Origin of the sequence: Geminocystis sp. GBBB08, from assembly GCF_016743215.1 — a bacterium.
GTDB lineage: Bacteria > Cyanobacteriota > Cyanobacteriia > Cyanobacteriales > Cyanobacteriaceae > Geminocystis.
Map to the genome: position 1 here is coordinate 1 of NZ_VRZC01000001.1, position 54921 is coordinate 54921.

47 protein-coding genes are annotated in these 54921 nt (G+C 33.6%); 16 read left to right on the forward strand and 31 right to left on the reverse strand.

Going from position 1 to position 54921, the window contains the following annotated elements:
* Positions 1-164 precede the first annotated feature (164 nt).
* Positions 165-755, reverse strand: coding sequence for a hypothetical protein (locus tag FWJ34_RS00005; protein ID WP_308253176.1), 591 nt, complete (start codon positions 753-755; stop codon positions 165-167).
* A gap of 369 nt (positions 756-1124) precedes the next feature.
* Between FWJ34_RS00005 and FWJ34_RS00010 the strand changes: the two genes are divergently transcribed.
* Positions 1125-3746 (forward strand): SUMF1/EgtB/PvdO family nonheme iron enzyme, encoded by a 2622-nt coding sequence (locus FWJ34_RS00010; protein ID WP_308253177.1) that lies wholly within the window; start codon positions 1125-1127, stop codon positions 3744-3746.
* Positions 3747-3920: 174 nt separating this feature from the next.
* The gene (avd, locus tag FWJ34_RS00015) at positions 3921-4235 is read left to right on the forward strand and encodes a diversity-generating retroelement protein Avd (protein ID WP_308253178.1); all 315 of its coding nucleotides are present in this window, start codon (positions 3921-3923) and stop codon (positions 4233-4235) included.
* 10 nt (positions 4236-4245) lie between these two features.
* Here avd and FWJ34_RS00020 read toward each other — a convergent pair whose 3' ends face one another.
* The 9 genes from FWJ34_RS00020 to FWJ34_RS00060 form a co-directional block, all read right to left on the reverse strand.
* Entirely contained in the window at positions 4246-5136 is an 891-nt protein-coding gene (locus tag FWJ34_RS00020) for an ABC transporter permease (RefSeq protein WP_308253179.1), read from the reverse strand.
* 77 nt (positions 5137-5213) lie between these two features.
* Positions 5214-6233 (reverse strand): ATP-binding cassette domain-containing protein, encoded by a 1020-nt coding sequence (locus tag FWJ34_RS00025; RefSeq protein WP_308253180.1) that lies wholly within the window; start codon positions 6231-6233, stop codon positions 5214-5216.
* Positions 6234-6440: 207 nt separating this feature from the next.
* The gene (locus tag FWJ34_RS00030) at positions 6441-8330 is read right to left on the reverse strand and encodes a ribonuclease J (protein ID WP_308253181.1); all 1890 of its coding nucleotides are present in this window, start codon (positions 8328-8330) and stop codon (positions 6441-6443) included.
* A gap of 447 nt (positions 8331-8777) precedes the next feature.
* On the reverse strand, positions 8778-9671 hold the full coding sequence (gene dapA / locus FWJ34_RS00035; protein ID WP_308253182.1) for a 4-hydroxy-tetrahydrodipicolinate synthase: 894 nt from the start codon (positions 9669-9671) through the stop codon (positions 8778-8780).
* A 187-nt stretch (positions 9672-9858) separates the two neighbouring features.
* Positions 9859-10407 carry a Uma2 family endonuclease gene (locus FWJ34_RS00040; protein ID WP_308253183.1) on the reverse strand — a complete coding sequence of 183 codons (549 nt, stop codon included), beginning with the start codon at positions 10405-10407 and terminating at the stop codon, positions 9859-9861.
* Between the two features lie 306 nt (positions 10408-10713).
* Positions 10714-11727: an aspartate-semialdehyde dehydrogenase gene (locus FWJ34_RS00045; protein ID WP_308253185.1), complete on the reverse strand. Its 1014-nt coding sequence runs from the start codon at positions 11725-11727 to the stop codon at positions 10714-10716.
* A 107-nt stretch (positions 11728-11834) separates the two neighbouring features.
* Positions 11835-12551 (reverse strand): methyltransferase domain-containing protein, encoded by a 717-nt coding sequence (locus tag FWJ34_RS00050; protein ID WP_308253186.1) that lies wholly within the window; start codon positions 12549-12551, stop codon positions 11835-11837.
* 188 nt (positions 12552-12739) lie between these two features.
* The gene (gene psb27 / locus FWJ34_RS00055) at positions 12740-13150 is read right to left on the reverse strand and encodes a photosystem II protein Psb27 (protein ID WP_308253187.1); all 411 of its coding nucleotides are present in this window, start codon (positions 13148-13150) and stop codon (positions 12740-12742) included.
* 162 nt (positions 13151-13312) lie between these two features.
* Positions 13313-14044 carry a DUF1698 domain-containing protein gene (locus FWJ34_RS00060; protein ID WP_308253188.1) on the reverse strand — a complete coding sequence of 244 codons (732 nt, stop codon included), beginning with the start codon at positions 14042-14044 and terminating at the stop codon, positions 13313-13315.
* 164 nt (positions 14045-14208) lie between these two features.
* Between FWJ34_RS00060 and purF the strand changes: the two genes are divergently transcribed.
* Positions 14209-15684, forward strand: coding sequence for an amidophosphoribosyltransferase (gene purF, locus FWJ34_RS00065; RefSeq protein ID WP_308253189.1), 1476 nt, complete (start codon positions 14209-14211; stop codon positions 15682-15684).
* Between the two features lie 78 nt (positions 15685-15762).
* Here purF and FWJ34_RS00070 read toward each other — a convergent pair whose 3' ends face one another.
* The 3 genes from FWJ34_RS00070 to FWJ34_RS00080 form a co-directional block, all read right to left on the reverse strand.
* Positions 15763-16950: a TRC40/GET3/ArsA family transport-energizing ATPase gene (locus FWJ34_RS00070; protein ID WP_308253190.1), complete on the reverse strand. Its 1188-nt coding sequence runs from the start codon at positions 16948-16950 to the stop codon at positions 15763-15765.
* Between the two features lie 142 nt (positions 16951-17092).
* On the reverse strand, positions 17093-17437 hold the full coding sequence (locus FWJ34_RS00075) for a hypothetical protein (protein WP_308253191.1): 345 nt from the start codon (positions 17435-17437) through the stop codon (positions 17093-17095).
* Positions 17438-17549: 112 nt separating this feature from the next.
* Positions 17550-18419, reverse strand: coding sequence for a phycobilisome linker polypeptide (locus FWJ34_RS00080; protein ID WP_308253192.1), 870 nt, complete (start codon positions 18417-18419; stop codon positions 17550-17552).
* A gap of 446 nt (positions 18420-18865) precedes the next feature.
* Here FWJ34_RS00080 and FWJ34_RS00085 point away from each other — a divergent pair, with 446 nt between their 5' ends.
* Positions 18866-19654: a PspA/IM30 family protein gene (locus FWJ34_RS00085; RefSeq protein ID WP_308253193.1), complete on the forward strand. Its 789-nt coding sequence runs from the start codon at positions 18866-18868 to the stop codon at positions 19652-19654.
* Between the two features lie 133 nt (positions 19655-19787).
* Here FWJ34_RS00085 and FWJ34_RS00090 read toward each other — a convergent pair whose 3' ends face one another.
* Positions 19788-20363, reverse strand: coding sequence for a thylakoid membrane photosystem I accumulation factor (locus tag FWJ34_RS00090; RefSeq protein ID WP_308253195.1), 576 nt, complete (start codon positions 20361-20363; stop codon positions 19788-19790).
* An 85-nt stretch (positions 20364-20448) separates the two neighbouring features.
* Between FWJ34_RS00090 and FWJ34_RS00095 the strand changes: the two genes are divergently transcribed.
* The 4 genes from FWJ34_RS00095 (at position 20449) to FWJ34_RS00110 (ending at position 21935) form a co-directional block, all read left to right on the forward strand.
* Positions 20449-20925, forward strand: coding sequence for a J domain-containing protein (locus tag FWJ34_RS00095; RefSeq protein WP_308253196.1), 477 nt, complete (start codon positions 20449-20451; stop codon positions 20923-20925).
* A 161-nt stretch (positions 20926-21086) separates the two neighbouring features.
* Positions 21087-21359, forward strand: a complete 273-nt coding sequence (locus tag FWJ34_RS00100; protein ID WP_308253197.1) for a DUF3143 domain-containing protein — start codon at positions 21087-21089, stop codon at positions 21357-21359.
* A gap of 109 nt (positions 21360-21468) precedes the next feature.
* Positions 21469-21657: a hypothetical protein gene (locus FWJ34_RS00105; RefSeq protein WP_308253198.1), complete on the forward strand. Its 189-nt coding sequence runs from the start codon at positions 21469-21471 to the stop codon at positions 21655-21657.
* Positions 21642-21935, forward strand: a complete 294-nt coding sequence (locus FWJ34_RS00110) for a type II toxin-antitoxin system RelE/ParE family toxin (RefSeq protein ID WP_308253199.1) — start codon at positions 21642-21644, stop codon at positions 21933-21935. The genes FWJ34_RS00105 and FWJ34_RS00110 overlap by 16 nt, the downstream gene beginning before the upstream one ends.
* Before the next feature lie 28 nt (positions 21936-21963).
* Here the strand turns inward: FWJ34_RS00110 and FWJ34_RS00115 are convergent, their stop codons facing one another.
* Complete coding sequence (locus tag FWJ34_RS00115) at positions 21964-22539, reverse strand: Uma2 family endonuclease (protein WP_308253200.1); 576 nt, start codon at positions 22537-22539, stop codon at positions 21964-21966.
* 86 nt (positions 22540-22625) lie between these two features.
* Here FWJ34_RS00115 and FWJ34_RS00120 point away from each other — a divergent pair, with 86 nt between their 5' ends.
* From FWJ34_RS00120 to FWJ34_RS00140, 5 genes are all read left to right on the forward strand, one after another.
* Positions 22626-23255 (forward strand): PEP-CTERM sorting domain-containing protein, encoded by a 630-nt coding sequence (locus FWJ34_RS00120; RefSeq protein WP_308253201.1) that lies wholly within the window; start codon positions 22626-22628, stop codon positions 23253-23255.
* A 406-nt stretch (positions 23256-23661) separates the two neighbouring features.
* Entirely contained in the window at positions 23662-25191 is a 1530-nt protein-coding gene (gene zwf, locus FWJ34_RS00125; protein ID WP_308253202.1) for a glucose-6-phosphate dehydrogenase, read from the forward strand.
* A gap of 386 nt (positions 25192-25577) precedes the next feature.
* On the forward strand, positions 25578-26942 hold the full coding sequence (gene opcA, locus FWJ34_RS00130; RefSeq protein WP_308253204.1) for a glucose-6-phosphate dehydrogenase assembly protein OpcA: 1365 nt from the start codon (positions 25578-25580) through the stop codon (positions 26940-26942).
* Between the two features lie 252 nt (positions 26943-27194).
* Entirely contained in the window at positions 27195-28292 is a 1098-nt protein-coding gene (gene tgt / locus FWJ34_RS00135) for a tRNA guanosine(34) transglycosylase Tgt (protein ID WP_308253252.1), read from the forward strand.
* A gap of 332 nt (positions 28293-28624) precedes the next feature.
* A complete protein-coding gene (locus tag FWJ34_RS00140) occupies positions 28625-28795 on the forward strand; it encodes a hypothetical protein (RefSeq protein ID WP_308253205.1) in 171 nt (56 codons plus the stop codon).
* A 34-nt stretch (positions 28796-28829) separates the two neighbouring features.
* Here FWJ34_RS00140 and FWJ34_RS00145 read toward each other — a convergent pair whose 3' ends face one another.
* Together FWJ34_RS00145 and ltrA are read right to left on the reverse strand one after the other, a co-directional pair.
* Complete coding sequence (locus FWJ34_RS00145; RefSeq protein ID WP_308253206.1) at positions 28830-29831, reverse strand: aldo/keto reductase; 1002 nt, start codon at positions 29829-29831, stop codon at positions 28830-28832.
* A 65-nt stretch (positions 29832-29896) separates the two neighbouring features.
* On the reverse strand, positions 29897-31648 hold the full coding sequence (ltrA, locus tag FWJ34_RS00150) for a group II intron reverse transcriptase/maturase (RefSeq protein WP_308253208.1): 1752 nt from the start codon (positions 31646-31648) through the stop codon (positions 29897-29899).
* 920 nt (positions 31649-32568) lie between these two features.
* Here ltrA and FWJ34_RS00155 point away from each other — a divergent pair.
* Positions 32569-32916 (forward strand): DUF4007 family protein, encoded by a 348-nt coding sequence (locus FWJ34_RS00155; protein WP_308253209.1) that lies wholly within the window; start codon positions 32569-32571, stop codon positions 32914-32916.
* A 58-nt stretch (positions 32917-32974) separates the two neighbouring features.
* Here FWJ34_RS00155 and FWJ34_RS00160 read toward each other — a convergent pair whose 3' ends face one another.
* The 10 genes from FWJ34_RS00160 to FWJ34_RS00205 all read right to left on the reverse strand — a co-directional run bounded on the left by FWJ34_RS00160 (position 32975) and on the right by FWJ34_RS00205 (position 42799).
* Positions 32975-33370: a PIN domain-containing protein gene (locus tag FWJ34_RS00160; protein WP_308253210.1), complete on the reverse strand. Its 396-nt coding sequence runs from the start codon at positions 33368-33370 to the stop codon at positions 32975-32977.
* 1 nt (position 33371) lies between these two features.
* On the reverse strand, positions 33372-33569 hold the full coding sequence (locus FWJ34_RS00165) for a type II toxin-antitoxin system VapB family antitoxin (protein ID WP_308253211.1): 198 nt from the start codon (positions 33567-33569) through the stop codon (positions 33372-33374).
* 99 nt (positions 33570-33668) lie between these two features.
* The gene (locus FWJ34_RS00170; protein ID WP_308253212.1) at positions 33669-34586 is read right to left on the reverse strand and encodes a hypothetical protein; all 918 of its coding nucleotides are present in this window, start codon (positions 34584-34586) and stop codon (positions 33669-33671) included.
* Between the two features lie 369 nt (positions 34587-34955).
* The gene (gene rsgA, locus FWJ34_RS00175; protein ID WP_308253214.1) at positions 34956-36044 is read right to left on the reverse strand and encodes a small ribosomal subunit biogenesis GTPase RsgA; all 1089 of its coding nucleotides are present in this window, start codon (positions 36042-36044) and stop codon (positions 34956-34958) included.
* Positions 36045-36052: 8 nt separating this feature from the next.
* Positions 36053-36271: a sulfurtransferase TusA family protein gene (locus FWJ34_RS00180; protein ID WP_308253215.1), complete on the reverse strand. Its 219-nt coding sequence runs from the start codon at positions 36269-36271 to the stop codon at positions 36053-36055.
* Positions 36272-36378: 107 nt separating this feature from the next.
* Positions 36379-37506 (reverse strand): molecular chaperone DnaJ, encoded by a 1128-nt coding sequence (gene dnaJ, locus FWJ34_RS00185; RefSeq protein WP_308253216.1) that lies wholly within the window; start codon positions 37504-37506, stop codon positions 36379-36381.
* Between the two features lie 106 nt (positions 37507-37612).
* A complete protein-coding gene (locus FWJ34_RS00190; RefSeq protein WP_308253217.1) occupies positions 37613-37828 on the reverse strand; it encodes a chlorophyll a/b-binding protein in 216 nt (71 codons plus the stop codon).
* Positions 37829-38156: 328 nt separating this feature from the next.
* The gene (locus FWJ34_RS00195) at positions 38157-38900 is read right to left on the reverse strand and encodes a pantothenate kinase (RefSeq protein WP_308253218.1); all 744 of its coding nucleotides are present in this window, start codon (positions 38898-38900) and stop codon (positions 38157-38159) included.
* 101 nt (positions 38901-39001) lie between these two features.
* Positions 39002-39880 (reverse strand): 4-hydroxybenzoate solanesyltransferase, encoded by an 879-nt coding sequence (locus FWJ34_RS00200; RefSeq protein WP_308253219.1) that lies wholly within the window; start codon positions 39878-39880, stop codon positions 39002-39004.
* A gap of 81 nt (positions 39881-39961) precedes the next feature.
* Positions 39962-42799 carry a response regulator gene (locus FWJ34_RS00205; RefSeq protein WP_308253220.1) on the reverse strand — a complete coding sequence of 946 codons (2838 nt, stop codon included), beginning with the start codon at positions 42797-42799 and terminating at the stop codon, positions 39962-39964.
* A 430-nt stretch (positions 42800-43229) separates the two neighbouring features.
* On the opposite strand from FWJ34_RS00205, the gene FWJ34_RS00210 reads away from it, so the two are divergent.
* The gene (locus tag FWJ34_RS00210) at positions 43230-45947 is read left to right on the forward strand and encodes a 3'-5' exonuclease (protein WP_308253221.1); all 2718 of its coding nucleotides are present in this window, start codon (positions 43230-43232) and stop codon (positions 45945-45947) included.
* A 189-nt stretch (positions 45948-46136) separates the two neighbouring features.
* Here FWJ34_RS00210 and fabD read toward each other — a convergent pair whose 3' ends face one another.
* On the reverse strand, positions 46137-47000 hold the full coding sequence (gene fabD, locus FWJ34_RS00215) for an ACP S-malonyltransferase (RefSeq protein WP_308253222.1): 864 nt from the start codon (positions 46998-47000) through the stop codon (positions 46137-46139).
* 165 nt (positions 47001-47165) lie between these two features.
* On the opposite strand from fabD, the gene FWJ34_RS00220 reads away from it, so the two are divergent.
* Positions 47166-47909, forward strand: a complete 744-nt coding sequence (locus FWJ34_RS00220) for a DUF1995 family protein (RefSeq protein WP_308253223.1) — start codon at positions 47166-47168, stop codon at positions 47907-47909.
* 196 nt (positions 47910-48105) lie between these two features.
* Here the strand turns inward: FWJ34_RS00220 and FWJ34_RS00225 are convergent, their stop codons facing one another.
* The 3 genes from FWJ34_RS00225 to FWJ34_RS00235 form a co-directional block, all read right to left on the reverse strand.
* A complete protein-coding gene (locus tag FWJ34_RS00225) occupies positions 48106-49539 on the reverse strand; it encodes a ShlB/FhaC/HecB family hemolysin secretion/activation protein (protein ID WP_308253253.1) in 1434 nt (477 codons plus the stop codon).
* A complete protein-coding gene (locus FWJ34_RS00230) occupies positions 49540-49764 on the reverse strand; it encodes a hypothetical protein (protein WP_308253224.1) in 225 nt (74 codons plus the stop codon).
* A 257-nt stretch (positions 49765-50021) separates the two neighbouring features.
* Positions 50022-54921, reverse strand: a 4900-nt coding sequence (locus FWJ34_RS00235) for a CHAT domain-containing protein (RefSeq protein ID WP_308253226.1), incomplete at its 5' end; no start/stop codon positions are given.

A 54921-nucleotide genomic window follows, 5' to 3' on the forward strand; every position in this document is an offset into this window, starting at 1 on the left:
TTAGGGAAAAGGTGATGGCTAAATTTTTAAAATTCCAGTGTTTGAGATAACTTACTATTAACAAGGGAAAAACGAACTAAACTTAAAAATATCTTCTGATAATGACTAAAATCAAGGTGAGTCGATAACTTGAAGGCTTTTTCTAGGGTTGGAGCAAGAATTTGTCAAGAAAGAAGGCGATCGCAGCTATAATCATAGAGTTCTTTGGGGAAGAGTTGAGTAACGGATTGTAACAAATCTTGATAATTTTCTTTGATCAAAGAATCATTGAAAGGGAGATTAGAGGGCGATTCTACTGTTTTTAGCTTAGATTTTGCCTCTTCCCATGATTTTAATAGCCAAGTTAAATTATCTTCAACATAATCAAGTAAAGGTGTATACTTTAAAGGTAACAAAAAATGTCGGTTTGTTGTGTTATTAACATTCCCCAATTGATTAATGACAAGATTTAACGTATAAAGACATCTAAGGGCATTTTTTACTTCTTCATTTTTTTCTGAAGAATTAAAGGTGGAAAATTTTTCGGCGATCGCCCTTTGTGTAGGAATCAGCTTATCTGACTTAAAATATAATTCCGTTAAAGATACCAATGTTTTTATGTCTGCTTTGACCAATAAAATACAAGTATCTTTTGTTATCTTTGGTTCAATAGTACATTTCTCCTGAAAATCTAATTCATCACTAACACAAAACAATAAAGCACTCACTAATAACTGGGTATAATCTTTTCCCTTACCATAATTAGGTTTTGCCATAATCGTTAATTTTATTAATCATAATCCCTAGCATACACCATCTAAAAGTAGCTGTAACCCAAATTATCAAAAACTTTTAGCCATCTAAAAAAAGAGTTGCTGGGGGAAATATTAATTTTCTAAAATCAGATAATAAGTAAAATTAATTAAAGTTCTGATTCATCAGAACCTCATTCTTGGCATCAGACAACTACTAGCTTACATTCTGATGATTCTAGCACCAGTGATCTTTATTTTTAATTTTGCCCCGACTTTGAAAAAACCCTGCTTTAAAAGGGGGGAATAGAATAAATAGATAAAGTCTCCCCTTCAAGGGGAGATTTAGAGAGGTTGCCATAAAGTTCAATCAATATTTTTAGGAGTTTATTTATGAATATCGGAGCTATAGTTACAACAGTCGCCAGAATAAGAGATGCTATTACCGCCGTTACATCCCTAATAAATCAAAGTCGCAATATTGCCAATCAAGAAAGATCTCATGCTTTAATGTTAAAAGGAGATAGCGATAACCTACAGCTAGGCATGAAACGTACGGAATTTGATGCCAAAATGGAGATGATGCGTCAAGCTGTAAGAGCTAAAGAACGTCAAGAAGAGAAGGAATTTAGTCTGCAACTTAAGGCTATAGAGACAGAAAATTTATTCAAACTAGAAGGACAACGCCAAGCATTTCAATCCCTTGAAGCAGAGAAACAACGGGAATTTACCCAGAGTATCGAAAAATTCAAAGCTGAGGTACAAATCGTCCTCCAAGCTGATAATATCGCCTTTCAACGTTGGAAAACCGAAACCGATCGCCAATTTACCCTCGAATTAAGAGCATTAGATGCGCAAATAATGCGACTGCGGGATAAACAAAACCGAGAAGATGCCAGACGTGATCGCAATAGCCCTGTTTTTTCTGTAGCCGATGATATACTCAAAACTGTCACTAATAACTCCGAAATGCCTCTTACTGTCTTCTTTTCTTCGCCTGTATTACGTTACGATCCGATTCCTAATGCTACCACTAACAGTCAATTTCCCATGATGGAATCTACTGTTTCGGGTGCTTTAAGAGAAATGTTTAAGCAATATACCTTAAAACAGCGCCCCATTAAATTTATGGCAGGAGAATGGGGTACAAAAAACCGTCGTGCTGAATCAGCAGTAAACCAAATTTACAGAGATTTATACTCTATTCCGGTCATTGTCTTAGAAACCGAAGTAGAAGAATCATACTTTAACATTAATATCGGGTTTTGGAATAACGACTTTAACGATGTACGCTTTGAAACCGTAGTGCGTAAGTACCGTTGGCAAGATGCGATCGCCCAAATTTGTCAAGAATTAGCTCAAAAATGGCAACAGCAAGGGCGACAACTTCAAACAAACTATGACAAAGCCCAATTTAGTCGTCGTAGTCGAGAAACCTTTACTCAATATATGGAGGTATTGCACTGTATTCATACGGGCATGGTAGCCGATGAATATTTCTTGATTTATGCACCCCAGCGTCAGTTACCCCTTTTACCTAGTTTACTGCAAGATTTATTTGAGGAAGCCAATCTCTCTCAACAGGAAAGCGAAGCCTTAGAAAAAGCCGTAATTGACTACTGCAATGCCTTATTTTCCGCTTTAGAAGCCACTGAACCTGCTCTCATGGTAGAATTGCGTATCGGTTGGGCAAAAATCTTACAGCAACTTCCCTCACAATATGGTTTTGCGGAGCAAGTACAAGCTCTAATGAAAACATGGTTAAAACAACGGGGTATTACTAACAGTATTGAGCCTCTAACTGAGATTAGTAAAATGTTGCTCCCAGAAGATACAGATTTTGTCCAATCTCTCAATGGTTTCTTGCAAGTGTTAGGAGAAACCCGTTATCTCAATATTGCTCAATCTTGTTTTCAGCGCGGAGTTGAACATATACAAGCACAACGTTATGATTATGCTCGTACTGACTTTGATCGCACTATCTCCCTTAATCCCCATGTAGAGGCTTACCACCAACGGGCTATAGCTCATTACGGATTGGAAAATTACCAAAATGCCATCGCCGATTTAGACAAAGCCATCGCACTGCAACCCCATCGTGCGGAATTATACGATTTACGGGGGGATGTTTACCACAAATTAGGTAACTATGAATTAGCCTTAGCTAACTATAACCAAGCCGTCAGTTTAGGACATTCTAGTAATAAACGGGATAACTTACAACAGCAATGGAATGACACCCTTCGTCATGAACAAGAAGAGCGTAAACGCAAGGAAGCAGAAGCCGCTCGTAAACGAAAAGAGGAAGAAGATCGTCGTCGTGCCTTAATTTTACCCTTACCGAATAACCAAACCCTAAAACTTGTCTGGATACCCAAGGGTACCCTCAAAATGGAAGGAGGACACACCATTAACCTATCCGAGTTTCGTATGGGTAAATATCCCGTCACCCAAGCCCAATATCAAGCCGTCATGGGTAACAATCCCTCCCATTTCCGAACCTCCCCCAATCACCCCGTTGAGAATGTAAATTGGTTTCAAGCAAACGAATTTTGCAAAAAACTGACTGAATACCTGAAAAAACAAGGTTTTAACGTCAAAATCGACCTCCCTAGCGAAACCCAATGGGAATATGCCTGTCGTGCTGGAACAACGACCAAATATTGGTTTGGTAACAACGAAAACGAGCTCAAAAAACACGCTTGGTATAAAAATAATTCAGGAGATACAACCCATAGCGTCAAAGAAGCCGAGGATACTCATACCAACCCTTGGGGCTTAGTAGATATGCACGGTAACGTGTGGGAGTGGTGTAAAGATGAATGGACTTCTAATGTTAACCAACTTCCGACAGATAGTAGTACTTATAAACCTAATAGTAACAATAATCAAATATGTAGTTTGCGTGGTGGTTCTTGGCTCTACGATAGTAACAGTTGTGCTTCTGGCGACCGCTATTACTACAATGCGCGTGTCGTCCACTACTACTTCGGTTTTCGTATTGTCTGTGTATAGTTTTAGGACTCCTTTACCCTTTACCCTTTGCTCTTATTCCCCCTATCTCTTATCCCCCCTAAAAATAAGAGAGAAGAGTCTTTGAGAGGGAGGAATGAAAAAGAATAAAAGGAGGAAGGGAGATAGAAATTAAGTGTTTGAGAACTATATTTAAAGCAGGGAAAATCTATATTTATGACAGAACCGCCAATTATTCAAAAAACCTATAATCTAATTAAATGGTATATTCCCATTCTTAATAATTTGCCAAGAAATCATAAATTTATGTTAGGCGATCGCCTGATTAATGGATTATATGATCTTTTAGAAAATTTAATTGCCGCTCGTTTTGCATCAGAAAAAGTGACAATTTTAACGCAAATTAATTTAAAATTAGATATTATTCGTTATCAAACCAGATTGCTTTATGACTTTGAACTAATTAAAGTCGATCGTTATAATTATGGGAGTCAATTATTAAAGGAAATTGGTATAGATTTAGGAGCATGATAGTATTTATTTAGGCAAAACGACGACTTAATAACGGTTTTATTGACAGTAAAATTACCACATCAAAAATGAATAATAATGATAAAACGGTGACAAAATTAAAATTTCCCCAAGGGGTATTCATTACAATACTGACAAAATTCCAATGAGGATTTTGATATATATAGCGTATCGGCTCAATGGCATAGGTTAAAGGGTTTAAACTAGCTATAATTTGCAACCATTCTGCCATGAATGACAATGGTGCTAAGGCTGTACTCGCAAATAAAAGGGGTAAATTAATGACAAAAATAACGGCTAGTAATTCAATATGCCCAGGTAAAGCGAAGGCAAATCCAAGACTTAATCCGGTTACGCCTAATACGATCAAAAATACTATTAAAGCGATGGCAATTAATCCTCCAAAACGAGGCAAACCTGCCCCAATAAAGGCACTGGCGGTAATAATAACGGCGGTTTGAATAAAACTGAGGCTAATAATATAAATAGTAGAAGCGGCAACGATAGAAAAACGAGAGGCTAATGGTGCTACTAATAGTCTATTTAAAAAACCAAATTCTCGATCAAACATGATAGGTAAACCGGCATTTAATGCCCCCGAAAAAGCAGTAAAAATAATAATTCCAGGGGCTAAAAATTGTCCATAGGTAAGGTTATTTCCGAATAAACTGGGTGGGGCTTGGTAAAATAAAGCACCAAATAAAATTAGCCACATAAATGGTTGAATAACTCCGGCTACAAGGCTAGAAGGGCGACGTTTTAGCTGAATAAATAAACGTGTAGTTAAGGCTAATGTTTCTTGAAAAAAGTCTCTAATAGCATTATTTTTTATTTCTATTTGAGTCTCTGAATTAGGAGCTAAAATTTCGGTAAACTGATTTGGTAAAATACTCTGAGTCATAATTAATTATAAAATATTTTAAAAATTTATGTAATAAGAAATTTATTTCAATTTAATTCCTCATTCCTCATTCCTCATTATTTCATGGCTTGTTTTTTCTCTGCTTTCAAATCTCGACGATTAGAGGCTTCAATTTCCGCATCAATTAAATTTTTGCCCGTTGCGGCTAAATAAACATCGTCTAAACTAGGGCGAGATTGAGTGATACTAAACATAGGCAAATTAATTTCTGTGAGGGTTTGTTCTATTTTACTGATAGGATTACTTTTTGGGGTAACAATCAGATTAAGAGAATTTCCTTGAGCTTGATTGATGATAATATTTTCGACAAAGGGGAGTTGTGATAATTTTTCTTGAGCCGTTTTTGCTTCTTCAAGGCTAGAAAATTCCCTAATTTTTAAAGTAATACGATCGCCGCCTAAATCATCTTTTAAATTTGAAGGGCTACCTTCGGCAATAACTTCACCCTGATCAATAATAGCTAATCTATCAGCTAATGCGTCTATTTCTTCTAAATAATGACTGGTTATTAATACTGTTGTACCTGCTTGTTGAAGTTGACGCAAAAAATCCCAAACTATCATTCGACTTTCGATGTCTAACCCTACCGAAGGCTCATCTAATACTAACACTTGGGGTTGATGAAGTAACCCCGCCGCTAAATCAAGACGTTTGCGAATACCTCCTGAATAAGTGCCAGTTTGGCGATCGCAATATTCTTCTAGCCCTAATAGAGTCAATAGTTGTTCAATTCTTTTTTTTGCCACAAAAGAAGGTAAATGATAAAGAGAGGCTTGTAACTTTAATAACTCTTTCCCCGTCAAAACTTTGTCGATGGCTACCTCTTGTGCCACATAACCTAATTTTTGTCTAACTTGTTTGGGTTGAGTAATAGCAGATATACCACCTACAAAAATCTCTCCTGAATCGGGTTGGGCAAGGGTTGTTAAGCATCGAATAGTCGTTGTCTTTCCAGCACCATTGGGCCCTAATAATCCGAAAATTTCCCCAGTTTTGACAGAAAATGAGATATTTTTAAGAGCTTTTACATCACCGTAACTTTTTTGTAAATTTTTAATAGTAATTACATCACTCATCTTAGTTAAACGTCAGAGATAAATTTAATCTCATGCTCTCATATTCCTGTCAAGATAATCAATAGTAAATTAGGTGAAGAATGAGGAATGAAGAATGAGGAATGAGAAGATAAAAAGTCACCCTATCACCCCATCATTATTGACTATTTACTATTCTCTATGCCCTCTCTTTTAACTATTCATTCTTATCTATTTATTAACTAAAATTTACACTGAAACAGTAGTTTTGCGACGACGACGAGTAAATTTATTATCGCTTTCTTCTTCTTCTTTCTGATTATCAGCTTCAGAAATATTACTGTTACCATTATTATTCCCATTTATTGTTATGGCTTTAGGAGTATTTTCAGGAATTTGTAGCATAAAAATAACTAAAGGTTCGCTATCCAATTCTCGTTGAATCAATCGCCCTAAGTTTGTCTCAACATCGATGCGAATACTTGTCCAATTAACTTCATCATGACCATTTAAGAGTAAACTACTTTTAAGTCGATCGATAATAGTTTTATCAATAGTACGAATAATCATACGCTCAAGAGTAGTAATTTCAATTTTACAAACAACACCACGTAAATTAATTTGGGGTTGAGTTAATAAACGCCCTTGATTATCAACACTAGCGGCAATGGTAATAACTCCATCTTCAGCTAACTGTTGGCGCTCTTCCATTACGTTATCATGGACAACTCCAGAGGTATCAACTAATTGAATACCAGAAGGCACTTTATCCCCTTTGCGAATACTATCCGCCGTTAATTCAATGGTGTCACCATTTTGAATAATGACAATATTTTCCGCAGGAATGCCGACACTTTGCGCCGTTTTTGAGTGTTGTACTAACATTCTATGCTCACCGTGTACAGGTATAAAAAACTTAGGTTTAGTTAAGGCTAACATCAATTTTTGATCTTCTTGGCAACCATGTCCAGAAACATGAACACCTGCTTGTTTTCCATAAATTACATTTGCCCCTTGCATCATCAGGCGATCGATAGTATTGACGACAGGTATAGTATTACCTGGAATCGGATTAGCAGAAAAGATAATTGTATCACCAGCTTTGACTCTTACCTGACGATGTTCACTGCGAGAAATTCTTGTCATGGCGGCAAATTTTTCTCCCTGAGAACCAGTGCAAAGAATTAAAACCTCATTATCTGGTAAACTACCTAATTGGCGTAACGGCACAAATAAATTATCTGGTACTTTAATATATCCTAAGTTACGAGCATGAGCTATTACATTTAACATCGATCGCCCTACAATCCCTACTTTGCGATTATGCTTTAGTGCCAAATCTAATAAGATATTAACTCGATGCACAGAAGTAGCGAAAGTTGTTACCATTAAACGCCCTTTCGCTTGAGTAAAAGCACGATCTAATCCAGGATATACTGCTTTTTCAGAGGGAGTAAAACCAGGCACTTCTGAGTTAGTAGAATCACCTAAGAGACATAATATCCCTTCTTGTCCTAATTCTGCTAAACGGTGTAAATCGAAATACTCATTATCTACAGGAGTATGATCTATTTTATAATCTCCTGTGTGAATTAAAACACCGATGGGGGTATGAATAGCAAGAGTGAAACTATCAGCGATAGAGTGAGTATTGCGGATAAACTCGACTTTAAAATGCTTCCCAATTTTAACAATTTCTCGGGGAAGTACTGTTTTAATAATAGTACGATCTTGTAACCCTGTTTCTTCTAATTTATCTCTTAATAGTGACATAGCAAGACGAGGACCATAAATTATTGGTGTGTCAATCTGTTTGAGGTGATAAGGAATACCCCCAACATGATCTTCATGCCCATGAGTTACAATCATCCCTTTAATCTTGTGTTGATTTTCCTTGAGATAAGTCATATCAGGTAAAACAACATTAATACCGTGCATTCCATCTGTCGGAAAACCGATACCAGCATCCACAAGGATAATTTCATCTTCATATTCATAGATACAAGTATTTTTACCAATTTCGTGTAAGCCACCGAGGGGAATTACTTTTAAAAGAGGCTTATTATTTCTTGCCGGAAGAATAATTGCTGGTTTTTCTGTGGCAGTAGTTTTTCTTTTTCTAGCTTGAATTTGATACATAATTTTCTTAATTATTTAACTTTTTTGGATAGATTAATTGTAGGGTGGGCAATAATGCCAATATTTTTGACTAATAGTTATTCTTAGGGCGAATATTATTACCATTTCTAACTATTATTTTTTAGAGGTATATTACCAACATTAATGACTTTCAAAAATTATCTTTTTTTATTGGTAATTGATAGTTGTTTGAGGGATAAACTAAAAATTATAAACAGGCTTAATAATTGTAAAAATTAATTTTAATAACTAGATAAATATTCAGTAAAATCGGGAAAACAATTACTTTAGTTAAATATAAAATTTAGGGGCGGTGCATCGCCTTATTAACATTTATCCATGATTATTAACCTCCTCAAATAAAAACGATTTATCATATCTCTTTCATTGACTGAAAAACTTTTTTTAACTGCTTTTAAATAATCTTAATTTCATTAACATGACTATTTATAATAAGCCCAAATTTTGTAAATTTTTTTTAACTTCCTCTTGTTGATTAGGAGTTAAATTTGTTAATGGTAATCTCAAACTACCCACATCCCAACCTTGTAGTTGTAGGGCATATTTGACGGGAATAGGGTTGGTATTGCAAAATAAAACCTTGAATAAACTATACAATTGTTCTTGAATTTTTTGAGCTAAAGAATTATTCCTATTTTCGTAGGCTTGAATCATGGTTTGAATTTCTTTGCCAACTAAATGACTTGCGACACTAACAACTCCAACACTTCCTACCGTCATCATCGGTAAAGTTAAAAAATCTTCTCCTGAGTAAATAAAAAAATCGGAAGGAGCAATTATTTTTATTCTAGCAGTTTGTTCTAAATCTGCACTAGCTTCTTTTATTGCTACTATATTATCTAAATCCTGTGCTAATTGAGCAGTGGTTTCCGCTTCTAAATTTTTACCAGTCCTTCCGGGTATATTATATAACATTATCGGCACATCAGGATTAGATTTAGCAATGGCACTAAAATGTTGATATAATCCTTCTTGAGGTGGTTTATTATAATAAGGTACAACTTGCAATGAACCATCAATGCCTATTTTAGAGGCTTTTTGAGTATCTTTAATCGCTTTAGCGGTAGAATTTGAACCCGTACCCATAACTATTTTAGCACGATGACCCACCGCATTTTTAACCACTTTGAGTAATTGATATTTTTCGTCATCTTCAAGAGAAGGAGATTCGCCCGTAGTGCCACAAATAACTAAACCGTCACTACCATTATTAACCAAATGATCGGCTAATTTTTCAGCAACACCATAATTAACAGATAAATCCTCATGAAAGGGTGTCACCATAGCGGTTAAGACTCTACCAAAAATATAATCACTCATTATTATCAATCAACGGAAGGTTTAAGTAGGGAACATTGCCCATAATTTAGAATATTATACAATAAACGGACATACGAGAAGTCTCTTAAATAATGTTTTAGTTAAATGCTCAATGAATTATACTGCCCTAGGCAAAGGGTAGCTGTACAACTTTTGCATAACAGAATCTTAAAAAGATTTTAAGCCCTTAACACATTAATTGTTCAACGTTTATGATTATTTGAGGAAAAGAAAGAGGATTGATGATACCTGTTGTTAAAGTTAATTCAGAAGTGTAATTATTATTTTTGAGATCCCTAAATACTTTTAATTGGGAATTTTTTAAATCCACAACCCAATATTCAAGAATACCAGATTGTGCATAAATATCTTTTTTTTCCCCTAAATCTTGATTCAACGTAGTTTGAGAAAATTCAATAATCCAAAAAATATCTTCAGGGTAAGGATGATGTTTAAGATATTCTTTCCCTAAAGGTTTTACTATAGCAATATCTGGTTCTGGTTCGGAATTATTGGGGAGTGTAATGGGTTTAGCATCTCTAATTTTAGCTTTATTTCCTAATAAATTTCTGAGATAATCTCCTGCCTCTGTATTATAATAAGCATGAAGCTCTCTTTCCGGTGACATAATAATAATTTCTCCTCTTAATAATTCTACAGATTCACCATCAAATATGCCCTTATCAATAGCGTTATGATAATGTTCTGTTGTCCATTTATAAGTAGTTAAAGTCATAATATTCAACTTTTTTTTGAACAATTTTTTCGTGAATCAATATAATCTAAAATTATTTTTTCCAGATTATTCATATCAAGGATAAATCATTAATATTGATAAAGTCTAATCAACTTTGTGTTAAAGATTCTAATGGAGGAGTTTATAATTCATTAATGGGCGAACTCCAGAGTAATATTACCAAAATGTTTTGATAATAAACCCCATAAGCACTCGACTTGGAAAAGATCATCTTGTAAATATATTTTGATTAATTCCTCTGACGAATAGTTAATACCTGCTAGTAATTCAACACATTAAAATTAATTAGTTTTTTTCGTTTATCAATAACTCCGCAATTTGCACTGCATTTAACGCCGCACCTTTACGAATTTGATCACCGCATAACCATAACTCGATGGCATTTGGGTTAGAAATATCTTGCCTAATTCTACCTACTAAAACATCATCTTTTCCAGTGGCATCTATAGGCATAGGAAAATAATTTTTATCCCAATCTTCTAATAATTTTACCCCCAAAGATTGAACAATAATTTCTCTTGCTTTATCTATAGAAAAAGGTTGCTCAAATTCAAGATTAATCGCTTCAGAATGAGCTCTTAATACAGGCACTCTCACACAAGTTGCACTAATACGCAAAGAATCATCATGGAAAATTTTACGAGTTTCATTAACCATTTTCATCTCTTCTTCACAATAATTATTATCAGTAATAGGTGAATTATGAGGAAATAAATTGAAAGCTAAAGGATAAGGCAACACTTCTGCTACAGGATTTTCTCCTTTTAAAATGGCTTGAGATTGAATTTTTACTTCCTCCATCGCCCTTGCACCTGCACCACTGGCAGATTGATAAGTAGAAACTATAATTCTTTTAATAGGCTGAATTTGATGTAAAGGATAGATAGCAACCCCCATTAAAATAGTTGTAAAATTAGGGTTAGCAATGATTCCTTGATGGGTTAAAGCATCTTTAGGATTAATTTCAGGTACAACTAAAGGAACGTCAGGATTCAGGCGAAAAGCACTAGAATTATCAATCATCACTGCACCTGATGAGACTATCGTATTCGCCCAGTGTTTAGAAGTCGAGCCTCCTGCGGATGCTAACACTATATCAACATCTTTGAAGGAATTTTGCTCAACAGCTTGAACTTCGATTAATTCGTCTTTAAAGGCTATTTTTTGCCCAGCCGAGCGAGGAGAAGATAATAATTTTAATTCTTTTATCGGAAAATTACGCTCAATCAATAAATCAATAATTTCTGTACCAACTGCCCCCGTTGCCCCTAAAATAGCAACATTAACTTGATTAGACAAATAATTTTCCTCCTAATATTATATAACGGTTGTTCCTTGAATTTCTCTTAACTAGAGAAATTTTTGCAATCATTTTCCTCTAATTATAAATCAATTATTTCTATAGTTTATTTGTGAATTTCTACATAAAGACTTTCGTCACTGCGAATAGCTAAATCTAATCTATAAACTTCAGGGATTGATCCTTCTCGAAATTTACATTTGACTACACTTTCTGGTTTAAATCCTGCCGCTACTGCTATAGTCTGAATTTCCTCAAAATCATAAATCCATTGATGTCCCCAAAATCGAAAAATTTGATTAACCATCCACGCTTTACGTTGAGGCGGATTTTTAAATCCCATATTAGTGAGATTCTGGTGATGTTGTTGATAAAAATTATTACTACTATCTAAATACCCAGAAACATATAAATATAAATCGGGTGTACTTAATCGTAAAATTCCATCAGGCTTAAGAAGTCTTCTAATTTCTTTTAACCATTCTACGGCTTGTTGTAAGCTAATATGTTCTATGAAATGTTCAGAAAAAGCATAATCAAAAACCTCATCATCAATGGGTATTTTCTGAGTTTGATCACATTGTAGGTAATAGGTATCTTCCCCAACACTAATTAAATTTCCTGCCTTTGATTGATTTCCTAATTCGTCTGTAATCGAAAGATAATCCATATTTAACCAACCAGAATGTAAGTTTAAACCAGAGCCACAATGAATACCTCGCAACCCCAATTCTTGAATATCACTAGCGGTTAATGGAAGGAATTTAAAAGGCACACTTTTTATAGCATTTTTTACAGGGATTATTTTTTGATTAGAAGTCATAGAAAATTTTATTAAGGGATTCTAATGAAAAAAGCCTCTCTTCATTCTTAAAATTTAGGAAAGAAAACTTATTGACCAATTTATATTAATATGATAACCGAATATACATTTCTAAAAATAAACTCATCAAAGGCTTAATGCTTTACTACAAGCTAAAATTAATTGTTAATTGTTAATTGTTAATTGCCCTAGTATCCTTTTTTGAGAGCAAATTCTACTTGTTTAAACTCTTGATTAAGACGAGTTTTTAATTTTTCTGGTAAAGGGCGATTACCGTAAGAAGTATAATAACCGGCAATGGAATTTAAAGCAGTTTGCATAGTAGTAAAAGATTTTAAACCACTATAATTGCTATTTTTACGATAACGAGCAATATAGTCATTAATTTGATTTCTAGCTTCTTTTTGAGTCGCTTTTTTAGTTTCGATGTCAGCATCGGTAGGAAGCTCGATAGCAGTAGTTAAAGTTTCTAAAACACTTAAAGTATCATCTGTATAATTACCTGTTAAATTAGCTGAGGCGACATCTATATAGCTTAAAAAACTAATAGTTATTATTAATACAAATACAAATAGCTTTGATAGATAAGATTTAATCATGATTATTGATATACATATTTTTTATTTTTCCTGATTTTATCAGTTAAAGGGATCAATAATAGACCTCTTAAGTAATTCGTACAAAATACAAAAAGTCAGAGAAAAAACAGATAATTTCCCTTCTAAATCAATTTTATTTTTAATGAATACAAGAGGTCAATTTTAAGTCCATGCGTGAAAAATGGCTCTGTCTTTTCTCCATTTAACTAATTCGGCTTTTTTGAAACCTGCTGTTAATAACCATGATTTTACTAAGGCAATATTTGCACCAGTCCAATTTGTAACATCTTTACTTAATTCATTAGTAGGATAAAATCGCATTAAAGGTTGAGGAAATAAACTAAGAAATAAACTAATATGAGTTTCTAAAACTAATAATTCTTTAGTGACACTTCTTACTTTTTCAAGGGCAAATAAAGGGTATTTCATATGATATAAAACCCCTAAAAAAAATACGACATCAAAACTTCCAATTTTGTCAGGAGTTAAGTCTAAAACATCTATATTATAATCTTCCACTTGAGAATTATATATTTTTCTAGCTAATTCAAATCCCTGTTTTCCTGCTCCAAAATCACGCCAAAAATTATGATCTAAACCATATAATTCTCTTTGTTCCCAAATGAAAGAATCTGTAGCTAAAACTCTTTTTGCACCTCTTTTTTCCGCCGAAAATGAGTAAAATCCATCCCAAGCACCAACATCTAAAACGGTTTTATTGCTTAAATCTTCAGGAATACTCCTTAAAATCCACTGCTGAAATTTACGGCAAAATTGACCTTCTTTTCCTTCTTTTGTGACTACATTGTTCCCAAAATCAAGATAATGATGCCAATATTTGACTTTTGCGACTTCTTGTGCCAAATCAGAGGAATTTAACTCACTTAATTTCATAATAATTTTATCTTGGATTGTTAATCATTATAAATTAACCATTGATCAAAAGTTTAAGAATTGGTTAAAGAAAATGAAAATAATGCCCTAAAAGTCTGTTAAGATTGACCTTGTGCAAGATTAAAATATGTAACTAAGCAGGTAGAGAAAATCTGGGACACAATATGAAGGACAACCAATACAATGTAACTGATAAACATTTCCTCGTCCAAAGAGGGGACAAGCCAGAAGAAGCCTGTGGTGTTTTTGGAGTTTATGCTCCTGAAGAAATTGTCGCCAAACTAGCTTATTTTGGATTATATGCACTACAACATCGAGGGCAAGAATCTGCGGGAATAGCGACTTTTGACGGAGAGGCCTGTTATTGTTACAAAAACATGGGGTTAGTCTCGCAAGTTTTCAGTGAATCTATCTTAACCAATTTACCAGGAAAAATCGCTATCGGTCATACCCGTTATTCCACTACCGGCTCTAGTTTACAAACAAATGCACAACCGGCGGTAATTAACACCCGATTAGGAAAATTAGCCCTGGCACATAACGGCAATTTAGTTAATACTGTAGAATTAAGAGCCGAATTAAAGAAGCGTAATTGTCAGTTTATCACCACTACGGATTCAGAAATGATTGCTTTAATGATGGGTAAAGAAATTGATAGCGGAAAAGATTGGCTAGAAGCCGCTATTAGTGCTTTTAAATGGTGTCAAGGCGCTTATAGTTTAGTTATAGGTACATCCGTCGGTATAATAGGAGTAAGAGATCCTCACGGTATTCGTCCTTTAGTTATCGGTAAAATGGAAGAAGAAGGCAACCCCATCCGCTATGTATTAGCCTCTGAAACCTGTGCTTTAGATATTATCGGTGCTGAATATATTCGAGATGTTAACCCCGGAGAATTGGTTTGGATTACCGAAGAGGGTTTATCTTCTATTCAGTGGGCTGAAAAACCACAACATAAACTCTGCGTATTTGAGATGATTTATTTTGCCCGTCCTGATAGTATTATGGGGAATGATAGCCTCTACGCTTATCGGTTAAGATTAGGAGAACAATTGGCAAAAGAATCTGTTGTCGATGCTGATATGGTAATGGGTGTACCAGATTCAGGTATTCCAGCCGCCATCGGCTATTCCCGTTATACAGGTATTACCTATCAAGAAGGATTGATTAAAAATCGCTATGTAGGACGAACTTTTATACAACCTACTCAACACATGAGAGAACATGGGATTAAAATGAAACTTAATCCCCTCAAAGATGTTTTAGCAGGAAAACGCATTATCATTATCGATGACTCTATCGTGCGCGGTACTACTAGCCGTAAAATAGTTCGTGCCTTAAGAGATGCCGGAGCAAAAGAAGTACACATGAAGATTTCTTCTCCTCCCGTTACTCATCCTTGTTTTTATGGTATTGATACCGATAGTCAAGATCATCTTATTGCAGCGACTAGAAGTGTCGATGATATAGCTAAACAGATAGAAGTAGATACTTTAACCTATTTATCTCAAGAAGGAATGTTAAAAGTTACCAACGAAAATCCTCAAAGTTTTTGTACAGCTTGTTTTAACGGTAATTATCCCATCAATATTCCTGAAGAGATCAAAAGATCTAAATTAGTTTTAGAAACGGTATCTTAAAGTTGAGGGGCATCAACTATAATCAATAACGTAAGGCGATGCACTACCTACAATTTTTGCTCTGTAAACTAACCTTATTTATTTACTAACAGTAGTAAATTTTATTTTCAGGTAGTCATCCTCCATTTTTGCCCCTGAAGGAGTTAAAGTGGCTAATGCTTGAGGTAAAACTAAATTACGGCGATGATTACCAATTCTTACATTTAACTCATCACCTGTTTTATTAAGTTTGATTTGTTGTTTAGGAATGCTAGGAAGATATAACTCTAAACTGTAACTGTTATCCACTTGTACAACTCTGATCGTATTTTCTGCATAATAAACTTTACTAGGATCTTCATCCCCATGATAAAGTATATCTTTTAACTTTTCAAGGGCTTTTAACCCACACATTTCCTCAGAAAATAAGGGAGCTTCTTTAATGGGTAATGGATGAAAATTATCATAGATTTCTTGTTTATAAATAGCTTGATTTTCTTTCCATTTTTGGAAAAACGGATCTTCGACTTCATCAGGGATAATGCGATTAGCAATAATTAGATCAGTAGAAACGTTATATAAACTTAAATAAGCATGAGCCCTTAAAGACTCTTTGATGACCATTTTTTCAGGATTTGTTACCAATCTAACAGAGGTTTGAGTGTTATCTGTTAAAACTTTCTCAAGGGCTTCTATTTGTTGATAAAATTCATAAGGTGCGTCCATAACTTCATTAGTAGGCAACGAAAATCCTGCTATGGGCTTAAAAATTGGCTCAAATAAAGGGCGTAAAGCGGCAGACATAGTTTGAAAAGGTTTATAAAATCTCCTCATATACCAGCCACTTACTTCAGGAAGACTTAATAATCTTAAGGCGGTGCCAGTGGGTGCAGAATCAATAATTAAAACATCGAAATCCCCTTCATCATAATGTCTTTTCATCCGCACTAATCCAAAAATTTCATCCATACCCGGAAGGATTGCCAATTCTTCAGCTTGTACCCCATCCAGTCCTCTAGCTTGTAATACTTCCGTTATGTATCTTTTAACAGCCCCCCAATTACCTTCTAATTCCATCAGAGCATCCAATTCTGCCCCCCAAAGGTTCTTAACTACACGTTGGGGATCATGGCCTAATTCCATGTCAAAGCTATCAGCTAAAGAGTGAGCAGGATCAGTACTTAATACTAAAGTTTTATAGCCTAATTCGGCACATTTAAGACCTGTAGCGGCAGCAACGGATGTTTTACCGACTCCACCCTTTCCTGTCATTAAAATTACACGCATTATATTTTTCCCAACTAAAGTTAATTTTTTTTAAACAATTCCCTCTTTCTTTAAAATATAACGTTTTGTTACAATATTTTTTACCTATCCACTTATCTTGAACCTTATTTTAAAATTAAAGTTCCAGTTTTATGGGACCTATTTACCCTTTATTTTTCTTTGGTTCAAATTTAGTAATCATAGCACCGTGTCTTTCCCAATAATCTTTCAGTTGATGATGTAAAGGAGTATATAAACTGGCTTTTGCTTGGTAAAGAATTACTTGACGGTGATTACCTATCGATAATTTTTTGATGGATTCCACAGAAATTAAACTACCGCCTAATGTAGTGATATAGCCCTCGAAACGCTCTACCATTGAATATTCAACAGTTTCCAAAAGAAAAAAATTTCCCGAACAAATTAAATGCCTACTTTTAATCCAAATTTGCAGTTTTTTAGTAGCACAAGTTGCCGAAATTTTACCTATTAAGGTGTGATTACTCATAAAGAAATGAGAAATGAAGAATGAGGAATCAGAAATCAAAAATCAGAAATTAACAATAATTACTTACTTATTACCTATTACTTATATAACTTCAAATTTATTTTTTTAACACTTAGTTAACAGGAGTTACACTAGCAACACTTGCACCTTGTTTGTGTATCGTTTGATAAAGTTCAAATAACTGATTGAAAGGAACCATATAAACTTTATTAGGACGACGATATTTAGGGAAAGCATTATATTTATTAGCACGATAGCCAGTAACTTCTACTTTGTAAATTTTACCATCATCACCAGCACCTACACCTTGACGGGTAGCGGAGCTTAAAGGAGTCTCTTGGAATGCCCAACCGTTACCTGCTGCACCACCAGAAGGAGGAATTACCGTAATGGGAGTTTGAGTTAATACGCTTTTGTGAATTACAGGAGATTGTAAATTTTTACCAACATCACTACTGGCTGCACCTCTTAAGATAGCAAACAGATGAGTAAATTCTAACATTGTACGGTTATTCTCGGTTTTATAACCACGATAGTAAGGTACAATATTATCTCCGTAAGCTTCGGTATATTCATCACTGTCAATATAAGAATTAATATCAGCTTGATAACCAAGAGTGTCTAAAATATCGCTATGGTATCTCATTTCTAGTTGATTTTCAGGAGTACGTCCTAAAAGGTGTTTAAAATTAAGTTCAGTAAAGCGATAACGAGGAGAAGGCTCAAAAAAGCGTTGACGATATAAGTTAGAATTGGCGATTTCACGGACAAATTCACGAACAGTTAACTGCCCGTTTCTGAAACGAGATTCAGCATTGACAAGTCTTTCCGCCTTCATGATATAGGAATTACCAAGCACTTGACGATAAACAGAGTTGATAATCTGGGAAATTCTTTCGTCAGAATCATGGGGTTTTCTTTCAATAATATCAGCATCTTCAAATATGCTAATACCTAAATTTGCACTTTGTTGTAAAGACATTGATTAATCTCCTTTTATGAATGTGTTAATTTTTTGGTTTTAATTTTATTAACAAAACTTAATAACTTAAACAATGAGCAATCCTGATTAAAACAGTTTAACGATCACTATTTTGTTTTTAAGTATTTGTACTTATTAACCCTTCAAGTTTTTTCTCAATATGGACTTGAACCGATTATTTAGTCGGTATTGATGAGTTAATTTAAAGTTAATTTAAAGTATGGGGATTCAACCCTTAGTCAGTTCTATTTATACAATGAGAAGAGTGCATTTATTATCAAGATTTGTAACAAATTGACCTTTGATAATTGAAAATTTTTGGTGATTGTGGCTATATAAAGATCAAATACTGACGATAGATTGAGAAATGATGATTTACAATAGAACAAAGTCGAAAATGATAAAGTAATATAAGTATAGAAGTAGAATAAAAGGTTGAAATTATTATGGGAATTTTTGATCGCATCAGTAGAGTAGTAAGAGCCAATGTTAACGATATGATTGACAAGGCAGAAGATCCCGAAAAAGTTTTAGAACAAAGTCTTCGGGAAATGGGGGATGATCTTATAAAAATGCGTCAAGCAGTAGCACAGGCGATCGCTGCTCAAAAAAGAACCGAACAACAGTATCAAAAAAATCTTTCTGAAGCTAATATGTGGCAACAAAGAGCTCAATTAGCTTTAACTAAAGGTGAAGAAACTTTAGCTCGTGAAGCCTTAGTGCGGAAAAAAACCCATGCTGATACTGCAGCTACTTTAAAAACTCAATTAGATTCACAAGTGGGGCAAATCGACTCTTTACGTCGTAATCTCACGGCTTTAGAGAGTAAAATTTCTGAAGCAAAAACCAAGAAAGATATGCTTAAAGCTCGTATGAGTGCGGCTAAAGCTAATCAACAGTTACAAAGCACTATTTCTAACTTAAATACTAGCTCTGCCATGTCAGCTTTTGAACGTATGGAAGACAAAGTTCTTCAAATGGAAGCGGTATCTCAAACGGCTGGAGAATTAGCAGGAATGGGAGAAGACTCTAAATGGGCACAGTTAGAAGGTGGTAGCGAAATAGAAGACGAATTAGCCATGCTGAAGGCTCAATTATCAGGCACACCCCAATCTAACACTGCTTTACCTCAAGGTATTGATATTCCAACTTCGTCAAAAACTCCAGCACCTTCTGCAAGTGTTGTGGATATTGAGTTAGAAGAATTACGTCGTCAGTTACAAAAACCCTATTAGATAATCAGAAATGAGGAATCAGGAATTAGCAAGGGGTTTAAACCCTTTGTTAGAAATTACAGGCAAGATGCCTATTCACCGTTATTAATTAATAATGACTTTTCCTCTTCCTCTGTTCTCCTTTTCTCCTGTCTTATTTCTCCACAGGCACTAATTCACTATTAAATTGGTTGAAAGTTTTGCGTTTTAACTCTATAGATTCCGAACGTGGTAGTAAATTAAAAACTTTTCTTAATACATCGTCCACATCTTCAAATTTTGATTGTCCAATTTCATCAAAAACTACATTACCTTTTTGATCTAAAACAACGGTTTGAGGAATACCGCCTTTATAATAATAACCAATTTCATTCGGTTCATATTTGTCCTTGGGGGGAATGGTATCCACTGTAACAGCTATGATACTCGCTGCCCTACCATAAAATTCTTGGAAACGAGAAACGATAAAAGCATATTGTTTAGAATCGCTATTATCATCGAGATAGTAAACCAAAATCACGGGCATTTCTCGATCTAAAGACTGTTTTAAGGTCAGTTTTGAAGGTACTAATGAACCATTACCTGCATAAACAACAAAAATATTGCCATCGTAGCGATCATCATCAATATCTCCATAGCTAAGATTCGGATAACTAAACCAGAAAGTTAAGGCACAAATGAAAATAATTAAAATACGTTTAAAAGTAGAATAAAACGGAATTGTTAACATAAGTTGAAGTTTGATTTTTAAGGTAGAAAAAAAAAAGACCTTGATCTAGAATATTGAAACAGATCTTCATTGTCAAAAGAAAACGATGAACTCCCAAAGCAAAAATAAATTTCCTTCCACTGTCAATCAATATTTTGCTAATACTCATTATGGTTTATTTAATTTACATCCTTGCGCATCAGTTATCGATATTAGAAGGACTTATCGAGAGTTAAGTAAACTTTACCATCCTGATACAACTAATTTACCTTTAGAGGAGGCAAGACAAAAATTTCAACGATTAAATGAGGCTTATGGTATTTTGGCGAATCCCGAAAGACGATCTCTTTATGATTTACAAATTGGTTATTCTCGCTGGAATGTGATTCAAAGTTCCTATCATTTTACCATCTCAGCCGATGCCGATGCCGATGAAGAAGACATCAGAACAACATACTTAGATCCTACAGAAAGACCGTTATCTAGTGGAGAATTGTTTGCATTATTCTTAATGGGATTAACAATTATCGGTTGTCTATTACTAGCCATAACTCTTGCGTGGTTGAGAACTTCTGGTATATAGTGAGTGATAAGTACCAGTGCAAAATTAATCGATGCCCTTTGTTTTTCTCAAATCTATGATAAAAAAGGGTTTAAACCCCTTGTCTATATACAATTAATTTTGCGTACTTACTTATTTGTTAATCCTAAAATTCTATTTTTTTGCCCCATCTGAAGAAAATAATGCCCAAATTAACCTCTAATAGTCCTTTATATAATTTTCCCCTGCCTGAAATTGAAAATTGGTTAAAACAAATGGGATGTGAACAAAATCCACAAGCACTTAATTGTTGGTATGTCAAAAAACGAGGATGGGAAGCAGAAATAACTTTAGAAATAGAGGATCTTAATGTTAATTATCTCAATGCCGGTGCTGATGGTAGTGATATAAAAAGAGTATTTCGTTATTCTCTTTCTCGCCAAGACATTGAAGATGCCGTTTTTTCTGGACCATAATTTAGAGCGAGTGGGCAGGAAAGCTAAAAGACTAGAATAGGGGAAAGGAGACAGGGAGACTTTTTGCTTTTTCATTTCTCATTATTAATTCCTCATTCCTAATTATTTTATGAGTTCTACAAAAAAAACCGTTGAAACAATGTTACGAAAATTACCTGATGATTGCACCATTGAAGATATACAATATCATTTATATGTCTTAGGCAAAGTGCGTCAAGGTTTACAAATAGCCGATAAAGAAGGGGTTTTACAACAAGCAGAAGTAGAAGGATTGTTAAATAAATGGCTTATCGAGTAGTTTGGTCTCCTAAAGCAGTGGAAGATGTAGAAGCGATCGCCGCTTATATCGCTAGAGATTCACCGTCTTATGCGGCGGCGGTGGTGCAAAGAGTCATCGAAATTACCAGTAAATTATCGGAAGAGGCAAAACAGGGAAGATTAATTCCTGAAATAGAAGAATCTACAATTATTGAGCAATTTGCCTATAGTTATCGCTTAATCTATCGCATTGAATCAAATATTGTCACTGTTGCTGCCCTAATTCATGGCAAAAGATTATTATACTTAACTGAATAATCAAAAGTAGGGTTATGCACCGCCCACATTATTTCAGTTTTAGCCAAGAAAATATTTTGTGAGGAGTTAATTGTAAATTGGTATTTTTAAGAATCGGTAAAATTTCTTGATCTCGATAAATTTTCAGAGGTTTTTCTGGTTCAAATACCATGATTATTTTTTCATCAGTATCAATTAACCATCCTAAAGAAGTGCCATATTCTAAACAATATAAAATATTATCAATTACTTTGGTCTGTTTTTGATTAGGTGATAAAATTTCGATAGTCCAATCTGGGGGGAAAAAAATAGAATTATTTTCTAATTCATTATCCTCATTTAGTGGTATTTTGTCCAAAGAGACTACTACTATATCAGGAACGATAGATCTACTTCCAAAATTACATCTTAATTCTGTAAAAACAACGACTATTTTTTCAGTTTCTACTATCGATTCAATCAAACTGGCTAATTTTATTTGTATTCGACTATGATGAATTTTTGGCATCGGTTTTTTGATGATGTCGTTATCAATATATTCATAAGCAGGAGATTCTTCTATATAATCTTGTTGTAAAAACTCTTCTAAGGTTAAAACTGTATTTTTAATGGCAGTAATAGTCATAAATATTAATTAGTAATTATATGAATAATTTTAGATAATTTTTCTTGATTATGAGTATGATATATTTAGAAAATCCCTGATTTAAAGTGGAAAATCATGACATTAAAAAAACTTATCTCTACCGCCTCTTTAGGGGGGGGATACTTATATTACACGCTAGTACTTTTTCTCAACCCGTTCAAGCTATTGCAGTAACTTTTGACTTATCTCAATTTACCGATGGTGTAACTTCTACGAGTATTACGAATAGTGGTATAACCCTTACTGCTTCTAATTTTGCCCCAACCACAAATTCTAAGAGTAATTCTGACGGATTGTGTTTTTTTGGTAGTTTAGGAAGTTTCTGCGGTTACAACGGTTATGTAAAACTCACTTTTTCAGCTCCAGTACAGCTACTTAGCTATAAACCCGGAAATGTTAGTAATACAGCGAACAGGTATCCTGCAACATTTAGTCAAAACTCTAATTATTCTGCGGAAATCAATTTTGTAGATGAACAAGTCACCAATTTTAACAATCAATTTGTGGCCTTAGGTAATCAAGGAATTAATGTCAGTGCTTACTTAAACGGCAATACTGGTAGTTTGCAAATTCGTGAACTTACCGTGGAAACTCAACCGGCGGCAGCAGTTCCAGAACCTTTAACCATTATGGGTACAATCTTAGCGGGGGGTTTAGGTGTTGCCATGAAAAAGAAAAAAGCTCGTCAACTGTAAAGATAGATAACTTTGGGTTGAAATAATAAGTAATAAGTAACAGATAACCTATCTTTAAAAATGTCAAAAAAAGTTAAATTATATTTTCAGAGTCCATTTTAATGGACGTTAGCTATTAGCTTTGAAATAAATTTCAAAGAGAGATAATTGCTCATAACCATTAGACTTCTTGCACCAAGTCGAGTAATGAGTAATGAGTAATAAGTAATAAGTTAAGAAATTTATGTTTTCCACCCTAAAATAGATTTTACTTTTTATTTTGCACTCGTGTCTATTAACCCATCTTGAAATGACGTTTAAAATAACACCCTAGGGCAAGTTAACAAAACTTTACTTATAGCAAGAAAATCAATCACATTTTGAGAGAGAAACTAGAATGAAAGTGGTTGTTTAAAAACAGAATTAAATGTTGACACTACAAGAAAATCCTCTCAGAGTTGGCTTAAAACAAGCAAAAACTCCAGAACCATTAATCTTAGTTATTTTTGGTGCATCAGGAGATTTAACCCAAAGAAAATTAGTACCTGCTTTATATCAATTGAAAAAAGAAGGGCGATTACCGCCAGAAATGACTATCGTAGGCGTAGCACGACGAGAATGGAGTCATGACTATTTTCGAGAACAAATGCGAGAAGGAATCGAGGAATTTTCTGACGGTATTGGGCAAGAAGACTTATGGGAAGATTTTGCCCAAGGACTTTTTTACTGTGACGGAAATATGGATGAAGCCGAAAGTTATGAAAAATTAAAGGCATTTCTCGAAGATTTAGACGGTAAAAGAGGCACAAGAGGTAATCGTGTTTTTTATCTAGCAGTTTCTCCTAAATTTTTTCCCCCTGCCATTAAACAATTAGGGGCGGCAGGAATGTTAGATGATGCTTTAAAACATCGTTTAGTCATTGAAAAGCCTTTTGGTAAAGATTTAAGCAGTGCGCAGGTATTAAATCGTATTGTTCAAAAAGTTTGTAAAGAAGAACAAATTTACCGTATTGATCATTATTTAGGTAAAGAAACGGTACAAAATTTAATGGTATTTCGTTTTGCCAATGCAATTTTTGAGCCGTTATGGAATCGCAACTATGTTGACAATATTCAAATCACGGTAGCCGAAACTGTAGGGGTAGAAGAAAGGGCAGGTTACTATGAAATGGCAGGGGCTTTAAGGGATATGGTACAAAACCACCTTTTACAGCTATTTTGTCTAACAGCCATGGAAACACCTAACGGAGTCAATGCTGATAGTATTAGGGGTGAAAAAGTCAAAGTTTTACAATCAACTCGTTTAGCGGATGTCAAAAACTTAGAAAAAAGCGCTATTAGGGGACAATATTCCGCCGGATGGATGAAGGGAAAAGCGATTCCGGGTTATCGAGACGAAAAAGACGTAAATCCTCACTCGACAACTCCTACTTTTGTGGCGTTAAAATTAATGGTAGATAATTGGCGTTGGCAAGGTGTACCTTTTTATTTACGCACTGGTAAACGATTACCAAAAAAAGTTTCTGAGATTGCCATTCAATTTAAAGATGTGCCTTTAACTATTTTTCCTTCGGCGGCACAACAAACTAATCCGAATATTCTCGCCTTGCGCATCCAACCCAATGAGGGCATTTCTTTAAGATTTGAAGCCAAAGTTCCGGGATCTGAATTACGCACTCGTACAGTAGATATGGATTTCAGCTATGGTTCATCTTTTGGTATTAACACCGCAGACGCTTATCACCGTTTACTTTTAGATTGTATGTTAGGGGATCAAACATTGTTTACCCGTGCCGATGAAGTAGAGGAAGCGTGGCGTATCGTTACTCCGGCTTTAACAGCGTGGGATGCTCCTTCTGCTCCTGATTCTATACCATTATATGAAGCAGGTACATGGCAACCTCCAGAGGCGGAATTTTTGCTTAACCGTGACGGGCGTAAGTGGAGAAGATTATAATAACCACGAATGCTCAATTCTGACAACTTCTATTTTTGTAGAGTGGGCAGTGTCCACAATTTTTCTATCTATTTTATCGTCATGTATCGCCCACAATTTCTTTATCTATTTTATAGTCATCAAAATAAAGTTTAATAAATTTTTCTGTTTATCATGAATTACTAATAACAGATAATTAGATTCTATGAAAGTTAAATGGTTTTACCTAATTAAATATCTTACTTTCTTTTGTTATTTGCCCAAAATCCCTATTATAAAATTCTAAATGTATAAATGTGGACTAAAAGACAAAATAAGACTTACACAGATGACTATTTTTTAGATTCTATATCATGGAAATGTGAGCATTGCCCAGCCTACATAATTATTTAATACACAAAAAAACCATGACAACTCCCTTAGTATCCTTACAAGCACCAAAAGATGTTGATTTAGAATACATCGATCACGAATTAAGACAAATTTGGCAAACTTATACAGGCTCAGGTGACGGTTTAGCCGCAACAAGGGCTTCTAGTTTTAGTTTTTTAGTATATGAGCCGGAAGTTACACAGCCTTTACTAGCCGCTCTCGGTTTTTATACCGGACCTGTAGATGGAATTGGTGGACCTCGTACTACTTCAGCCATTAAAGCGGCTCAAAAAGCCTATGGTTTAGAAATTACAGGGCTTTCTTCCCCTGAATTGTTAGCTAAACTTAGGGTAGAATTTGAGGCAAAACAAGCTAAAGGTAAAATCGATTTAGCAGACTTAGCTTCAGTGCAACAGTATTCTCCTGATATTGAAGGTGCTGGAATTGCTGATGCCATTGCTTCTATTAATCCTTGTCGTATTATTACCTTATCACCGACAACGGAAAAAGATGAAGGAGTAAGAGCTTCCGTATCGGCTTATTGCCCAGTAAATAAACGTTCTGCTAATACTTTAATCTGTTGTGAGTATATCAATATTACTGGAGTTGCTTCTGCTTTTGAACGTATCGGAGGTATTATCTCTGAATTGATGATTCCTGATTTACCTAAATTTATTTGGTGGAAAGCTGGGATTGATCAGGAATACTGCCTATTTCAACGATTAATTAAGGAGTGCGATCGCATAATTGTTGATTCGAGTACTTTTGCACAACCAGAAATAGAGTTACTGAAAATAGGTAAGTTATTAGATCAAGATTTACCCCTGATTGACTTAAATTGGGCTAGATTATCAGCATGGCAAGAGTTAACGGCGGAAGCATTTGATCCTCCTGAAAGACGTAGTGCTATTTGGGAAGTTGATCAAGTTACTGTTGACTATGAGAAAGGTAACCCAACTCAAGCCTTAATGTATTTGGGATGGTTAGCTAGTCGCTTGAATTGGCAACCCATAGGCTATACTTATGAAAGTGGCACTTACGACATCACGACTGTTAAGTTTCTTACTGCCGAAGGCAAGGAAATCAATACAGAATTAGCAGGAGTGCCGATCGCAGATTGGGGTTCAGTTTTGGGGGATTTAATCAGCTTAAAACTAACTTCTACTAACCTTAACGCCGATTGTTGTACTGTTTTATGTTCAGAAACAACAGGTTGTATGAGAATGGAAGCAGGAGGAGGTGCGCAATCTTGTCGCATTCAGCAAGTAACTTCTTTAGCAGATCAAGATACTGAACAATTATTGAGTCAACAATTACAGCGTTCAGGCAAGGATGTTCTTTATGAAGAAAGTATGATAGTAACAACTCAAATTTTACAATTATACTTAGAAGGAGAATAACTTAACTACAGTAAAATTTTTGGTTGAGATGAACCAATAAGTAGGTATAGCAATCCTAAATCATTCGTCAAGAATTAAAGATTAAAAAATAAATCTGTAAATCTTACTATACCTTAAAGCTGACCACTGAAAGCTGATAGCTGATAGCTAACACCTCTTTAAATCTCACAACTCCCATAGTAGGATTGCTATAGTTGCTTTTGATTCCTAATTCCTAATTCCTAATTCCTAATTCCTAATTCCTAATTCCTAATTAATTTGTCTTATTCTTTAATTGCATCTTGTTCTCATACTAAAGCACGGGCGGGGGTTTTTTCTACTCCTCACGGTTGCGTAGATACCCCTAAGTTTATGCCTGTCGGCACCATTGGCACTGTTAAAGGTATTACTCCTGCACAACTAAGAGATGTCGATGCTCAAATGATTTTGGGCAATACTTATCATTTACATATTCAACCCGGAGAGGAAATAGTTGCTAAAGCTGGAGGTTTACATAATTTTGTCGGTTGGGATAAACCCATGTTGACTGATTCAGGTGGTTTTCAAGTATTTAGTTTAGCTAAATTACGACAAATTACCGATAAGGGGGTTAAGTTTAGATCGCCCAGAGACGGTAGAATCATTAACATGACACCAGAAAATTCCATTAGAATACAAAATGCCTTAGGTGCAGATGTGATTATGGCGTTTGATGAATGCCCTCCGGCTACGGCGACAAGGGATGAAGTGATAAGGGCAGTAGAAAGGACTTATAAATGGTTGCAAAGGTGTATGAATGCCCATGAAAAGCCTGATAAACAAGCCTTATTTGGTATTGTGCAAGGAGGAATTTATGCTGACTTACGCACTCAATCGGCGTTAGATTTAGTTAGCTTAGATTTACCCGGTTATGCCATTGGCGGCGTTAGTGTGGGCGAAAAACCTGAGTTAATCCATCAAATTATACAATGGACGACTCCTCTTTTACCTGTCAATAAACCCCGTTATCTTATGGGTGTCGGTAGTTATAAAGAAATGGTGATTGCGATCGCCTCTGGTATCGATTTATTTGATTGTGTAATACCGACTCGCTTAGGGCGACATGGTGCGGCATTAGTGCAGGGTAAGAGAATAAATCTGAAAAATGCCCCCTATAAAGAAGATTTTACCCCTCTTGATCCCCAATGTAATTGTTATACTTGTAAAAATTTTACCCGTGCCTATCTTAACCATTTATTGCGTTCAGGGGAAATGTTAGGTTTTATTTTGTTATCGTTACATAACTTACATGAGTTAATTAATTTTACGAATAAAATTCGTCAAGCCATAATTAATGATACTTTTGTCGCAGAATTTGCCCATTGGCTGTAAAGAATGAGGAATGAGGAATTTTTTTAACAAGTCAGTTATCAGCTTGTAAGGTTTTAATATATTAGACTTCTTGCAGAAGTTAGGGAAGAGGGAAAAGTGCATAAAATTGATCTTAAACTATCCTAATTTGATCATAGTTTTTATTTTGCAAGAGGTATATTAAACCCCTACTAATTACTAATTATAAGTGGCACAGGCATCTTGCCTGTAATTGAGTACTTCCTAATCCCTAATTCTTAATTCTTAATTCCTCTTAATGTTAAAAAATGTTAAGATGTTAACAAAATTTAATAAAAACATATAATTACTGTTTAATCAGGAGTTTCTTAACTATGACTCAGCCTCAACCCACTAAAACCCCTAATCTCGAAGAACCAAAATTCGGCTTTAATAACTATGCTGAAAAGTTAAACGGTAGGGCAGCGATGATCGGTTTTATTATTACTTTAGCCATTGAATATTTTACTGGACAAGGTTTATTAAGTTGGTTAGGGTTAAACTAATCATTATGGAAATGTGGGCAATGCCCACCCTACTTTATGTTGTTTGAAAAATATTTTGAATCATTTGTTTATCTAAATTTATGGCAATTTTTTCTAATTCTGTTACTTGGGCTGAAGATAAACGCCAACCTAATGCACCAATATTCTCTCTTGCTTGATGTAAATTTCTAGCCCCTGGAATTGGAATTGTACCTTGACAAATACACCAATTTAGGGCAACCTGACTCATGGTTTTTCCGTTATTTTTGGCGATCGCCTCTAAAGTGTGTAATAAAGGTTGAATTTTCGGTAATAATTCCTTAAATAAACCTTTTCTCGGTCCTGATGGTAAACTATTTAAGTCTTGATATTTACCGGTTAAAATACCCAAAGTCAGAGGGCTATAAGCAATAATTTTAATGTCTAATTCCTCACATAACTGTTTTAATCCTAACCTCACCAAAGGATAAGTAGATAATAAAGAATATTGCACTTGTAAGGTACTAATTTTTACCCCCTGTTGTCGTAAATATTCAGAAGCTCGTTGTAAATTTTTTGGTCCATAATTAGATAAACCAATCCCTTTTACCAATCCTTGATGATATAACTGTGCCAACCCCTCCCATAATGGTTTTTCTTGCCAAGGGAAGTATTTTGCGGGAGACCAGTGCATTTGAACTAAATCTACGGATCTTCCTAGTCTTTTAGCTGATTTTTCACAAGCCTTAATCATGGATTGAGGAGTTAAACGCCAAGGATAAACCGCTAATTTTGTGGCAATGGCAACTTCATTTTGATGATCTCCTCTGTATTCTCTAGCAAATTTACCTAAAAGAGTCTCACTGCGTCCATTTAATTTACCCGTGCCATAAGAGTCACCTGTATCAAACCAAGTTACCCCTTGAGATACATGAAGATTGAATACTTGCTGTAATTCTTCATCCATTGTCATCTCATAACCCCAAAGAAACCGATTACCCCAAGCCCATGTGCCACAGCCGATGGGAGAAAGTAATAAATCGTCAGCTACTCTTATTAAAGTAGGAGTAGCCGTCACCGACTAAACCTCTCTACGAACCGTGCATGAAACTTTCACTTCACACGGCTCTTTAAATTATGCCTCTATGGAGTACAAATCACTGCGTTTTTACTTCTACCTTTAAGGCTTCCGTCTGTTGCAGTTTTACTATCGTGACAATGTCGATGAAGTAACTGTAGATTAGTGTTTTCGTTTCCTCCTCCTAGTGATTTGGGGATAACGTGGTCGATTTCTACTATGTCACCATCTTTTAAATATAATCCACAGTGGTTACATTTTCCTTTTTGTCTCTTCATTAGACTAGCTTTTTGATTTGACATTTCAGGATGCTTACCTAAACGACTACACCAATACATTAAATCTCCATCAAAAAGGCTTTTATTCCCTTTGACTTTGACGTGTCTGACAATGGGGGTATCAGCGTGTTTAAGAAGTTTGTATTTAATACTGCCCTTTTCTTGAGTTCCAAAACACCAGTTTCTCATTTTTCCGTTAGAATAATCTGATTGCCAATATTTGTCTGCTACCCATGATTTTGACTTCTTAGGATGTCTTCTTTCACTCCATCTCTTAAGTTGTTGATATATAATATGATCACAATGAGAATAAGTTTCTTTACTACAGACTGAGCTATAATAATTACTCCAACCTCTGATTATCGGATTTAATTCCTTAATCAACACCTCCTGTGGAGATGATTTGTGCCTTCTTATGACATCGCCAATCTTTTTGAGATGAGATTTTACTTTACTTTCAGAAGGTTTTATGATAGTCTTGAATCCTAATTGACTTCCGTTTGTCAATTTACCACTATGACATTTACCCACTGGGTACTGTCTAATGTTAAATCCAAGAAAATCAAAACCAACTTGTCCCTTATGCTCCAAAAGTGTGTGGGATATTTTGGTTTTACTCGGTTTTAATTCTAGTCCTATTTCTTTCAACCAGTTTTCCATAATTACTTTACATTGCAGAACTACATCTAAGTCTTTGTGCAGGATTAAAAAATCGTCTGCATATCTTATTAGATTAGGAGTTTGTTCATTGTGTACCTTTTTACCCTTTAAAGTTCTGGCGTATTTCTTGACTTCTAATTCCATACCGTGTAAGGCTATGTTTGCCAATAAGGGTGATATGACTCCTTCTTGTGGTGTGCCTTTGTCAGTAGTAATTAACATTTTATTATCCAAAACTCCATTTTTTAACCATGCTTTCACTTGGTTTGTTAGGGTGGGATAAGTACCTAATTTAGTTAGTAATTTATTATGGTCGAAATTATCAAAACACCCGCTAATATCCGCATCTAAAACATATTTTGAGTTAATTTTTATTGAATTGAATATCGCTTGTATGGCATCATGACAGTTTCTAGCTGGTCGAAATCCGTAAGAATTTTCCTCGAAAGTTGCCTCCCATTGTGGCTCTAAGCCTAGTTTGACTAATGCTTGTAATGCTCTATCTTTTATGGTGGGTATTCCTAAACCTCGTTTTTCTCCGTTGGCTTTTGGTATCCATACTCTGCGTAACGGATGGGCTTTCTTGCCTACCTTCAGATTATTCACGAGTTCGAGTCTTTGTTTCGATGTGAGAGACTTTTTACCATCCACTCCTGCCGTCACTTTTCCTTGATTGTCTTGAGTTACTCTACGAGTTGCCCAAAGTTTCCCATAAAACGATGAGATTAGTAATCGTTGTAATTTGTGTACTAATTTGACATTGCCACTTTGACTTGCTTTGAAAATGCGCTTCTGTAATCTGAACACCGCAATCTCTACGACTTTCCAGTCGATTTGATTCCAGAAATTCATTTTATCGATAGATTTTACCTTCGTCATAAGTTTAATTACATTATTGTCTTTTCATTACATAATTCAAATGTGTACGTCAGCATATCTTTTACGTTACATAAAAGCGTTGGCTTTTTACACAATCTCTTCCCTAATAATCATGCACTGGTTGTTACTTAAGGTTTTCGACCTCCTTAAGAGATTAAGAGGGATTACTTCGTTCCTATTTTCCGTATTACCTGACTTTAGACTCTCACTATCCACCGACTCTTTATAGATGTTCCCAGTTTAAGAAAAACAACTTACTGGTATGTTAGAGTGTTACCTTTTGGTCTAGCTTGTCAGCCTTTTAGCTAGTTTGGAATAACGATGGTTCAAACGTGAGTTTCTTTCGTAGTCATAGTCAGTATGCTAGATGTGTACCAATTTAGGCTATTAGTATTTACACCGTTTAATCCTGCTTTAGCCTATGGGATTACCAGTTCCAAGTGACTAAGGAATATGCACTCAACCCAACATCGGGGCGGTAGGCTTTTCACCTACACGAAAAACAAGTTATCAAGGTACTTCTTTTTAGGTTCGGTTATCACTACCTATAGTGTGCGGTAATTCGCTTGTGTGATTATTACGATCTCTTAACGTTTCCCTTCTTTTAGGTGGTTGTTGAGTATTTCTACTTAACCGTTTCGTGATTATTGAACTGTCGGGGTTCTGATTTATTGACCTTCAAAATTGCCTAAAAAGGGCTTATAATTTGTTTTAGGTCATTTTGTACCTTGCTAGGTTTACGTTGTTTAAAAGCGTCTCTCAGTTATCACTGATTTAACTCAACTTTGACCTAAACGAGTCGCACATTTTCGATTCCATCATAGTCATTTTGTTGTTTTAAATTATCATAAAAGTCAAAATACTTGATATACATTCAAAGTATAATATTATTTTCACAACACTGTCACGTCAAACTAATAATGATTCAAACTAATTTGGAGTTCAATTTTTTGGAAAATGGTGTAACTCCAACTTTTGCTCGTCATGAGACTTTTCATCCCCGTTGGGGGTGGTTAAAGAAAGGTTTTGATGTGGCATCTAATGATAGTAATATTTTCAACTCCGAAGATGCCCCAGTTAGGTTAGGAGTGGGCAAGAATATGGTTCGATCGCTCCGTTATTGGTGTTATACTTTTAAGATTATTGATACTGAGTTAGGATTAATTTATCAGCCCAAAAATAGCAAGTATTACCGTTTTCGCTTTGGTAGTAAGACGAATTTACCATCAGTGATAATCGTAGCCCACCCTACTCAAAAAATTAAGTAATATTTGTTAATGAATAATAGCACTCTTCCCTAATTTTATTTTTGATCTTAATTTCTTTTTAAGAAAAAATAATTGTTTGTAAATCTCTTACTTTTTTAATAGTTTCAAAATCTTTATCATTATGAATTAAAATTAAATTATAACTGATAGCTAGTTGAGCGATGCAACAATCAATGCTACTTCTAACCGTTAAACCTTTACGTCTTAAATCATAGAAAATACGAGCAGAGTTAATCAAAATAGGACTATTTTCTGTAAGATAATCTTGATCATGCAAATAAATTTCTAATAGCTGCCATTCCTTTTCATTTTTAGCACCTTGTAATAATTCCATTTGGATAAAATGACTCAAAAAGAAAGGATTATCTTGAATAATATTTTCTAAATTTTTTCTTTTAATTCCTATTTTATCTCTAAAAATATTAACCAAAACAGAAGTATCAATTAGATACATTTTAGTTATTTCTTAATTCCTTATAATTATAGTCTTCTCTAAATTCAATTTTTCCACTTAAATCTAATAAATTCAGTTTTTTTCGATTACGAATTAACTCTTTTAAAGCCATATTTACTAACTCTTTTTTTGTTCTTACATTAGTTAAACGGAAGGCTTCTTCTAGTAAACTATCATCAAGATCAATATTAGTTCTCATTTTCTTATGTAAAATGTGTAAATATAAAAACATTATACAATAAATGATTCTCAATGTCTAATCCTATCTACTTAATGTTTCCTAAACCCAAATTTATTATTAATGGTTTTCTACACATAAAAATGGTTGTAAGAAAGATTTGATAAAACATTTTTTGATTATGATTTTTAAATCTGTCACGGTATTTTTAACTTCTTCTGCTAAATCTTCGGCAAAATCATCTACTTTACTCCTCTCTTGAAATGCTAATTTCTTCAGATCTTTTTCCCATCTATTAATCATTTCACTGCTAGGAGATTCTAATATTTCTAACCTTTGCTTAAATTGAGTTTCAACACTTCCATCTTGATTAATTGTTATTTCTCCGTCCAGAATTTTACTAAGAAATTCTCCAGCTGATATGCCATTTTCTAAGGCTTTTATTTCTATTTCTCTAATTACTTTAATTGGTAATTTTAATGAACTTTTCTTTAATAAATTTTCACCAAAAACAATTTTTTCAATGCGGTTAGCTGTAATTTTATGAGCTTCATAAGTATCTAAAACTTCTTGCCATTTTTTGATTAATTCTTCTTTGCTTAATTTGATTAATAAACGAGCTTGAGCTTCATTTTGAGGAATAATATTAAATCCTGCTTTTATTAGTTGAATCGCAATACTTGAAGATTCAATTACTTGATTTGCTCTCCATACTGGATAGTAAACTGCTTTTTCACAATAGTCTTTAAAGCATTCATACTGATTTTTATATAAGCGATAATATTTAACTTGATATAACTGTATCCCTAATTTTATATAGCTAATTCTGTTATATTTAATACTATTAGTAATCTGCTCTAGTTGGTTATATCTTCCTTCTTCATTTAAATAATAACATTCTTCTAAAATTGATTTATAGGGATCGTTTATACTTTCCCAAAATAGTTCATTACTATTCTCTTCACCACAACTATAAAGAAGAGCGATCGCCTGATCGACTTTTTTTGTTATTTTTTTTTTCTCTAATAATTGATTCATGATTGTGTTGATAATTTTTACTATTTTTTAGTACATAATTAGTACCATCTTTCTCTTGGGCTTTTCATTATACATCTTTTGCTTAAACTATACCTAATAATTTTAATTATATTTTTTTTAGCTATAATTAAGTAATGATAAACAGCTTATTTTAAAGTTTTTAATAGTAAATAATATTAATTAAATAAAGAGAATATAAGTATCTTAATTCCTCAAAGTTTTTCTCAAAAAATTTTTATTTTTGTGAATCTATTGGCGTTTTTTCAAAAATGAGGATTTTAGCCTTAACCTCCAAATGTAGGAGAGTTAATTTGTATTTACCATTAAACTTTGGGCATCAATTAGCAAATCCGGAGGGCTTGGATTATTTTAATCTTCAAAATCTAATTCATCATCAAGAGAATTAAAAGATTGAGAAGTATATAAATCGTCTAATTTTTGATTAGTAACTTTACGAGAAACCCGTCGGTATTTTTTTGCTTCTAATTTTGGTTCGTCACATTTCTTCCCTGATGCTTTTATTTTTGTCTTTAGTATCGATTCTTCTCGTTGATGGGCAATTTTCTCACCATAGGCCATCGCTTCCTCTAAAAATTTGAGATAATAGGGGTAACGTTCCCATGATCCTTTTACAATACAATCAGGCTCATCTTTATGGACACAATTATGAAACTTACAATTATTTTCAGCTAATCTTAATCTCCCTTCAGGAAAACAATGAATGAGAGACTCCGACGGAAAATCAAAATTTGGTTGATTAAAACCAGGACTATCAGCGATAAAACCACCGTCTGTAAGTTCAAATAATTCTACATGACGAGTGGTATGACGACCTTTTTGTAACTTACCAGAAACTGAGCCAATACGCAGTTCTAAATCAGGGATCAATAATGAAGTAAGGCTAGATTTGCCAACACCGCTAGGTCCTGCTAAAATAGTAATCTTATTGTGTAAAACTTCTTGTAAATCAGAAATTCCCTCCCCAGTATTGACACTGAAAAAATAACTCTTATAGCCCCAGTTTTTTAGCCTTGTTTGCCATGCTTCTCTGTGTTTGGTAGTAATCAAGTCAGCTTTGTTTAATCCTAATAACAGCCTTAAATTTGTGGATTCTACCTTAACTAAAAAACGGCTCAGTTGTACAGGATCTAATGTAGGTTCTTCTAAAGCAAATACTAATAAAATTTGTTCAGCGTTGGCTATGGGCGGACGTTCTAATACTGTTTTTCTTGGTAATACTTCAACAATAGCACCTCGATCAAATTCCCTTGACTTAATTGTAACTCGATCCCCGACTAGCACTGATTGCCCAATTTTTTTTAAGCGAGTAGGACGTGTACACAAAAGAGTGTCTTTTCCAGAATCCAAACACACTTGATAAAAGTTAGCTTGAACAGCTACAACCGTACCAATATACAACCTCGATTCTTGATCAAAAGATAATTGCGGTGTAACCATAACTCCAATTAAACCCGCACTGAAAGACTAAAGAAATCTCCTTGATCCTCTATTCCTTCTACTTTGTAACCTTCCATTACCAAACTATTGGGTACTTGCTCTATCGGTTCACCAGTATCTAACCATATTTCAAGCAACTCCCCTGATGACATTTTTTCTAACTGTAACTTACTGCGGACAAAATTAATAGGGCAGGGAGTGCCTCTTAAATCTAGTGTTTTAGTCATAAATTATAAATATTATCAAGTAATAGTGATAGGGTGACAAGGAGATTAGGAGATTAGGAGACTAGGAGATGCAGTTGACTTTTTGCTTTCTCATTCTAAATTCTAAATTATTTATGAAATATACTATCTAAGAATCCTTCAAATCCTCTTTTAGAAGTATGTTCACCTTTAATCTGAGCTAATTTTTCTAATAACTCCCTTTCTTCAGAATTAATTTTATTAGGAATTTCTACCTTAATGGTTAATAAATGATCACCACGACTAACAGAGTTACCTAATTTCGGCACACCTTTATCTTCTAACGTCATTACTGTATTTGGCTGTAATCCTGCTGGAATGGTAATTTCATGATCGCCGTCAATGGTAGGCACTTTAAAACGACAACCGAGAATCGCTTGTAAATAACTAATACTAATTTCTGACAAAATATTATTCCCTTCCCGTTTGAATTGGGAATCAGTATCTACTGATAAATATACATATAAATCTCCCGAAGGACCACCACGAGTACCAGCATCTCCTTCACCACTTACCCTTAAACGAGTACCAGTGTCAACTCCTGCCGGAATGGTAATTTTGAGCTTTTTATTAACTTGTTTTCTACCTTGCCCACCGCAAGATTCACATTTTTCCTCGATAATTTGCCCTTCACCGTTACAAGTTGGACACGTTGAAACCTGTGCAAAACTGCCAAAGGGCGTTTTTGTAGCCCTTCTTACTTGACCAGTCCCACTACAAGTACCACAAGTTTTCGCTGAACTACCGTTTTTAGCACCCGTGCCGTTACAAGTTTGACAATTCTCTAAATGAGGAATTTTGATCTCTTTTTCACCGCCAAAAATTGCTTCTCGGAATTTTAACCGTAAATCAAGACGTAAATCATCGCCCCTAGTAGGTCCACGACGACGAGTCGTAGTACCTGTCGCACCGCCAAAACCACCACCGAAAAAAGTTTCAAAAATATCAGCAAATCCGCCCATGTCTGTTTCAAATCCAGCGCCACCAGCTCCAGCACCAGAAACTCCCGCTTCTCCAAAGCGATCATAACGTGCTTTTGTCTCCGGTTCAGATAACACTTCATAGGCACGATTAATTTCTTTGAAGCGTTCTTCGGCATCAGCATCTTTATTGACATCAGGATGATATTTCCTTGCCATTTTACGATAAGCTGATTTTAACTCTTCTTTTGTTGCAGTACGGGGAACGCCCAATATTTCGTAGTAGTCGCCTGGCATATTACTTTTTGATACTTCTTTTACTAATCTGCATCTATACACTATCATTTGCCTTTATCTTATCATAAGAATCTCTCCTTTATGACAAGATAAGACATTTTTTAATTTAAAGGTTAGTAAACCAAGTGATTAAACCTTGCCCGGTTAACACTTCAAAACTAATAAGAGAAATAAAACCGATCATCGCTAAACGACCATTTAATTTCTCAGCATATTTATTGAAACCAAATTGTTGATTTGAATCTACATACATTTTAGGCTCAATGGCGTAGTTATTCAAACGTCCTTGATCCTCTACTACAAAACTGTTTTTTGCTTCCATGATTAATATATTTTTATGATTGCTTATGTTAAGTATTTTAACATTATGTTAAGTTATTTTGCAATAAATTGACAAAAATATATAAATAGTGTATTAAATATTTTCAATTGCTTATGGTTAAGCCAAGACGCATTCATTTAACTTATATTTTTTTGCTAACTCCTAACAAGGGGTTTAAACCCTTTACCTTGACTCAAACGTTTACTTCCCTTTTCCCTCTTGCCAAATTCGCTCTTTCCTATCTTAAAAAATCAACTTAGATGCTTTCTTAGTTTATTTATGAATATGAATAAAAATAAATTTTGTTGGTATAATAAAGAATAAGTAGTTATAAATCTTCTATATATTTTTGTATTCCTAAAAAAATTAGGTGAGAATTGAGTACAATTTTATTACTAATATCAGGTAAAATCACTTCTAAATATTGAAATAATAATAAAGCGTCACCGCCAGTTAAAATAATGTTACTTTCAGGGTATTTAGTTAACCAATCTTGACTAAAATCTCCTATAGTGGCGATAAGAGTATAGATAACACCACTTTGTATTGCACAAGGAGTATTTTTTGCCCAACGAGGTATTATTTCCCTGATTATCTCAACTTCTGGTAAAGCTGCGGTATTGAAAAAAAGAGTTTGTAATTGTAATTTTACTCCCGGAAGAATTGCACCGCCGATTAATTTTTTATCTTCATCTGCGCCGGTAAAAGTTAAAGCAGTGCCGCTATCAATTACCAGACAAGGAAAACCATAAGTACATCCTGCCCCCCATAATGCTAAAATGCGATCGACTCCCATAGTTGAATAAATATCTTGTAAAGGAAGAATGTTCGGATTAATAATGGTAGTTTGAGGGAGAGATAAATAGATTTTCGTAACCGAAGGCACAACCGAGGCGATATATAAGGGAATTTGTGCTTTTAAGTAAGAATAAAGAGTCTTATCTAAAATATGGGGTAACTCTGCCAAAGATTCAGCTTGAGAAGTATTCCATGTTTGTTGTATTTTTTCGTCTTGAAAATAGCACCAATGGAGTCGGGAGTTGCCGATAATTAAACCTAGCCAGTTATTCAAAGTTTTAATGATAGTTATACTTAGAATTTAGAATTTAGAATTTAGAATCAGAAAGCAAAAATTCTTAAGAGTCTTCTAGTTTTAAGAGTCTTAAGAGTCTCCTAATTTCCGAAGATAATACCTAATAATAAAATAAAACCTATCCACACATTTTGACTAAAAATTTGTCCATAATTAATTAATTCTTGATTTTTTTGTTGTAAATCTATATATTGCCCTACCCAAAGAATAACAGCGATCGCCCATAGGAGTCCAAAAATGAAGTTAAAACCGTTTGTTGAGCCAATATAAGCGAATAAACCTGCAGTGAGAGCGAAAAATAAACCCACTGCTTCCTTTGCCAAATCGCCAAAAAAGATAGCACTAGAATTAATCCCTAGTTTCAGATCATCTGGTTTATCTGCCATAGCATAAATTGTATCAAAGCCCATTGTCCAAGTAATTGTAGCTACCCACAATAGCCAAGTATTATAAGTAAGATTACCCGTCACCGCACTCCAACTAATTAAGACGGCAAAACCCCAAGCGATAGATAAAATTAATTGGGGGATAGGAAAAACTCGTTTAGCTAAAGGATAACAGATAATTACCGGTACAGAGGCTACACTTAGCCAAAAACTAAGAGAATTTAGATAAAATGTCAATGCGGCGGCACAGGTTAAACTGATAATAAAAACAATGATACCGACTTTGATTGATAAAGCACGGGAAGCAATAGGGCGATTTTTCGTTCTTTCTACTTGATTATCTATGTTATGATCCCATAAGTCATTGATAACACATCCGGCAGCACTGGTGGCTAAACTACCTAAAATGATAATACCAACTAAAATTAAAGGAGGTTTACCCCTTGCAGCTAAAAATACTGCCCATAAGGCAGGAATCATGAGAATTAATCTTCCTGCTGGTTTATCCCAACGGAGAAGTTTAATAATACTTTGAGTAAGAGACGGAGAATTAATTTTGGGAGATGAAATCATAGATAATTGCAAAAATAAAAATTGAGAGTAAAATTGCTAACATTAATCATCAAATTATAAACAGTCAAACACTCTTTGACATTAAGACAAAAAATTGCTTAAAATTAACTCTAATTTTGATAACTTAATGGGTTTGGGTAGATAGTCTTTCATGCCTACCTCCTCACAAATTTTCTTATTTTCATCGTCATCATGGGCACTCATCGCTATAACTATTGGTAGATTTTCTGATGGTAAAACTTCATGAATTTTTTTTGTAGCCGTTATGCCATCCATTTCAGGCATTTCAATATCCATAAAAATAATATCATATACTTGTTTTTCGATCGCCTCTATAACTTCTTTGCCATTATTAGCGATATCCGCCGAGTAACCTAGTTTTTTTAACAAACTTAAAATTAATTTTTGATTAACTCGATTATCTTCAGCCACCAAAATTTTCCTATTTAAAGGGGAGATTTTTTCTGTTAACATTTCAACATTTTTTGTTTCAGGAATCATGAGAGTTTCTGAAGTTGATTCATAGACATATTCGAGATGTAAAAAATGTTGTAACTTCTCGAAAATAATTGATGTAACAAAAGGTTTACTAATTACATCATCACAACCACACCCTAAAATGTCGTCTTTTTCTTCCATAAAAGCATGGGCAGTTAAAGCAATAATAACAGGATTAGAAGAAGAATTTTGACTATTTTTACGAATCAGTTTGGTTGCTTGATAACCATCCATTACTGGCATTCCTATATCCATCCAAATTAAGTGAGGTTGCCAATTTTCAGTAATTTCTACAGCTTCTTTACCGTTAATAGCTTCTTTGATGTCAAAATTTAAAGGTTTTAAGAGTTTGTGTAATAATAAACGATTTTGCTCATTATCATCTACTATTAAAATACGATAAATGGGAGTATTCTCTGCTAAACCGATTATTTTTTGAGTCGGTAAAATTTTAGAAGAAGCTAAGGAAGAAACAGGAGTAAAATTAATCGTAAAATAAAAAGTTGTACCTTTATTAAACTCACTTTCAACTTTCATGTCTCCCCCCATTAATTCCACAAATTGACGAGAAATCAATAAACCTAAACCAGTGCCTTGTTTTGATTTTATTCCTGATTCTGTTTGAAAAAATGGGGTAAAAAGTTTATCTAAATCATCTTGTTTCATGCCTACTCCTGTATCTTTAACGGCAAAATAAAGTTGATTTTCGCTGATTAATTTTCCTGTAAGAATTATATTTCCTTGTTGAGTAAATTTTAAAGAATTGCTGATTAAATTGAGGAAAATTTGTCTTAACTTACTTTCATCTGTAACAATAAATTCAGGTAAGTTATCCTCTAAATTGAAAATTAAATCTATATTTTTCTCATTGGCTTTTATTTGCAACATAGATTTTAAAGATTTTAATAAGTTATGAAGATTAAAGGCAGTTTCATTAAAGGTAACTTGCCCTGCTTCAATTTTCGATAATTCTAAAACTTCATTAATTAAGGATAATAAATGTTCACTACTATTAATAATTATATAAAGATTGTCTTTATTCTCTAAAGTTAAAGTATGATCATCTTTCATTAGTTGAGAAAAACCTAAAATAGCATTTAAAGGAGTGCGTAATTCATGACTCATATTCGATAAAAAAATACTTTTTGCTTTATTAGCTTTTTCTGCTATTTCTTTTGCTTCCTGTAACTCTTTTGTCCTTTCAAAAATTTTATTTTCTAATTCTTGATTACTTTTTATTAGTTTGTTTTCTTTAGTGATTAAATTTTGGACTAGATCTTTTAAACTAGAAGATAATAAAAGAATCTCATTTTTACCTTGATAAAAAAAACTATTTTCAGTAATTTCACATAAAGAAACTGAGCGATTTCCTTTACGAATTTGATCAGCTTCATATGCAATATTTAATAAAGGCTTCATAATTTCTTCAGCAATTTTCCAGCCTATCCAAGAAAAAAGTGTGGCTAATAGTAATCCTGAAATAAAAATTTTTCTTTGTAAATCATCCGCCGATTGAAAAACTATTTCCATGGGTTGTTTAACCAGAATATGCCATCCTAATCCGGGATAAGTTAAGTAACCTTTATCTCGATTATGACTGATTAAAAATTCTTTTCCTTGAAAATTTTTCCGTTGAAATAAAAAAGTAGATTGATTCAAATCGATTAAAGGGATAATATTATTAATATTTTTTCCTTCGAGTTTTTTTTCTGAATCAAAAATAATTTTTCCTTGTTTATCGAGAATTAAAATCTCAATCTGTTTATCTTTAGGTATATTTGCCATTAAAGAATTACTTAAATCTTCTATCCATTGCCAACTCAAATGTGCCCCTAAAACACCTATCAACTCATTTTTCTCATTATAGACTGGATGTGCTACGTCAAGAAATCTTAAAGGTTCACCATTAGGAAGAGGCGGTAATTTTTTCGCTAATAATTTAGCTTCATGCACATCTCCCACAAAACTGCCTTTTAAAGCTGCAATAAACCAAGGGCGTTGACTGACATTTTCTCCTTCTAAAATTCCTTTAGTGCTAATTTTGACTTTTCCTTGAGTATCCGCAAAACCTATCCAAGCATAACCTTCATAGCTTTCTTGTAATTTTTCCAGCAAAAAACGACGATTATTTTTATATAACCCCTCATCCCTAAATTCTGATAAGATAGTCATATTGCGAATATCCGTAGAACGTCTATACATTAGTTTATCAAAGGTATTAACTAATTCATGACTAATTTGTTGTAATAAAAAACTTTGATCTTCTTTTACTTTATTTCTAACAGACTGAAAGACAATAAAATTATATAAAAGGGAAAGAAGAAAAATAGTTATACCAAAAGAAAATCCTAATTTTTCCTTGAGGGTGAGATTAAGTAATAATTTATTTAATTTTATCTTTAATGAATTAGAAAAAGACATTAGTAATCAGTAATTGGTAATTGGTAATATCAAATTTGATTAAAGAATTATCAGAAAAATCTCTTTTTCGGTGGGTAAACACGCAAAGAAGGTAGCAAAGTTTTTGTGACTAATTAAGGTATGCTGAGGAAATTTAGAATTTAGAATTTAGAATTTAGAAATTTAGAATTTAGAATTTAGAATTTAGAATTTAGAATTTAGAATGAAGAAATTGAGCATCGTTACCTTGTCACTTTAAAAGGATGGATAAAGGGGGTATCCCTATCTTCACCAACTTTTTGACACACCTCTAATTAGTCTAACTTCATATAATCGTCAATCGGTAATGAGGAATTAATTTTTTCTCCTCTTCCTATCTTCTAATATCAAGCCTTTTCTAATTTCTCATTCCTTATTCCTAATTATATTCAAGGAGATAAATTTTTTGATAATGACAGAATTTATTGTTATCGATACGGAAGGGGCGGATATACTTAGAGAAATTGCTATTATTGATAGTCAAGGAAAACTTATCTATGAAGCCTTTACTAATTCTCAAGATAATAAAGTGAAACTAAAAATTCAGTCTTTAGAATTAATTATCGCCGATTTATCCCAGTTATTATCAAATAAAACAATTATTTGTCATAATGCTCAACATGATGCTACTATTCTTCGTAATAGTTTTCTAAAATGTGGACAAAATTTACCTAAAGTTTCCTTTATTTGTACTGTAGAATTAGCAAAAAAAATTTATCCTGATTGTCAAAGTTATAGCCTCAGATTTCTCTCAAAAAAAATCAGATTAAAAGTCAATAATCAACTTTTTCGAGATATTCATGCTCATAATGCTCGTTATGATGCCCTATTTACTTTACAATTATATTTACATTTACTTTCCATGACGAAAACGACACCCATGTCTTTATCTGTGAATAATATTGCCAATCCTTTTATTAGCAACCGAGTTGATAATCCTTTCCAAAATCATCTCGACTTTAATCATATTTATCAAAATGAATTTAGTTTTCTCAAGTCAATTGTTAATGACATTAAAAATGACGCTAATCGACAAAGTAAAGCCGCTGTTGTCATGGGGGAAGCAGGTAACGGTAAAACTCATTTAATGATGCGATTAGCAAAGGAAACTTTACAAACTAATCGTTTATTATATGTGCGTCAGCCTAATAATCCTTCTTCGGTGATGCACCATATTTATGCCAGAATTTTAGAATCTTTTGCCGAAAAAGTTAGTATTGCTAATAGTGAACGCACTCAGTTAGATTTATTATTAGCTCGTAGTTTTACTCGAATTTTGGAGTTAATTCAATCTCAAGATTCTACTCAAAAATTAGATAATATTATTCAATCTCTCAAAAATGATACCCTAAGTTTGTTCGATCGACTAGGAAAAGAAGGCACACAACAACACGGCAATAATTGGAAATATATTGACAGTAAAATTACTCAATGGTGGGAAAATAATTATTCTGCTGGTGGTTATTCTTCTAATATTTTGCGAGGAATTATTAAGTTTTGTAGCTATAAAGACAATCCTCTTAGTGGTATTCGTTACAAAGATGAAGTCAGAAGATGGTTAGCCGGTAGCGAATTAAGTGATGATATTTGCCAACAAATAGGGTTAAATAATTGGCAGGAAGATTTAAGTAGAGAAGATTTTTCCTTAGAGGCAATGAGTTTATTTGGGCAATTATCCACTTTAGATGAACCTTTAATTATTGTCTTTGATCAGTTAGAATCTTTAATAAACAATCCTACTCTTTTAATCAGTTTTGGTGATGCTATTAGAGAAATCTTAACTCATGTTCCTAACAGTTTAATTATTGTAAATCTTTTTCCTGATCGTTGGCATAAATTTCAGCAATATTTTGATGCTTCCGTCACCGATAGATTATCCCAACATCCAATCTTTTTAAATCGCCCTTCTCCTGAAGACTTATTGCAAATTTTAAATTTAAAATGTCAGGCATTGGGAGTCAAAATTGATGAATTATTTACTCAAGATGATTTAAGACTTATCTTACAAGAATCTTCTATCCGAAAAGTTATTAATAAAGCCTCTGATTATTTTCGTTATAAAAGTCAAAATCTTCCTTTACCTAACAATACGAATCCTAGTCACAATCAACCTAATTCCTTTAACAGTTTAAATAATAATCAACCACAAACTAATTTATCATCTTCTCCTCTTTCAGCAGAAGAAAAATTAACAAAATTCGAGACAGCTTTCCAACAATTTATCAATATTTGCTCACCTTTAATTAAGGATAATTTAGATTATCAAAATAAGCAAACTTTAAATAATAACAATACTATTTTAATGAAAAAAAATGAATTATTAAGAGAAAAAGAGGAATTAATTAAACAAAAAAATTTATTAATACAACAATTAACAACAGAATTAAGTCAAGCAAAAAATAGATTAACGACAAATTTAGAACTAGAATCACCCGAGCTAAAACTTAAAAATAAACCGAAAAATAAACCTTCATTATTAGACAAAGCAACAGAAACTATTAAACCTTTACAATCTGTTAAAGAGAATAATGTTAGTGATTGTCAACCCAAAATTAATGTTAGTGATTCTCAGAGAAAAATACAAGACTATTTAATCGAAACAAAGAAATTTTTAAACGATGATTATAGTCACCCTCATATTATTACCGATGATGATGATATAGGAAAATTAGTGACAATTATGGAGGCTTTTCAAAAATATAATAACACTATCAAAATTGATCAATTAATGTTAGGCAAAAAATCTTTACCAAATCACTTATTAATTATTAACAATAACCTTCAATATGCCGTTGCTTTTTTACAAATTAGTGGTGGTGGTTTTACCGCCAGAATGAAGAATTTTAACCAACTGGTTTTTTCCCATAAACAGATTAAATTTACTTTGCTTCGAGATGAAAGGGAAGGTTTTATCACAGGTAAGGTTGGCAAGGAAGAAATTGAAAAACTTAACTATACAAAAAATGGTCAATTTGTTATGATGGATAAACAAAATCGAGTCATTTTTGAGTTAATTTATAAGCTAATTATTGACATTCAAGAAGGTGATTTAGATGTCAATTTAAAGGAAGCGATCGCAACTTTAATTTCTGAATATAAATCTTATTGGCTGATTCAAGGAATATCTTAACATCTTTTTTACTTAAATAATCAATCGATTAATGATTCTTCAGTATATAGTATGCTTAATTAAGTAATAAGTAATAGGTACAAGAATTGAGTTTTAACTTATTAAAATTGATTTTATGTAATTATTGATTAAATTTAAGTCTTCCCTTTTTTTTGACTAATTTAGCATACTAACTCATCAAGAACCAGATTAATAGTCAAAATTAATTAAATTTACATTTTTAAGACTACGTTTAAGTAAGCCTGTAAGCACTTTTCCTGGGCCTATTTCAATCACCTCTGTTACGTCTTCTAAGGGTAACTGTGCCATTATTTCTCGCCAACGCACCCCCCCCGTCATTTGTGCGATTAATCGTTGTTTAATCCTGTCTTTTTCAGTAGTAGGCATAGGATCAACATTACTTAAAATAGGTATATTAGCAGTATTAAAATTAATTCCCTCTAATACTTGGGCGAATTCAGAAGCTGCCATAGCCATCAAAGGAGAATGAAATGCACCAGAAACCTTTAAAGGTACGGCTAACTTGGCTTTAACCTCACTTACTACCTGATCAACCTTATTCGGTTCACCTGAAATAACCACTTGACCATCGCTATTATCATTAGCAATGACCACATTTTCTGTGGCATTTATTACTGTTTCTAAGGTTTGTCGGTCGAATTTCATTAAGGCTACCATTTTGCCGCCTTCGGCTTTATCCATCAACTCTCCCCGTTTTTGCACTAATTTTAAACCTGTTGCAAAATCATAAACTCCGGCGGTATAAAGAGCGACATATTCCCCTAAACTATGCCCTGCAACTAAATCAGGATTTTTTCCTTCGGCTTTTAATAAATCGACTAAAATAGTTTCGATGGTATAAAGACAAGGTTGAGTGTAAAGAGTGCGGGATAAAATTTCTTCATCACCCTGACATATTTCTAACACAGACCAACCTAAAATTTCCTCTGCTTGGTTAAATTTTTCTTGGGCGATGGCAATATCCTGTAAATTTACACCCATATTTTGAGCTTGTGAACCTTGTCCAGGAAATACCCATGCTGTTTTCGTCATTTATGATACAATTTTTTTTAAGTGCCAAAGTGATATTATATCATTATTCTGAACCTGTAATTAATCATCGTAGAATAGGCATCTTGCCCGTAATTCCTAATTCCTAACAAGGGGTTTAAACCTTTTGCTAATTCCTAATTCTTCATTCCTCATTCCTAATTATTTATGACAAGTCTCCCTGAAACTTTAGAAGATGCCATTTTACAAGCGAAATCAGCATTAAAAGTTGCTTTAGATAGCGGTTGTAATCGCATTACCGTTGACTTAGTTATCCCTGAAATTGCCCTAAAAGCTCAATATTTAGCGTTCGAGTTTGCTAAATTATTTGAAGATGAATATGGTATGAGTTTAAAAGTCTTTTTTACCGATACAGGTGCTGCCGCCTTAGCTAGAAGAGAATGGGGAGAAACGGCATTTCAAGTCACAGATATTGGTAGTAGTCGCACTCCCGTTGATCTGAAAATTAGTGAAACAGATAAACTCTTTTTAGTAGTATCTCCTTGCTCCATAGAAGTTTCTCTGGTAGAAAGATTGTGTAATCTTGCAAGCGATCGCCCTGTTATCTTATTAACACCACAATTAGAAGATATTTCGATCGTTGGAATCGGTTATGCTGCTCGACAATTAAGAGAAAGATTTTTAAGTATTTTAGAATCTTGCTATTATTTTCGTCCATTAGAATCAGCAGTGGTAATACGCAGTTATCCTAATCTATGGGAAATTTGGCAACAAAAAAAAGAAGAAGAAGAATATCAATTAATCACACAAGTGTCTCAAAAACCATTAGGAGAGACATTGGATAGAATTTTAGCAGGACGGGAAAATAATGATCAAGATAATCAAAATTTACCATCATCTTTAGGGTTTTTTGGCTCAATAAAAAGTTTCTTAAAAGCCCTAAATAATTAGGGGTGCGTCAAAAAGTATTTTTATTTTGATGAGGGTAGGGAATGGGCACTCTTGCAACTAAATTTGTCATTGGTCATTCTTCGGGCAATGGGCAATAGCTAAATTCTAAATTCTTTACCCTTGATGATTATAGCCTTCTGATTCCCAACAGCAAACCCTAATTAAGGTTAAAATTGTATTTTGGTTAACTCTAAATTTAAAAATTATATTTAAGATTAAAATACAAACCATCGTCTTGAATATTATTACCTCGATCGATCAAATTAATTAAAGGTGGTGCATAATCAATTCTCAGGTTTAAATTTTCTATGGGTTGCCAAATAAATCCTAACCCTAAAGCAGCGATAAATCTTTGATTAGGTAAAAAATTGGGGTTTTCTTTGACATTCCAAACCGAACCCATATCGAAAAATGGTGCTATTTGAAACACTGGAAATCTTTCTTCATTTCTGGCAAGAGTAATTCTGTCTTCTATGGAAAAACGAAAACCATTATCTCCGGCACGAACATTTTGCCGATAACCTCTTACGGATTGTCCTCCACCAATTACAAATTGCTCTGATGGTAATAAAGGATCAAAACTGAGTTGAATATCTCCTTGAATAATTAATAAATGATCAGGGTTTAATAATTGTACCCGTTGAATTTGTCCTAACCATGTCAAAAAATAACCATCAGGATCATTTGCACTATTAGAAGTTGTTACATCAAATAACCCCACTCCTAACCGAAGTTGCGAGCGCACCCCCCACGCTCCTGTAGTGTCACGTTTAATATAATCTTGACCAAAAGTAATCACATTAGTCCGAGTAATACCATCATCATCAGGTCCAATACCAAAAGGAGTAGGTCCTTGAAAAGTGAAAGTTTGACCATTACGATAACTCATACCTAAAGATAAAGCAAATTCTTTTCGGGGAGTGCGAATCAAAGGTTGACGATAAGTTAAATCATAAAACTGACTTTCGCCGCTAATATCTAATGATTGAAAATCCCCTTCGATAACAGTATTTTCTTGTAAAGAAATCCTAGCCTGTAAAGTGCCATTCATGGGATTAAGAGGGGCGATATAGTTAAAATCAAGATTATAAGTACCAGCCCAATCTTCCAAACGAGGTTGATAAGACACCGAAAAACTATCCCCAAAGCCAAAAACATTGCCATAACCTGCCGCAAATGTCATTTGAGTACCACCAATGCTAGGGGGGGAATAATTATCAATACCAATGGTGGCAAAAAAGGGATCAGCTTCCGTTACTTTAACGATTAAAATACTCTGTTTTTGACCATTACCAGGCCTTAAAGTTGCTTCAATATTTTCGATTAAAGGATCAATTTTTAATAACTTTAATTGATCTTCTAAATGACTAGAATTAAAAGGAGTTACTGCACCTAAACTTATTCTTTGTCTTACATAATTTTCTAATCGTTTTCCTCCTTGAATTTCGAGAGTTTCTATTTGTCCTTCATCAACTCTAATAATAACCACGTCATCAATAACATTTTCCACTATTGCTCGTGTAGTAATATAACCTTGATTCAAATAAAGTTGAGTAATATTATTAGCAATCTCTTCTAAAGTTTTAAAAGAATTAGTTTGATTTTCATAGGGATTATTAAAAGAATTAATTTAATTAGTAAGATTAGTATTACCTTTTACTTCTATTTTTTTGACCGTTAATTCTTGAGGAGTGTTTTGACTAATTAAAGAGTACTTATTATCTAAATTAGAAAAAAAATTACCATTATTTTTAATAAAAAAATCTTGAGCAAAAACAGGATTATTTAATGACAAAAAAGATAAATATATTAGATAAAATAACCAAAAATTTTTATTAAAATTAATATTTTTCATATTATAATATTTATATAGGATAAATTATATAGCATTCCTATGAGCGGTTGTGTCTGGTAAAATTAAAGATTTTGTCATTTGTCATTAGTCATTTGTTATTGTTTACAAGGATTGGGGCTAATTTTTGATAATCTTTGATTGTTTACAAATCCTAAACGGATTGCTATATATAATTAAGAGTTGGAAATTAGGTGACAAGAAGCCTATTCCACAACTATAAATTATTCACTATCTATTGTTAATGGTCAATTGTTAAATTACCAAGGATTACCAATCATCGTAAAAGGAGCCCAATAAAAAGGATGAGAAAAATCTTCTTTTTGTCGAGAATCTTGCGGTAATGCCTCTAAGGAAACCTCTAATTGAGGGGTAATAATTTTATTTCCATCATCACTTTTATAAATTTTCCCTTTAAGCATATTTAACTGAGTTTGTCGTAAAGATTCTGCTTTGGTAGTTTGAATTTTGAGTTGACGATAAAAATCAGTCATTAATGCTAAAGTACCAGTATCACTAACTTGCCAAACACTACCCATAGCAGTTTTAACTCCTGCTTGTACAGCCAACCCCGCAAACCCTAACTCAGCAATCTCGTTACCGAAAGCAGTTTCACAAGCACTTAAAATCATTAATTCCACTAAAGGATTATTTAAACTCAGATTTCTAATTTCATTTAAAGGCAAACGAGAATTATATAATTGAATAAAACTATTGGTAGTTTCTGTCGGGTTAAATTCTCCATGAGTGCCTAAATGAACAATTCCAACCGGTTGACGTTTAATATTCGTTTTCAGTTGCTCTAAAGTAAAATTTTCGTTCAAATAACGTTGATATTCTGGAGATGGTTCATCATTCCATACTTTTTTAATGGTAGGTAATTCTACACCAACCGCAGGTAAGGGAGTAATTTTATCATCAGCAAAACTAGACGCACCCATAGCTAAAAGGTGTAAATCTTTAATAGGGCGATAACGATTATCATTTAAGTTTAAACTTGGAGCTAAACCACTACTATATTTTTCGACTAAAAACTCCTTACTATTGCCATCATATAATGCGGCCACGGGAATAAAGCGAATTTCTGCAGGTAAAATGAATAATAGGTTAGATATTTTTTGTTCTTTTAGTTCAGCTTCAATAGGAGCAATTAACCAACTATACAATTCAGTAGCAAAAGGTTTATAGTCATCATTTAAAGCAAAAACATCGGATATACTTGACCATAAACTAGATGCAGATTTTACTACTTGTTCCCGTGTTATAGGTACAGTTACTCTGATAGGTCGTCCTTTTTGTGTAATAACTAAGATGTCCAACTGATCATCGGGAGCCGGTTTAAGAGCTAGGGTAGGTTGAAGATTTGGTTTATTGATATTAACTCGGCGATATTCTTGAGTATTGAGAGCTTCTCTCCGCGCAAAATCCTGATCTAAATCACCTGGTTGATAACCTTTAGGGGTAAAGCTAACGTAGATAAAAGCAGGTTTTTGATCAGTTTCTTTTTCAATGAAAGTTAAAATTTCTTGAGTTTGATCAATATTATAAATTTGCAGACCAAAAGGCGAAGTAATTATAGATGAACGTCCGATAATATTAACACTTGAACTATCAACTCCAGAGTCATTAGTAGTGCTAATACTTGTTTGAATTATATTAATAATATCAGGAAGGCGTTGAGGAATAATTAATGGTGGTTCAATGGGAGGCTTAACAGGAGGCTCAACGGGAGGCTCAACGGGAGGCTCAATGGGAGGCTCAACGGGAGGCTCAATGGGAGGCTTAACAGGAGGCTCAACGGGAGGCTCAACGGGGGGTTCAGGAATAGGATCTAATAAAACAACATTAATATTTCCTTCTTTAATAGCTTCAAAATATTTTCCGGGTGCAATAGAAAAATTACTATTTGTAATAATTCCTGCTGTGCCATTATTGCTTGAATCACCTACAATAAAAGGTAAACGGGGATCTTCGGTTAATCCTTTTTGAGAATTATCAGGGAAAAAATTAATCAAAATTGCCCCTCCTTGTCCATTTCCTCCAGTACTATCAATACTAATATTAGAGTCAGGAATAGTGTCTGTTACTTTCAACCGCCCTAAAGTACTGATATTTATATCCCCTCCTTTACCGTTACTGCTACGGGTGTTAATACTACTAACCTGAATATCACTAGGTGCATTTAAAGTCACATTTCCACCATTACCGTTACTACCAATAGCCTCTATTTTTCCCGTATTAATGGTTGTATTAGAATTTATGGCGATCGCACCACCAGCAAAACTGCTACTACTGTCTAAATCTTCAGTGAAGATACCATTATTATTACTGGTGAGGGATATATTGCCGCCATTAGTAATAATATTTTGGGTGTCAATATTTTGAGCATTAATTTCAATATTTGTATTTCTAGTAGAAATATTTTGGGCTAAAAACGAGCCCTGACTATTGAAAAGAGTATCTTGTGTGAGCGTGACATTAGTGTTCAAATTTTGATTTCCAGTGGTAGAGACTAAATTACCATTAAAATTAGTATTGTTAGCGGTGAGAGATAAATTATTTAAAGCCTCATTATTCCCTATATTATTAGTCAGGGAAATGTTACTATTACCCCCATTCATAGTTAAATTATGATTACCATTAATCGTGCCAAGAATCTGAATATTTCCTCCAACATCACTTTGATTATTCGTAATAAGGTTGACGTTTGCACCTAAAATGACGTTATTATCGATGGTTATATCATTACCCTGAGTAAGAATATCAGCGTTAAGAGTAGTTGTTGAACCAGCACCTTGTATAGTAACAGAAGCGTTATCATTACCATTGATGGGTTGATTCACAAAAATATTACCTGCTTGAAGAATTAAAGGATCATTTATAGTTAAATTTTCATTGATAGTTATACTACTGCCAATAGTGTTATTTTGACCAATAGTAATACTATTAAATCCATTAAGGCGATCGAGATTTGTGATCAAAAATGAGTTATTATTTGCATTACCGATCAAAATATTGCCATCAGGATTATTAGTTTGTAAGGATAAATTTCCTCCCGTAGAAGAAACTAATCCAGTATCAGAAAAATTAATCCCAGTAAAACTGGTTGATGTTAAGTTATTAGAAGCAGTATTGAGATTATTAAGGAAATTGATATTACCCTGATTACTGGTTAAAGTTATATTGCTTTGAGTTATTAGTACATTATCTTGATAAACCTGATTACCAGTGGTTATAATATTTCCATTTAATCTGGTTATACCGTTACTATTAGTTGTTAAAGTTTGAGCCGTTACAGTATTAAAAGTTTTTTCCCCATCACTATTAACGAGAATATCACCTAAAGTCTGACTATTGCCAATAGCTTGATTAAAGGTAATATTACCAGTACCACTATCAACCGTTAAATTATTATTTTCTCCTGACTGACTATTAACAGTTCCATTAAAATTGATATTATTATTAGTTAAAGTAACAGAATTGCCTATCTCGACATCATTTTGATAGTTTTGAATCTGGGTAGTAGTGATGTTACCATTAATTATCGTTTTACCATCGCTATTAGTTGTAAGGTTATTTAATCCTTGTATCGTGTTATTGAAAGTTGTGATACCGTTATTATTAGTATTAACTGTTAAGTTATTAGCACCACTAATAGCACCATTAAAAGTTAGATTATTGCCCGTGAGAAAAGTATTAGCTTGTAATAATACTGGGCTATTAAAAATTTGATTGCCAATAGTGTTGATACTATTACCCGTTATATTAACATTAATATTTGTTTGCCCGTTAGAGGTAAGACTTCCTAAACCAATACTACTACCAAGGCGATCATCTCCGATTCCGTCACCATAGTTAATATTATTATTGGCGATAACTGTCAAATTTTGAGGAATAACAGAAGAGTCAATGAAATTATTAAAGGTGATATTATTTCCTGTGATTTCTGTATTTGTGGCTAAAATGATAGGATTATTATAAGTTTGATCAAGATTAGTATTAATATTACTTGTCTTAATCATCGTTATTCCACTATTTCCAGTAAAAATATTATCAGCTTGAATATTACTCTCTATATTAGTTGTATCAGTAACTCGGAGATCTAAATCCCCAAAAATAAAGATATTGATAGGATTTCCTAAACTATTGGCAAGAGTTAAGTCATTAATATCGGCAAGGGTGACGTTATTACCATTAACAATACTAACAGTATTAAAATCATTGAGATTATTATCGAGGATAATATTATCACCGTTAAGAGAAGTATTACCCAAAACTTTGACGACACCAGTATCAGTTATATTACCATTAGTCGTAATTTTTAAATTATTTCTGACATTAAGAGTTGCCAAGTCAATATCATTGAGAGTATTAAAAGTTAAATTATTAGTATCAACAATTCCTGTGGAAATTCCTTGAGAAGATGTGATAGCAATATTATTATTTACTGTGCCAGTAGTATTCAAAATACCAGTAACAACAGAACTATTACTACTATTGATATTAATTTCCCCAGCTAAATCAAGGTTAGAATTAGTAATAATATCTTGAGTGTTGACGTTTCCCATCGCCGAGACAAAGATATTACCTCCTTTTCCTTGAAGAGAATGAGAATTAATCAAATTAGTTTGAATTAATCCTTCTTGACTATTGATAGTGACATTACCACCGTTTAAACTTCCAAAACTATTAATATTTTGAGTAATAATATCCCCCATAGAAGTTAAAGTAATGTCTCCACCAATATCCCCAACAGCATCAATACTTTCTGATAAATTAATCAGTGCATCACTTTGAATATTAATTTTGCCAGCATTACCAGTTTGACCACTTTTAATGATTCTTCCTGATGTTATACTACCTTTAGCGATAAGATTAACATTTCCTCCTTGTCCATTAGTATTATTAGCATCAGCAAATATTCCATTAATAGCAATTTTACCATCACTATTAATAGTGACATTACCACCGTTTAAACTTCCAAAACTATTAATATTTTGAGTAATAATATCCCCCATAGAAGTTAAAGTAACGTCTCCACCAATATCCCCAACAGCATCAATACTTTCTGATAAATTAATCAGTGCATCACTTTGAATATTAATTTTGCCAGCATTACCAGTTTGACCACTTTTAATGATTCTTCCTGATGTTATACTA

Excerpts from the sequence above, each read along its gene's own strand:
- FWJ34_RS00005 (WP_308253176.1), bottom strand. The coding sequence starts at position 755 with ATGGCAAAACCTAATTATGGTAAGGGAAAAGATTATACCCAGTTATTA.
- FWJ34_RS00010 (WP_308253177.1), top strand. The coding sequence starts at position 1,125 with ATGAATATCGGAGCTATAGTTACAACAGTCGCCAGAATAAGAGATGCT.
- avd (WP_308253178.1), top strand. The coding sequence starts at position 3,921 with ATGACAGAACCGCCAATTATTCAAAAAACCTATAATCTAATTAAATGG.
- FWJ34_RS00020 (WP_308253179.1), bottom strand. The coding sequence starts at position 5,136 with ATGACTCAGAGTATTTTACCAAATCAGTTTACCGAAATTTTAGCTCCT.
- FWJ34_RS00025 (WP_308253180.1), bottom strand. The coding sequence starts at position 6,233 with ATGAGTGATGTAATTACTATTAAAAATTTACAAAAAAGTTACGGTGAT.
- FWJ34_RS00030 (WP_308253181.1), bottom strand. The coding sequence starts at position 8,330 with ATGTATCAAATTCAAGCTAGAAAAAGAAAAACTACTGCCACAGAAAAA.
- dapA (WP_308253182.1), bottom strand. The coding sequence starts at position 9,671 with ATGAGTGATTATATTTTTGGTAGAGTCTTAACCGCTATGGTGACACCC.
- FWJ34_RS00040 (WP_308253183.1), bottom strand. The coding sequence starts at position 10,407 with ATGACTTTAACTACTTATAAATGGACAACAGAACATTATCATAACGCT.
- FWJ34_RS00050 (WP_308253186.1), bottom strand. The coding sequence starts at position 12,551 with ATGACTTCTAATCAAAAAATAATCCCTGTAAAAAATGCTATAAAAAGT.
- psb27 (WP_308253187.1), bottom strand. The coding sequence starts at position 13,150 with ATGATTAAATCTTATCTATCAAAGCTATTTGTATTTGTATTAATAATA.
- FWJ34_RS00060 (WP_308253188.1), bottom strand. The coding sequence starts at position 14,044 with ATGAAATTAAGTGAGTTAAATTCCTCTGATTTGGCACAAGAAGTCGCA.
- purF (WP_308253189.1), top strand. The coding sequence starts at position 14,209 with ATGAAGGACAACCAATACAATGTAACTGATAAACATTTCCTCGTCCAA.
- FWJ34_RS00070 (WP_308253190.1), bottom strand. The coding sequence starts at position 16,950 with ATGCGTGTAATTTTAATGACAGGAAAGGGTGGAGTCGGTAAAACATCC.
- FWJ34_RS00075 (WP_308253191.1), bottom strand. The coding sequence starts at position 17,437 with ATGAGTAATCACACCTTAATAGGTAAAATTTCGGCAACTTGTGCTACT.
- FWJ34_RS00080 (WP_308253192.1), bottom strand. The coding sequence starts at position 18,419 with ATGTCTTTACAACAAAGTGCAAATTTAGGTATTAGCATATTTGAAGAT.
- FWJ34_RS00085 (WP_308253193.1), top strand. The coding sequence starts at position 18,866 with ATGGGAATTTTTGATCGCATCAGTAGAGTAGTAAGAGCCAATGTTAAC.
- FWJ34_RS00090 (WP_308253195.1), bottom strand. The coding sequence starts at position 20,363 with ATGTTAACAATTCCGTTTTATTCTACTTTTAAACGTATTTTAATTATT.
- FWJ34_RS00095 (WP_308253196.1), top strand. The coding sequence starts at position 20,449 with ATGAACTCCCAAAGCAAAAATAAATTTCCTTCCACTGTCAATCAATAT.
- FWJ34_RS00100 (WP_308253197.1), top strand. The coding sequence starts at position 21,087 with ATGCCCAAATTAACCTCTAATAGTCCTTTATATAATTTTCCCCTGCCT.
- FWJ34_RS00105 (WP_308253198.1), top strand. The coding sequence starts at position 21,469 with ATGAGTTCTACAAAAAAAACCGTTGAAACAATGTTACGAAAATTACCT.
- FWJ34_RS00110 (WP_308253199.1), top strand. The coding sequence starts at position 21,642 with ATGGCTTATCGAGTAGTTTGGTCTCCTAAAGCAGTGGAAGATGTAGAA.
- FWJ34_RS00115 (WP_308253200.1), bottom strand. The coding sequence starts at position 22,539 with ATGACTATTACTGCCATTAAAAATACAGTTTTAACCTTAGAAGAGTTT.
- zwf (WP_308253202.1), top strand. The coding sequence starts at position 23,662 with ATGTTGACACTACAAGAAAATCCTCTCAGAGTTGGCTTAAAACAAGCA.
- opcA (WP_308253204.1), top strand. The coding sequence starts at position 25,578 with ATGACAACTCCCTTAGTATCCTTACAAGCACCAAAAGATGTTGATTTA.
- FWJ34_RS00140 (WP_308253205.1), top strand. The coding sequence starts at position 28,625 with ATGACTCAGCCTCAACCCACTAAAACCCCTAATCTCGAAGAACCAAAA.
- ltrA (WP_308253208.1), bottom strand. The coding sequence starts at position 31,648 with ATGACGAAGGTAAAATCTATCGATAAAATGAATTTCTGGAATCAAATC.
- FWJ34_RS00155 (WP_308253209.1), top strand. The coding sequence starts at position 32,569 with ATGATTCAAACTAATTTGGAGTTCAATTTTTTGGAAAATGGTGTAACT.
- FWJ34_RS00160 (WP_308253210.1), bottom strand. The coding sequence starts at position 33,370 with ATGTATCTAATTGATACTTCTGTTTTGGTTAATATTTTTAGAGATAAA.
- FWJ34_RS00165 (WP_308253211.1), bottom strand. The coding sequence starts at position 33,569 with ATGAGAACTAATATTGATCTTGATGATAGTTTACTAGAAGAAGCCTTC.
- FWJ34_RS00170 (WP_308253212.1), bottom strand. The coding sequence starts at position 34,586 with ATGAATCAATTATTAGAGAAAAAAAAAATAACAAAAAAAGTCGATCAG.
- rsgA (WP_308253214.1), bottom strand. The coding sequence starts at position 36,044 with ATGGTTACACCGCAATTATCTTTTGATCAAGAATCGAGGTTGTATATT.
- FWJ34_RS00180 (WP_308253215.1), bottom strand. The coding sequence starts at position 36,271 with ATGACTAAAACACTAGATTTAAGAGGCACTCCCTGCCCTATTAATTTT.
- dnaJ (WP_308253216.1), bottom strand. The coding sequence starts at position 37,506 with ATGCCAGGCGACTACTACGAAATATTGGGCGTTCCCCGTACTGCAACA.
- FWJ34_RS00190 (WP_308253217.1), bottom strand. The coding sequence starts at position 37,828 with ATGGAAGCAAAAAACAGTTTTGTAGTAGAGGATCAAGGACGTTTGAAT.
- FWJ34_RS00200 (WP_308253219.1), bottom strand. The coding sequence starts at position 39,880 with ATGATTTCATCTCCCAAAATTAATTCTCCGTCTCTTACTCAAAGTATT.
- FWJ34_RS00205 (WP_308253220.1), bottom strand. The coding sequence starts at position 42,799 with ATGTCTTTTTCTAATTCATTAAAGATAAAATTAAATAAATTATTACTT.
- FWJ34_RS00210 (WP_308253221.1), top strand. The coding sequence starts at position 43,230 with ATGACAGAATTTATTGTTATCGATACGGAAGGGGCGGATATACTTAGA.
- fabD (WP_308253222.1), bottom strand. The coding sequence starts at position 47,000 with ATGACGAAAACAGCATGGGTATTTCCTGGACAAGGTTCACAAGCTCAA.
- FWJ34_RS00220 (WP_308253223.1), top strand. The coding sequence starts at position 47,166 with ATGACAAGTCTCCCTGAAACTTTAGAAGATGCCATTTTACAAGCGAAA.
- FWJ34_RS00230 (WP_308253224.1), bottom strand. The coding sequence starts at position 49,764 with ATGAAAAATATTAATTTTAATAAAAATTTTTGGTTATTTTATCTAATA.